Raw genomic sequence first — 56,104 nt, forward strand, 5'->3', positions numbered from 1 at the left:
AACTGCGAAATCCACCTGGATCGCCGCATGGCCGAGAAGCGCGTCTACCCCTCGATCCTGATCAACAAGTCGGGCACCCGGCGCGAAGAGCTGCTGCTCAAGCCCGAGATCATGCAGAAGACGTGGATCCTGCGAAAGCTGCTCTACAACATGGACGAGATGGAGGCGATGGAATTCGTCCTCGACAAGATGAAGGCCTCCAAGAACAACCTCGACTTCTTCGACATGATGCGTCGGGGCGGCTGATGAGGCCACCCGCCAGCGGCCTGGAGTCGCTGGCGCAGCGCGGTATCTCTGCGCTATAATCTAGAGTTTTCCGCTGTCGGAAAGTGCGTGGGGCATGGGGCGTCACGTGGCTCCCGGCTCACCAGCGATGAAGGAAGGCGGAAACGCCTGCGAAGCGCCATGAAAGAAGGCATCCACCCGAACTACCGCGAAGTCTGCTTCGTGGACCTGTCCAACGGTTTCAAGTTCGTGACGCGCTCGTGCGCGCCGACCAAGGAAATGGTCAAGATGGACGACGGCCGCGAGTTGCCGCTGTTCAAGCTGGAAACCTCCAGCGAATCGCACGCGTTCTACACCGGCCAGCAAAAGAGCGTCGACACGCTGGGCGGCCGCGTCGAGAAGTTCCGCAACAAGTTCGCCCACCTCAGCAAGAAGTGATGGCGCGGGGCCGCACATGTGGCGGCCCCTCCCGTGCGAACACGGAACAAGAAGGCAGCCTGTGGCTGCCTTTTTTTTCGTCGGTCCCAACCCTGTGGCCGAAGCCTGTTTGGCATCATTGACCCGTGAACCTTCCGACCCCTGCCGTCGTCCCGCAGCGTGCCGTCGAGCGCCTGCCACGCATCGCCCTGCTGCTGTTCTGCGCCGCCTACCTGCTGCCCGGGCTGTTCGGGCGGGATCCATGGCGCAACGCTGACCTGACGGCCTACGGCTACATGTGGGGCCTGGCCCAGGGCCGCATGGACTGGTGGGCACCCTCGCTGGGGGGCCTGCCACCGGAAACCGCGCTGCTTCCGCACTGGCTGGGCGCCTGGTCAGTCCAGTTGCTGGGGCCGTGGATGGACCCAGCCCTGGCGGCGCGACTGCCCTTCGCCCTGCTGCTGGCCCTGACCCTGGGGCTGATCTGGTACGCCACGTACCACCTGGCCCGCACCGATGCGGCCCAGCCGCTGCCCTTTGCCTTCGGCGGTGAAGCCGATCCTGTCGGCTATGCCCGCACGCTGGCCGATGGCGCCCTGCTGGCCACCATCGGCACGCTGGGCCTGCTGCAGCTGGGGCATGAAACCACGCCGGAGCTGATGCAGCTGAGTCTGGTGGCCCTGTTCACCTGGGCCCTGGCGGCAGCTCCAGGGGGGATCTGGACAGCCCGTCTGGCCGTCATCGTCGCACTGCCCGCGCTGGCCCTGTCCGGCGCGCCCAGCATGTCGTTGGGCATGGGCCTGATCGCGGTGCTGATCAGCCCCCACTCCCGCTATCCGGCCATGCGCAAGATGGTGCCCTGGCTGATCGCCGGCATGGTGCTCGGACTGGCGGCCGCCACCGCCACCCATGCCTGGCAGTGGCGCATCGAAACCCATCTGGACGCTGGTGCCTGGGCGGGCTTTGCCCGCCTGCTCCTGTGGTTCACCTGGCCCACACTGCCGCTGTCCGCCTGGACGCTCTGGCGCTGGCGCGGCCACTGGACACAGCGGCACATCAGCATCCCCTTGGGCAGCGTCCTGGTCGGTCTGGTGGCGTCGGCCGCCATGGGTGGCTCGGACCGGGCCCTGCTGCTGGCGGTGCCCGGAATGGCCATCCTGGCGGCCTTCTCGCTGCCCACCCTTCAGCGCGGCGCCAGCGCGGCAATCGACTGGTTCTCGGTCTTCTTCTTCAGTGTCTCTGCCCTGGCTGTCTGGGTGATCTACAGCTCCATCCAGCTGAACCTGCCCCCGAAGCCCCTGCAGCATCTGCAACGCCTGGCACCTGGATTCGAGCCCTCCTTCTCGCCGGTTCATCTGGCCTTTGCCATCGCGGGCACACTGGCTTGGCTGTGGCTGGTGCGCTGGCGCACCTCACGGCATCGGCATCCACTCTGGAAGAGCCTGGTGCTGCCGGCCAGTGGCGTGGCCCTGACCTGGCTGCTCACGATGACCCTGCTCCTGCCCGTGGTGGACTACGCCCGCAGCACGCGTCCGCTGGTGCAGCGCATTGCCCGTTTCGTGCCCGCGGGCGAGTGCATCCGGGCACCGGACCTCAGCCGCACCCACCTGGCCGGCCTCGAGGTGTTCGGTGGCTATGCGCTGGATGCTGCGGCCGAACCCAGCCTGCACTGCCGATTCCTGCTGGTCATGACGCGCACCCCCTCGCTGGCGCAGGCGCCTTCAGGCTGGACTGAGGTGGCCCGCATCCGACGACCGGTCGATGGCCGTGAGTACTTCACCCTCTATCGGGCAGCCCCCTGAAAGCCCCTCGGCGGGTGGCCGGGACTGACTGCCTGCTCAGAAAGAAACCGGTTCAGCAGGCTGCGTCTGCGACAGGGCCTGCACCCGGGCCGCTGGCAGCACCAGCGTGAAGCACGAACCGTGTCCGAGTTCGCTGGTGATGCGCAACTCGCCGCCGTGGCGCTGCGCCACATGCTTGACGATGGACAGGCCCAGACCAGTGCCACCGGTCTCGCGTGAACGGCTCCCATCCACGCGGTAGAAGCGCTCGGCCAGCCGAGGAAGGTGCTCCGGCGCAATGCCTGCGCCACTGTCGTTCACACGAATCTCCAGCCCGCCGTCCACCCGCGACACGGTCGACACGCGGATGGTGCCCCCCTCCGGGGTGTAGCGGATGGCATTGTTGACGAGGTTGCCGATGCCGCTCTGCAGTTCCACTTCGCTGCCGGCCACCTGCCAGACGCCCCAGTCGAATTCCAGCGGATGTCGCCCGGCCGACAGCCCACGGGCCTCGGCCTCGACCGCTGCGCCGACGCGGGCCAGGGGCCACCATTGGTCTGTCGGGGGGCGCGGGCTGTCTTCCAGCCGCGCCAAGGCCAACAAGTCGCCCACCAGGGACTGCATGCGCCGGGTCTGCTGGGCCATCAACCCCAGCACCCGCTGCCGCTCCACCTCGGTCAGTGGCAGCGAAGACATGGTTTCGACGAAGCCGGCGAGCACGGTCAGTGGCGTCCGAATTTCGTGCGACACGTTGGCCACAAAATCCCGCCGGGTCTTGTCCGCGCGTTCGCGGGCCGTCACGTCCTGGGTCAGCAGCAGGCGCTGCCCTTCGCCATAGGGACGCACGACGATGGAAATCAGGCCGGTCCCACCCGGCGCAGGAATTTGCACCGACTGCTCGTGGTTGCGGGCATGCAGGTGGGCCACAAAGGCCGGTGCGCGAACGAGGTTGGTGATGCGCTGGCGCAGATCCCGGTGAGCGTCGAGCCCCAGATGATCGGCCGCCATCTGGTTGCACCATTCGATCTGCTCGCCGGCGTCCAGCATCAGCACCCCGTTGGGCGAGGCCTCGATGCCGTTGAGGAACTGCTGAAGCTGGTCTTGCTCGCGCCGGGTGTCCCTCTCACGCTTGCGGATGACCCGCTCGGCCCGTGCGGAGAGTTCGCCCCAAAAACCGCCCATGACCGGGGCATCGGTGTCCTGGTGACCACTGAGCCAGCGCAGCAGCCGCACCCCGCGCCAACTGTCGACCAGACAGACCAGAGCACTCGCCAGGCCGGCCCCGCCCACTGCGCCCCACAGGGCCCAGGCTGAATCGGCCAGAACCCAGGCCCCCGCCGTGGCGGCCCCAGCCACAGCCAGGACCATCAAGAGCACCCTCGGTGCCAACCAGAACATGCCGCTCTCGCCCTTCGCCTGTTGCCCTGTGGTCCGCCGTCCTCAGTGGGAGGACACCGCGACCTGCTGGGTCAGGCGATAACCCGCCCCCCGGACCGTCTCGATCATCTGGGCGCAGCGCGCCGGCGTGAGTGCCTCACGCAGGCGTTTGACATGCACATCGACCGTGCGCTCCTCAATGAACACATGGTCGCCCCAGACACGGTCCAACAACTGGGCGCGGCTGTGCACCCGTTCGGGGTGGGTCATCAGGAAGTGGAGCAGGCGGAACTCGGTCGGTCCCAGCTTGAGATCCACGCCATTGCGGCTGACCCGGCGAGTCGACGGATCCAGGCGCAGGCCACCCACCTCGACCGCAGAGTCGAGCGCCTCGGGCACCCGGCGGCGCAGCACGGCCCGGATGCGGGCCAGCAGTTCCTGGGTCGAGAAGGGCTTGGTCAGGTAATCATCGGCACCCGCATCCAATCCGGCCACCTTGTCGCTCTCATCCGCACGGGCGGTGAGCATGATGATGGGCAGTTCCTTGGTGCGGGCCTCGCCACGCCAGCGCCGGGCCAGCGCCACGCCGGATTGGCCTGGCAGCATCCAGTCCAGCAAGACCAGATCCGGCAGCACCGCGTCCACGGCCATCTGGGCCTGGTCGGCGTTCTCGGCCAGCGTCACCTCGAAGCCTGCGTGGCGCAGGTTGATGGCGATGAGTTCCGCGATCGCCGATTCGTCTTCAACCACCAGCACGGCAGGCATCTCGTTCCTCCCGGGCTCAGTTGCGGGTCAGGGCGACGGTCTCGACCGTCTCGACCGGGTTGTGGCGAACGTCCGTGCCCTTGACGATGTAGATGATCTGCTCGGCCAGGTTCTTGGCGTGGTCACCCACGCGCTCAATGGCCTTGGCCACGAACACCAGGTCGATGCTGGCCGAGATGGTGCGGGGATCTTCCATCATGTAGGTGATGAGCTTGCGCATCATCCCCTCGAATTCCTGGTCGATCTGGTTGTCGTTCTTGATGACTTCCAGAGCCTGCACGGTGTCCAGGCGGGCGAAGGCATCCAGGGCCTTGCGCAGCGAGGCCGTGGCCAGCGTGGCCTCGAAGGACACGTCCGACACCGGCAGGCGCAGGCGGCTGAAAACGCCGGTGTTGATCAAACGCTGCACCGTGCGGGCGATGCGAGCGGCCTCGTCGCCCACGCGCTCGAGGTTGCCGATGGTCTTGGAGATGGCGATCAGCAGGCGCAGGTCGCGCGCGGTGGGCTGGCGGCGGGCGATGATGGCCGACAGGTCGGCATCGATCTCCACCTCCTGCTGGTTCACACGTTCTTCCATCGCCAACACCTGGCTGGCGGTCTCGGCGCTGTAGTTGGTCAGGGCGTAGATGGCCTGAGCCACCTGGGCTTCCACCAGGCCGCCCATTTCGAGCACGCGGGTGGACACCGCGCTGAGCTCGGCGTCGAACTGGGTCGAGAGATGCTTGTCCGTCATGGTCGTGATCCTCTTGGGATTCCGCAGCGGGCCGGTCAGCCGAAGCGGCCGGTGATGTAGTCTTCCGTGTCCTTCTTCTTGGGCTTCATGAAGAGTTCACGGGTGGGGCCGAATTCAACCAAGTCGCCCAGGTACATGTAGGCGGTGTAGTCGGACACGCGGGCGGCCTGCTGCATGTTGTGGGTGACGATCACCACGGTGTAGTCGCTCTTGAGCTCAGTGATGAGCTCCTCGACCTTGCCGGTGGAGATCGGGTCCAGCGCCGAGCAAGGCTCATCCAGCAGCAACACCTCAGGCTTGATGGCGATGCCACGGGCGATGCACAGGCGCTGCTGCTGGCCGCCGGACAGGCCCGAGCCGCTCTGGCCCAGCTTGTCCTTGACCTCGTTCCACAGCGCGGCCTTCTTCAGCGCCCACTCCACTCGCTCGTCCATCTCGACGCGCGAGAGGTTCTCGAACAGTTTCACACCGAAGGCGATGTTGTCGTAGATCGACATCGGGAACGGTGTGGGCTTCTGGAAGACCATGCCGACCTTGGCGCGGATCAGTGACACGTCCAGCTTGCTGTCCAGCACGTTCTCGCCGTCCACCAGGATCTCGCCTTCGGCGCGCTGTTCGGGGTAGAGCTCGAACATGCGGTTGAAGGTGCGCAGCAGGGTGGACTTGCCGCAGCCCGACGGGCCGATGAAGGCGGTGGCCTTCTTCTCGGGGATCTCGAGGTTGATGTGCTTGAGCGCGTGGAAGCTGCCGTAGTAGAAGTTCAGGTCCCGCACCGAGATCTTGGCCTTCTCGGTCACGCTGGTATCGACTTTTGCGTCCATGACGTCTGCCTGTGAGGGATTACTGTTGCTTGCGGAAGAAGACCCGCGCGATGATGTTGAGCGTCAGGACGCCCATCGTGATCAGGAAAACGCCGGCCCAGGCCAGCTTCTGCCAGTTCTCGTAGGGGCTCATGGCGAACTTGAAGATGGTCACCGGCAGGCTGGCCATCGGCTGGCCCAGGTTGGACGTCCAGAACTGGTTGGACAGCGCGGTGAAGAGCAGCGGCGCCGTCTCGCCCGAGATGCGGGCCAGAGCCAGCAGCACACCGGTCACCACACCCGAGCGTGCCGAGCGCAGCGTGACCGACAGGATCACCTTCCACTTCGGCGTGCCCAGGGCATAGGCCGACTCGCGCAGCGCATGCGGCACCAGGCTCAGCATGTTCTCAGTCGTGCGGATGACCACCGGGATGACGATCAGGGCCAAGGCGATCACCCCAGCCCAGCCGGAGAAGGTCTTCATCGGCGCCACGGCCACCGAATAGACGAACAGGCCGATCACGATCGAAGGCGCCGACAGCAGGATGTCGTTGATGAACTGGGTGATGCGGCCCAGCCAGTTGTCCTTGCCGTACTCGGCCAGATAGATGCCGGCCATCATGCCGATGGGCGTGCCAATCGCCGTGGCCAGCGTCACCATCATCAGCGAGCCGTAGATGGCGTTGGCCAGACCGCCGATCTCGGCCTGCGGTGGCGGGGTCATCTCGGTGAACACCGAGAAGGTCAGCCCCCCCACGCCCAGGCGGAAGGTTTCCCAGAGGATCCACAGCAGCCAGAACACGCCGAAGGCCATGGCTCCCAGCGAGAGCGTCAGCGCCACCGCGTTGACACGCTTGCGGCGGTTGTGCAGGCGCATGCGGCCTGCGTCGAGTGCAGCCAGACTCACGAGCGGCTCCCTTCGTTCTTCTTGAGCCGCATCAGCAGCAGCTTGGACAGGGCCAGCACCACGAAGGTGATGAAGAACAGCACCAGGCCCAGGTAGATCAGCGAGGCCTGGTGCAGGCCTTCACCCGCTTCGGCGAATTCATTGGCCAGCGCGGAGGTGATGCTGTTGCCCGGCTCGAACAGCGAGATCGAGGACAGCTGGTTCATGTTGCCGATCACGAACGTGACCGCCATGGTTTCGCCCAGCGCCCGGCCCAGGCCCAGCATGATGCCGCCGATGACACCGGTCTTGGTGTAGGGCAGCACGACCCTGGAGACCACCTCCCAGGTGGTCGAACCCAGCCCGTAGGCCGACTCCTTGAGCATGGGGGGCGTCACCTCGAACACGTCCCGCATCACCGAGGCGATGAAGGGAATGATCATGATGGCCAGGATGATGCCGGCCGAGAGCATGCCCAGACCCACGGGTGGACCGGAGAACAGTGTGCCCAGCACCGGCACACTGCCGAACAGATTCTGCAGGGGCTGCTGCACCCAGGTGGCCAGCAGCGGACCGAAGACCAGCAGGCCCCACATGCCGTACACGATGGACGGCACGGCGGCCAGCAGTTCGACCGCAACCCCCAGCGGGCGCTTGAGCCACTGAGGCGAGAGTTCGGTCAGGAACAGGGCGATGCCGAAACTCACCGGCACCGCGATCAGCAACGCAATGAACGAAGTCATCAGCGTGCCGTAGATCATCACCAGGCCGCCGTACTGGTCTCCGACGGGATCCCATTCGGATCGCCAGAGGAACGACAGGCCGTATTCGCGGATGGCGGGCATGGCGCCGGCCAACAGTGACAACAGGATGCCCAGCAACAGGGCCAGGGTCAGCCAGGCGGCACCCAGCGCCGCCATGGCAAACAGGCGGTCCGCCCAGGGCACGCGGACGCGCCGCGGTGCCGGCTTGCCGGCAGGAGAAGTCTTTGCCATCGCACCATCATTGGACAGGGGATTGGCAGGCATCGTAGCAGTCACGTTCACAGCTCCGTGGGTGCGCGCAAGCGCCGGACTGCCCTGAGGACAGCCGGCACTTGCTGGCAGGGGGCAGCCCTGATTACTTGACGGTCACCGTCTTGCCGGCGCCGTCCTTGATGCCGGCCCATTCCTTGCGGATCAGGCCCTTGACCGCGTCAGGCATCGGCACGTAGTCCAGGTCGGCGGCCATCTTGTCGCCGTTGGCGTAGGACCAGTCGAAGAACTTCAGCGCGGCCGCGGCCTGCTCGGGCTTGCCCTGCACCTTGTGCATCAGGATGAACGTGGCGCCGGAAATCGGCCACGACTCCTTGCCCGGCTGTTCGGTCAGCACCTGGTAGAAGGACTTGTCCCAGGCAGCGCCCGCAGCGGCGGCCTTGAAGGTCATGTCATCCGGCTGAACATACTGGCCGTCCTTGTTCTTCAGGGCGGCGTGGGTCATCTTGTTCTGCTTGGCGTAGGCGTACTCGACGTAGCCGATCGAGTTCTGCAGGCGCAGCACGTAGGACGACACACCTTCGTTGCCCTTGCCACCGACACCCGCCGGCCAGTTCACGGCAGTGCCGTCACCCACTTTTTCCTTCCACTCCGGGCTGACCTTGGACAGGTAGTTGGTGAACAGGAAGCTGGTGCCGGAACCATCGGCACGGTGCACCACGGCAATCTGGGCGTCCGGCAGCTTCACACCGGCGTTCAGGCCGGCGATGGCGGGGTCATTCCACTTGGTGACCTTGCCCAGGAAGATCTCGGCCAGCACGGTGCCGGTCAGCTTCAGCTGACCCGGCTTGAGGCCGGCGATATTGACGACCGGCACCACACCGCCCATCACGGTCGGGAACTGCAGCAGGCCGTCCTTGGCCAGGTCCTCGTCCTTCAGCGGCATGTCGGAAGCGCCAAAGTCGACCGTCTTGGCCTTGATCTGCTTGATGCCGGCGCCGGAGCCCACCGACTGGTAGTTGATGCGCGCGCCGGTGGCCTTGTTGTAGGCATCCGCCCACTTGGCGTACACCGGGGCCGGGAAGGAGGCACCAGCACCCGTCACGTCCTGGGCCGAAGCGGCGGTTGCCACCACCAGCGCGGCACCCGCCAGGGTGAAGCGAACGAAAGAAGAAACCATGAGACAGACCTTTCGTCAGTGAAGCCGGAGGCATCCCCGGCCATGCGTGCACTGTAGAAAGGCTTTGTGACATGTTCGTGACGCGTGACAACCAGGCCCTTGGCGCCACGAATCCGTCACAAAACTGTCAAAATAGCAGAAATTCTCTTTCGGAACAGCAACTTAGGCATCACCACGTGCTGCGGCCGCCAAGGCTTCGGCAGCCTTGCGGGCCTGTGACTCCTCCCGGGCCTCGACCATGACACGCAGCACCGGCTCGGTCCCGGAGGCCCGGATCAACACCCGCCCCTGCCGCCCCAGGTCCGCCGTGACCTGCCGGGTGAGGTCGGCCAGGCGGATGTTCTGCCGCCAATCCTCGCCGTCCTTCAGCCGGACGTTGATCATCACCTGCGGGTAGAGCTTCACGCCCTCCAGCAAGGCCTGCAGGCTGCGCCCGCTGTGCTGGACGGCCTGCAGCACCTGCAGGGCGCTGACGATGCCGTCACCCGTGCTGTGCCGGTCCAGAGCCAGCAGATGGCCGGAGCTTTCCCCGCCCAGCAACCAGCGGCGGGCGGCCAGTTCCTCCAGCACGTAGCGGTCACCCACCTTGGCGCGCACCAGTTCGATGCCCTGATCAGCCAGGGCGACCTCGACCGCCATGTTGGTCATCAGCGTCCCGACCACGCCCGGCACAGCCTCACCCTGGGCCTTGCGGTCCATGGCCATCACATAGAGCAGTTCGTCGCCGTTGTAGAGCCGGCCCTCGCGGTCGACCAGTTGCAGGCGGTCGGCATCGCCATCCAGCGCCACGCCGTAATCGGCGCCCTGCTCCTTCACCGCAGCCACCAGAGCCGCCGGCGACGTGGCTCCGACGCCTGCGTTGATGTTCATGCCATTGGGCGCCACACCGATCGACGTGACTTCGCCGCCCAGCTCGTGGAACACCGCCGGTGCGACCTGGTAGGCCGCACCGTGCGCGGCGTCGACCACGAACTTCAGGCCCTTGAGATTGAGCTCGCCGCTGACCGTGCTCTTGCAGAACTCGACATAGCGCCCCTGCGCATCGTCCAGACGCCGTGCCCGCCCCAGGCGCGCCGAATCCACCCAGGCCGGCGGCTCCTCCAGAGCCCGCTCCACGGCCTCTTCCCAGGCGTCGGGCAGCTTCTCACCCTTGGCGCTGAAGAACTTGATGCCATTGTCGGGAAAGGCGTTGTGCGAGGCGCTGATCACCACCCCCAGGTCCAGACGCAGGGCCCGGGTGAGGTAGGCCACCCCCGGCGTGGGCAGCGGCCCGGTCAGCAGCACGTTCACGCCAGCCGAGGCAAAGCCGGCCTCTAGCGCCGACTCCAGCATGTAGCCCGAGATCCGCGTGTCCTTGCCGATCAGCACCGTGGGGCGCCGCCCGCTGGCCACACGCTGCAACACCTGCCCCACGGCATGCCCCAGTCGAAGCGCGAAATCGGGGGTGATCGGGAACTGGCCCACGGTGCCGCGGATGCCATCGGTGCCGAAATACTGTCGTGCCATGTCAGATTCGTCGTTGTCGTTGTTCGAAGTGTTCAGTGCGAGCACACGCCTTCAAGGTCTGACAAGCCAGCGGCCTGCCAGACCTTGAGGGCATCGACCGTGGCCGCCACATCGTGCACCCGCACGATGCGGGCGCCCAGCGTGACGGCCGCCAGAGCCGCCGCCACGCTGGCCGCCTGGCGCTGGTCCACCGGGCGTCCCGTCAGCTGACCCAGGGTGCGCTTGCGCGACCACCCCACCAGCAGAGGCCGCCCCAAGGCCAGCAACTGCCGCTGCTGGCGCAGCAGGGTGATGTTGTGTTCGTCCGTCTTGCCGAAGCCATAGCCCGGATCCAGCACCACCCGCTCCGCGGCCACACCGGCCGCCACCAGTCCCCCCAGGCGCCGCGCCAGGTCGGCCTGCACCTCGGCGGTCACATCGGCATAGCGCGGTGCCTGCTGCATGGTGGTCGGCTCGCCCTGCCGGTGCATCAGGCAGACCCCGGCCTGCGGGTCCTGCCGGACAACATCCACGGCCCCAGGCCGGTCCAGCGAGCGCACATCGTTGATGATGTCCGCCCCGGCCGCCAACACCTCGTGCATCACCTCAGGCTGGCTGGTGTCCACAGAAACCGGCACGCCCAGGCCCGCAGCATGGCGAACCACCGGCAGCACCCGGCTCAACTCCTCCCGCCAATCAGGCGCCACCGAGCCAGGGCGTGTCGATTCCCCCCCGATGTCGAGGATGTCCACGCCCTCCGCCACCAAGGCATCGCAGCGCGCGCAGGCGTCCTCGGGCCGGAAGAACTGCCCCCCATCGGAAAAGGAATCCGGCGTGGCGTTGACGATGCCCATCACATGAGGGCGGCTCAGATCGATGCGGAAACGGGCGGTCTGCCAGAACATGGCGGTTCAGAAACAGGCAACGGGGCCCGTAGGCCCCGTTGAAGGTGGAGGAAGTCCGCCTCAGGCGGCGGCAGGCGCACCGTCGGTGTTGACCGGCGGCGTCGGGCCGCTGCCCGACTTGCTGTTGCTCGAGGTCCAGTCCTTGGGCGGGCGCGGGGGCTTGCCGGACATGATGTCCTCGATCTGCTCGGCGTCGATGGTCTCCCAGTCCAGCAGGGCCTTGGCCATGGCGTGCATCTTGTCCTGGTTGTCCTCGATCAGCTTGCGGGCGGCGGCGTACTGCTCATCGATGATCCGGCGGATCACCGAATCCACCTTGCGCATCGTCTCCTCGGACATGCTGGTGGTCTTGGTCACCGAACGGCCCAGGAAAACCTCGCCCTCGTTCTCTGCGTAGACCATGGGGCCGAGTTCATCGGTCATGCCGTAGCGGGTGACCATGTCGCGTGCAATTGCCGTGGCGCGCTCGAAGTCGTTGCTGGCACCGGTGGTCATCTGATGCATGAAGACCTCCTCGGCGATGCGGCCACCAAACAGCACGGAGATGGTCGAGAGCATGCGCTCTTTGTCCATGCTGTAGCGGTCGCCTTCGGGCAGCTGCATCGTCACGCCCAGGGCACGGCCACGGGGAATGACCGTGACCTTGTGCACCGGGTCGGTCTTGGGGAGCAGACGCGCCACCAGAGCGTGGCCAGCCTCGTGGTAGGCGGTGTTGCGGCGCTCGTCCTCGGGCATGACCATGGACTTGCGCTCGGGGCCCATCATGATCTTGTCCTTGGCCTTCTCGAAGTCGACCATCTCGACCACCCGGCCATTGCGGCGGGCGGCGAACAGGGCGGCTTCATTGACCAGGTTGGCCAAATCGGCACCGGAGAAGCCCGGCGTACCACGGGCCAGGATGTCGGCCCGGATGTCCTGGCCGACCGGCACCTTGCGCATGTGCACATTCAGGATCTGCTCACGGCCGCGCACGTCCGGCAGGGTCACATAGACCTGGCGGTCGAAGCGGCCCGGGCGCAGCAGCGCGGGGTCGAGGATGTCCGGCCGGTTGGTGGCCGCCATCACGATCACGCCCAGGTTGGTCTCGAAGCCGTCCATCTCGACCAGCATCTGGTTGAGGGTCTGCTCGCGCTCGTCGTTGCCACCGCCCAGGCCGGCCCCACGGTGACGGCCGACGGCGTCGATCTCATCGACGAAGATGATGCAGGGCGCGCTCTTCTTGGCCTGTTCGAACATGTCGCGCACGCGGGCCGCACCCACGCCGACGAACATTTCCACGAAGTCGGAGCCGGAGATGCTGAAGAACGGCACCTTGGCTTCGCCGGCGATGGCCTTGGCCAGCAGCGTCTTGCCGGTGCCCGGAGGGCCCACCAGCAGCACGCCACGCGGAATGCGGCCGCCCAGCTTCTGGAACTTCTGCGGATCCTTCAGGAAGTCGACCAGTTCCTTGACCTCTTCCTTGGCCTCGTCGCAGCCGGCCACGTCAGCGAAGGTGGTCGAGTTGTTGGCCTCGTCCAGCATGCGGGCCTTGGACTTGCCGAAGCTGAAGGCCCCGCCCTTGCCGCCGCCCTGCATCTGGCGCATGAAGTAGATCCAGACGCCAATCAGCAGCAGCATCGGGCCCCAGGAAACCAGCAGGCTGGTCAGCAGCGAGGGCTCTTCGCGCGGGCGCACATCGAACTTGACGCCGTTGTTGATCAGGTCACCGGTCAGACCGCGGTCCAGCAGGGTGCCGGTGGTCCGGATCTTGTTACCGTCGGTGGTCGTGGCGGTGATGTCGATGCTGCCCATCCCATCCTGGATGGTCACACTCTTGATGTTCTTGTCACGGACTTCCTGCAGGAATTCCGAGTAGCCGACCTGCTGCCCCTGCACGGAGACGCGGTCGAACTGCTTGAACACGGTGAAAAGCACCAGGGCGATCACCAACCAGACGGCGATCTTGGAAATCCATTGATTGTTCACCGCGGCTCCTTCAGAAGATCCATTGCACGCTGCCGCCCGTCATGTCGTCCGGCACGGTTCTCTCACCGTAGATGGGGTCGATTCTAGTCCGTTCAAGAGGCCCACCCTCTTGACCAAGAGGCATCCTCCGTGCTTATTCGACAGAGCAAAACCTCTCAAGCGCGTTTCAGACCCATTCCGACCAGAAAGGTTTCTGACGATTTGTCCCGCGAGGACTTGGGCTTGTGGACCTTGACCACCCTGAAAGCCTGCCGGAACAACTGAACCAAGGCATCGTAACCTGCCCCGTGAAACACCTTCGCCACCAGGGCTCCATCCGGGCGCAGATGCTGACTGGAAAAGTCGACCGCCAGCTCAACGAGATGCTCGATGCGGGCCGCGTCGGCGCTGGCAATGCCCGACAGATTGGGCGCCATGTCCGAAACCACCAGGTCGACCGGGCGACCCGCCAGGGCCTCCTCCAGCTGCTTCAGCACGCTGTCTTCGCGGAAGTCGCCCTGGATGAAGGTCACCCCCTCGATCGGCTCGAAGTCCAGCAGGTCCAACGCGATGATCGTGCCGTCCAGCTCCCCTACTGCCGCGCCGCCGACGCCGGCCTGCTTGGGCGCGAAACGGCGACGCAGGTATTGGCTCCAGGCCCCTGGCGCGGCCCCCAGGTCCACCACCACCTGACCTGGCCGCACCAGATGGAAAGCCTCATCCAGCTCCTTGAGCTTGTAGGCGGCACGGGCCCGGAACCCTTCTTTCTGCGCCATGCGCACATAGGGATCCGTGACGTGGTCGTGCAGCCAAGCCTTGTTGACCTTCTTGCTCTTGGTTTGTGTCTTCATGTTGAAGGGATAATACGAACATGCCTGCGATTCAACTGACGCCCGCGGACCGCAAGGAAAAGCGCGGCGAAGCCCACCACCTCGACCCGGTCGTCATGATCGGTGCCGACGGACTCACCCCCGCCATCGTCAAGGAGACCAATGCCGCCCTGAAGGCCCATGGCCTGATCAAGGTGCGGGTCTTCTCCGACGATCGCACGGCCCGCGAAGCCATGCTGGCCCAACTGGCCGACGAACTCAATGCCGCCCCCGTGCAGCACATCGGCAAGCTGCTGGTGCTCTGGCGGCCCCTGCCAGCCAAGCAGACGGCGGAACGCGAGGACCGGATGCCCGGACCCCGCACCGTCAAGCTGGTGAGCTTCCCGAAGAATGGCACCGGCCGCCCGACCATCAAGAAGGTGCAGGTATTCGGCAACGAGCGCGTGACTGCGGGTGGCACCATCAAGCGGGTCAAGAAGCGCACCGTCAGCAGCAAGAAGCGCGCACAAAGCCAGGACTGACCTGGATCGAGAATCACCAAGGGGCCGGTTGGCCCCTTTTTCTTTCCAGGCTTCAGCTTCGGGATGCCACCACCGGCCCGACACGCCAGGCCAACACCAGCACCAGCACGATCTTCAGCCCGAACAGACTGAAGCTCAGCCCATGCAGCTGACCGAAGCTCAGCGCCCCCTGCTGGCCCTGCCGGGCCAGTTCCATCATGGGCTGCAGCACGTAGTAACCCAGCACCGTGCAGACCAGAGTGCCCAGCGCCAGCCCCATGTCCAGGCTGAACTGGCTGCCCTGCCCCCACACCGCACGGGCCAGGGCACTGCGCCGGGCCGCCAGCAGCAGCGCCATGCCCAGCAGCAGGCTCAGCGGCGCCTCGCGGGCAAAGATGTGGCCCACCACCTGGCCCGCAGCCGCCTTGTCCAGCACGGCGAAGGGCGCCGGGGTGGCCAGACCGGCCACGCACAGCAGCACGCCCGCCCACAGAGCCGGCAGCAGCGCCATGATGCGGGCGACCGGCGTCACAGGTAGCGCACCCCAACGACCTCGTAATGGCGCACGCCACCCGGGGCATGGACTTCGGCCACGTCGCCAGCCTCCTTGCCGATCAGGGCCCGCGCGATCGGCGAGCTGATGGAGATGAGGCCCAACTTGAGGTCCGCCTCGTCGTCTCCGACGATCTGGTAGGTCACCGCGGCCCCGGAATCCTCGTCCTCGAGGTCGACAGTAGAGCCAAACACGACCCGGCCACCCGCGTCCAACGACGAGGGGTCGATGACCTGGGCCGCCGCCAGCTTGCCTTCGATCTCGAGGATGCGTCCCTCGATGAAGCCTTGCTTGTCCTTGGCGGCCTCGTACTCGGCGTTCTCGGACAGATCGCCTTGCGCACGGGCTTCGGCAATGGCCTGGATCACGGCCTGGCGCTCGACGGTCTTGAGCCGCTGAAGCTCTTCCTTGAGCTTCTCCGCACCGCGCTTGGTCAGGGGAATGGTAGCCATCCTGGCACTCCTTGGCAGACAAAACGAATCCGCCGCGGCGCGGGCCAGAGGCGACGCGCGAGCGGCGGATTGCTGAGATGAAATTCTAGAACACAAGCCGCCCGGATCCGGGCGGGTTTGTCACAGGCCGGATCAGACCAGCGAGGCGTGCAGTTCCTGCAGCGACAGCACCTGCAGGCCGCTGCCGTGCTTGAGCGCCTCGGTGGCGGCCTCGCAGCCGGCCATGGTGGTGTAGTAGGTCACCCGGTTGGCCAGCGCCGCAGTGCGGATGTAGCGGGAATCCGCGATCGCGGTGCGGGTTTCGTCCACGGTGGTGAACACCAGCTGGATCTCACCGGCCTTGATCATGTCGGCGATGTGCGGCCGGCCATCCTTGACCTTGTTGACCACCTTGACCGGGACCCCGGCCGCCGCGATGGCCGCGGCCGTGCCCTTGGTCGCCACCACGTTGAAGCCCAGGTCGACCAACTCGCTGGCGATCTTCACCGCCCGGTCCTTGTCGTTGTTCTTCACGGTGATCACCACCGTGCCCTTGCTGGGCAGGCGGCTGCCGGCACCCAGCTGGCTCTTGAGCATGGCCTCGCCAAAGGTGTAGGCCACGCCCATCACCTCGCCGGTGGAACGCATCTCCGGGCCCAGGATGGGGTCCACACCCGGGAACTTGTTGAAGGGGAAGACGGCTTCCTTGACGCTGAAGTACGGCGGAATCACCTCGTGCGGAGGCTCACCGTTGAGACCCTTCTGATCCGGGAGCTTCTGCCCGGCCATGCAGCGTGCGGCGATCTTGGCCAGTTGCTGGCCGGTGGCCTTCGAGACGAAGGGCACCGTGCGAGAGGCGCGGGGGTTCACTTCCAGCACGTAGACCACGGCCTCACCGTTGTTCACGTCCCCCTGGATGGCGAACTGCACGTTCATCAGGCCGATCACCTTCAAGGCCTTCGCCATCGCGGTGGTCTGGCGGCGCAGTTCGTCCTGCAGGGCGGCCGGCAGCGAGTACGGCGGCAGCGAACAGGCCGAGTCACCGGAGTGGACACCCGCCTGCTCGATGTGCTCCATGATGCCGCCGATCATCACGGCTTCGCCGTCGGAGATGCAGTCGACATCGACCTCGATCGCATCGTCCAGGAAGCGATCCAGCAGCACCGGAGACTTTTCAGACACCCGCACCGCCTCACGCATGTAGCGCTCCAGGTCCTTGTCGCCGTGGACGATTTCCATCGCCCGGCCACCCAGGACGTAGGAGGGACGCACCACCAGCGGGTAGCCGATTTCCTTGGCCAGCAGCAGCGCAGCCTCTTCGGTGCGCGCGGTGCGGTTGGGCGGCTGCCTCAGGCCCAGGGTGTGCAGCAGTTGCTGGAAACGCTCGCGGTCTTCGGCCACGTCGATGGAATCGGGGGAGGTGCCGATGATGGGCACGCCGGCACGCTCCAGGTCCAGCGCCAGCTTCAGCGGGGTCTGGCCGCCGTATTGCACGATCACGCCAGTGGGCTTCTCCTTGTCGACAATCTCCAGCACGTCTTCCAGCGTCACCGGCTCGAAGTACAGGCGATCGGAGGTGTCGTAGTCGGTCGAAACGGTTTCCGGGTTGCAGTTGACCATGATGGTCTCGTACCCGTCTTCACGCATCGCCAGCGCCGCATGCACGCAGCAGTAGTCGAACTCGATGCCCTGGCCGATCCGGTTCGGACCACCGCCCAGCACCATGATCTTCTTCTTGGTCGACGGATTGGCCTCGCACTCCTCGTCATAGGTGGAGTACATGTAGGCCGTCTGCGTGGCGAACTCGCCGGCACAGGTGTCCACCCGCTTGTAGACCGGACGCACGCCCAGCGCGTGGCGCTTGGCCCGCACCTCGTGCTGGTGCGTGCCCAACAGCTTGGCCAGGCGCCTGTCCGAGAAGCCCTTCTTCTTCAGGAAGAACATCTCGTCGCGGCTCAGGCTGTCCAGCACGCGACCGTCCAGCGCCTTCTCGGCCTGGATGATCTGTTCGATCTGGGCCAGGAACCACGGGTCGATCGCGGTCTCTTCGTGGATCTCGTCCAGGGTCATGCCCAGGCGGAAGGCGTCACCCACGAACAGGATGCGCTCGGGACCGGGCTCGCCGATCTCCTCGACGATCTCCTCGCGGTCGGTCGAACGCTCGGTCAGGCCGTCGATGCCGGTCTCCAGGCCACGCAGTGCCTTCTGGAACGATTCCTGGAAGGTGCGGCCCATGGCCATCACCTCGCCCACCGACTTCATCTGGGTGGTCAGGTGGGGGTCGGCCGCCGGGAACTTCTCGAAGGCGAAACGCGGGATCTTGGTGACCACATAGTCGATCGAGGGCTCGAACGAGGCCGGGGTGATGCCGCCGGTGATGTCGTTCTTCAGCTCGTCCAGCGTGTAGCCCACCGCCAGCTTGGCGGCGATCTTGGCGATCGGGAAGCCGGTGGCCTTGGAGGCCAGGGCCGACGAACGCGACACGCGCGGGTTCATCTCGATCACGATCATCCGGCCGTTCGTCGGATTGATCGAGAACTGGACGTTGGAGCCGCCGGTATCCACGCCGATCTCGCGCAGGATGGCGATCGAGGCGTTGCGCAGCAGCTGGTATTCCTTGTCGGTCAGCGTCTGGGCCGGCGCGACGGTGATGGAGTCACCGGTATGCACCCCCATCGGGTCCAGGTTCTCGATGGAGCAGACGATGATGCAGTTGTCCGCCTTGTCACGGACGACCTCCATCTCGTATTCCTTCCAGCCGATCAGCGACTCTTCGATGAGCAGCTCGTTGGTGGGCGAGAGGTCGATGCCGCGCTTGCAGATCTCCTCGAACTCCTCGGGGTTGTAGGCGATGCCGCCGCCGGTGCCACCCAGCGTGAAGCTGGGGCGGATCACCATCGGGAAGCCGGTGCCGCCAACCTCGGCCTGGATTTGCTTCTGCACCGCCCAGGCCTCTTCCAGGGTGTGCGCGACGCCCGACTTGGCCGAATCCAGGCCGATCTTGGTCATCGCGTTCTTGAACTTCTGGCGGTCCTCGGCCTTCTCGATGGCGTGCTCATTGGCACCGATCATCTCCACCTGGTACTTGTCCAGCACGCCGTGCTTGTGCAGGTCCAGCGCGCAGTTCAGCGCGGTCTGGCCGCCCATGGTGGGCAGGATGGCGTCGGGCCGCTCCTTGGCGATGATCTTTTCGACCACCTGCCAGGTGATGGGCTCGATGTAGGTGACATCGGCCGTGGCCGGGTCGGTCATGATGGTCGCCGGGTTGCTGTTGACCAGGATGACCTTGTAGCCCTCCTCACGCAGGGCCTTGCAGGCCTGGGCGCCCGAGTAGTCGAACTCGCAGGCCTGACCGATGATGATCGGGCCGGCGCCGATGATGAGGATGCTCTTGAGATCTGTACGTTTTGGCATGGCTTGTCAGGTCGGGTCGGGCCTCAACCGAGGCTGGCGGTGGCGAGCTTGGCGCCAAAGCCGAGGAACAGGGTGCCCACGCTGCCGCGGGTGAGGCTGGCGACGCGGCGATGCGAACGGAAGGCTGCCGCCAGGCGGGCACCGACCAGGATGAGCGCCGTCAGGTAGAGGACGCTGAAGAATTGCAGGATCACGCCCAGCGCCAGAAAGGTCAGGGCTTGGTGCGGGTAGGCGGGATCGACGAACTGCAGGAAGAAGGACAGGTAGAACAGGATGGCCTTGGGGTTGAGCAGGCTGATGACCAAGGCACGGCTGAATGGATGGTCAGGCTGATCGGCCTCGCCCGCCTGTTCCGCCTTCGGCCGCAGCGCGGAAACCAGCAACTGCAGCCCGATCCAGCACAGGTAGGCAGCACCGACCGACTTGATGACCCAGAACAGCGCGGGCGCCGCCTTGAGCAAGGTGGCGGCCCCGGCGATGGTCAGGCCCATCAGCACCCAATCGCCCAGGAACACGCCCGCCGCCCCCGCAGCCCCTGCCCGCACACCCCGCCGCGTCGCCACGGACAGCACGTAGAGGGAGTTGGGGCCCGGCAGCAGGATGATGAAGATCACGCCGAGCACGTAGGTCAGGGGGTCGGTGATGCCGAACATGGTTGTCTGTCTGTCCTTGCCTCCCACACCGAGGCGCGGGAGGCACTGTCCTCAGGAAGCCTTCTGCTCCATCAGACCGATGAAGCGGTCGAACAGGTAGCCGATGTCGTGCGGCCCCGGCGACGCCTCCGGGTGGCCCTGGAAGCAGAAAGCGGGCTTGTCGGTGCGGGCCAGGCCCTGCAGCGTGCCGTCGAACAGGCTCACATGGGTGGGGCGCAGGTTCGCGGGCAGCGTGTCAGCGTCCACCGCGAAGCCGTGGTTCTGGCTGGTGATCGACACGCGACCGCTGTCCAGGTCCTTGACCGGGTGGTTGGCGCCGTGGTGGCCGAACTTCATCTTGAAGGTCTTGGCCCCGGAGGCCAGTGCCATGATCTGGTGGCCCAGGCAGATGCCGAAGGTGGGCACGCCAGACTCGATCAGTTCGCGGGCCGCGGCGATGGCGTAGTCGCAGGGCTGGGGATCGCCGGGGCCGTTGGACAGGAAGACGCCGTCGGGTTGGTGCTTGAGCACCTCGGCGGCCGGCGTCTGGGCCGGCACCACGGTGACGCGGCAGCCGCGCTCGGCCAGCATGCGCAGGATGTTGCGCTTGACGCCGAAGTCGTAGGCAACCACATGGAAGCGCGGCTGGGTCTGGGTCCCGTAGCCGGGCTTGCCATCCTCCCCCACCAGGCGCCATTCGGTCTCGGTCCACTCGAACGGTGCGGCCGCGCTGACAACCTTGGCCAGATCCTGACCGGCCATGCTGGGCGCGGCCTTGGCCCGGGCGATGGCCTCGTCGATGTCAGCCTGGGAGACCGCGTGACCGGCCGCAAAGGTCATGATGCAGCCGTTCTGGGCACCGTTGGTGCGCAGCACGCGGGTCAGACGGCGGGTGTCGATGTCGGCGATGGCCACCGTGCCCTCAGCGGCCAGGTACTCCGGCAGCGAGCGCGTGGCGCGGAAGTTGGACAGTCGGACCGGAAGGTCCTTGATGATCAGGCCAGCGGCATGGACTTTGGGCGCCTCGATATCCTCGTCGTTGACGCCGTAGTTGCCGATGTGCGGATACGTGAGGGTCACGATCTGCCGGCAGTAGCTCGGGTCGGTGAGAATTTCCTGGTAGCCGGTGATGGCGGTGTTGAACACCACCTCACCCACTGTGTGACCGGCTGCGCCGATCGAGGTGCCGGAAAAGACCGTGCCGTCTGCGAGTGCAAGGATTGCGGGGGGCAGGACGGGCAGCAAGGGAACACTCCGGTTTTCGCGCACCCAGCCCGTGACCTGAACCGCACTGCGAGCCATCCAGGGGACTGGAGGGCACGGGTGCCGGGCTCGGCGAGGACAGATCGGAAACGGAGTTTCGCTGGGTGGCTTTGTTTTAGGGTAAACCTGTCTATTGTAGCCCATCCCCCTCATTCAGGGGAGGAAGCCACCTCCCGCCGCCTGGAATCGGGCGCAAAAAAGGCGCGGGAAGCCCGCGCCTGGTCTGGCCACCTGCCGCGTGAAGCGGCAGGTCGGGCCCGGATCACCAGCCGATGTCCTGCAGCAGCGGCAAGGTCAGATCCTTGGGCGGCGTCACCCGGTAAACCGGCAGGTCGCTGTTGATCGCCGGCTCCATCAGCAGATTGCGGAAGGCGATGGTGTCGTAGTGGGACACCGACGAGCCCGACTGGTAGGGGTTGGGCGTGTACAGCAGCGCGCGCCCCTGGGCGTCGGCACCGGCGTACTGGTCCTTGTTGACATGCAGGATGCCCTTGACGTTGTCACTCATCCGCACATCACCTGTCAGCACGGCCTTCAGCTTGGCACCGTCATCCAGGGTGATGCGCACCGAGGGGATGGTGATGGTGGCATCCGTACCGCTCATGCCGGCCGGCGGGCCACCCGCTGTGTTGTCCGCCACGATCACCCCGACCGCGCCGGCATCCTGGGCGTTCTTCACCTTGATGGTGAAGGCACAGGTCCCGCGATCCACCAGCGCGATGCGCCCCGCCACCAGAGCCGCGTTGTCACCCGTCAGCGGGTTGCAGGCCAGGCCCGTCTTGCCATCGGCCTGGTCGATCACCCGCCCGATGGGGGCCTTGATGCGGGTGGCCAACGTCGGTCCGAAACTGGCCGCCCCAACCTGATAGGTGCCGACAATGGCCGGGTTCTCGGTGGACTTCACCAGCAGCTCGGGCGTACCCTTCTTGAGCACCGCCGGCACGGACGCGGTCACATTGGCGCCCACCCACACCAGATTGCGCGGATTGACGGCCGACGCCTTGCGCTCGGCATCGGTCATGTCGAGCCAGGTCTTGCCAGCGGTGTTGTCATACATCCACCGTTCCCATTGGGCCGGATAGGCATTGACGCCATCGCTGATGCGCGCACCGCTGCTGCCGCTGGTCAGCGCCTGGAAGCCCAGGCCGTGACCCACCTCGTGCATCAGCACGACCGCGAAGTTGACAGTGTTGGACGGCGCATTGCCATCCAGGCCCAGGTAGAAGCTGGTGCCATCCAGGCAGCCAGGCTGCCCCAGATTGACGTTGAAGTGGGAATTGATCTCCGGCTCGGTGCCCTCGTCCAGGTCCGCGCCCGCCAGGGTGTTGGCCAGCGCCGACGAGTACCAGGTCCCCGGGTAGGGGGCATTGGGAAAGTCACGCCACACGCTGTTGGCGCCAGCCGACCCCAGCGTGGCGCTGGTGGAGCTGCAGGTCAACGCCGGCCAATCAGCATTGACCAGGATGTCCGGCCCGCCCTCAGGCAGGTGCTTGGCCCACTTCTTCGCAACATTGAGGTAGACGTTCATGCGCTGCGCGCCCAGCGTCGTGCCCTCGTTGCCACCCACCGGCGCCACAGGGGTGGTGTCGTTGAACCCCACGCCCGGCAGATCGGCATTGACGATCTTGATCTTGACGGCCTGAGCGCTGAATGCGCACCCCAGACTCAGGCCCAGCAGGGCCAGTGCCCGCTTGCGGTTGAACGGCTTATTCAATTTCTGCCCCCTGCGGTTGCGACTGCGTCATCGGTGCGGCCATTGGGGCCTCATCCCCTTCGACGCACTCTTCGACCAGATGCCCTTGCGCGTCCTTGGCCACCCGCATGCTCGAGAGGTGCTCGGCACCCAGAGTCACGCCTCTGGCTGCAGGCGCCTTCAACGAGCGCAATGACTTGCCACCCGCAGCGCGCAGGGCGTTCGTTCCCGCCGCGGTCGCACCCAGCGCCTTGGCCTCATCGGGCGTCACGGCACGCCACTGTCCGGTGACCGGATCCTTGGCCACCCGCATGCCCTCGGCTTCGCCTTGGGCGGCCGCCGCAGCGGACAGCACCAGCAGGCAGACGCACAGCAAGGGCTTGGGCACCGCCAACATTTGAATTGACATTCAGACTCCTCCTAGAAACACCAGTGTCACCAAATGAGTCTAGGAGCCACCTTCAGAGGCCTCAATGCCACACCCCCTCGTTTCGCCTCTCCGTTCTAGGGGGTCCGGATCCACTCACCGCGAAAACCCTGACCACCGAAACGGCGGGCCGCACAGAGCCCCCTCGACTGCGGAGGAACTAAACTGTCCGGACAGGGTCCACCTGTGACGGCTGGTTTCGGCCGCTTCTCATTCCACCATCGGAGGTTTCATGAACGAAGGCCTGCAAACCTATACCGGCTATGCCGGCACAGGCTCGCTGGCGTCGCAGCGCCAGCGGGTGTTGCGCAACACCTATTGGCTGCTGGCGGTGTCGCTGGTCCCCACCGTGTTGGGCGCTTGGTTGGGCGTGGCCACAGGCATCGTGACGGCCATGTCGCCGGTGCTCAGCCTGGTCGTGTTCCTGGGCGGTAGCTTCGGTTTGATGTTCGCCATCGAGAAGACCAAGAACAGCGCCGCGGGTGTGGGCTTCCTGCTGGCCTTCACCTTCTTCATGGGCCTGATGCTGTCGCGACTGCTGGCCTTCGTGCTCGGCTTCTCGAACGGTGCTTCGCTGATCATGACCGCCTTTGGCGGCACGGCCCTGGTCTTCCTGGGCATGGCCACACTGGCCAGCACCATCAAGCGCGACCTGTCCGGCATGGGCAAGTTCCTGATGGTGGGCGCACTGATCATCCTGGCCGCGGGCATCATCAACGTGTTCCTGCAGTCCAGCGCCCTGATGCTGACCCTGTCGGTGCTGTGCATCGCGGTGTTCTCGGCCTTCATGGTCTTCGACATCAAGCGCGTGATCGACGGCGGTGAGACGAACTACATCACCGCCACGCTGGCCATCTACCTGGACCTGTACAACATCTTCCAGAACCTGCTGATGCTGCTGGGCATCTTCGGCGGCGACCGGGAATGACACTCCCAGGCTGATACAGAAAAGGGGCTCCGAGGAGCCCCTTTCTCATGCGCAGCCCGCGGGCCCGGTCACGCCGAAGCGAGTTCGAACACGGCCATGCTCTCCACATGGGCGGTGTGGGGAAACATGTTCACGGCCCCGGCTGCCACGCAGCGGTAGCCCGCCACATGCACCAGCAGCCCCGCGTCGCGCGCCAGGGTGGCCGGATTGCAGCTGACATAGACGATGCGCTGCGGCGGTGCCCAGTCAGGGCGCGGTGCGGACTGCAGGTCGGCCAGCGCCTTGACCAGGGCGAAGGCACCCTCCCGCGGCGGATCCACCAGCCACTTGTCGGCCCGCCCGAACGCCACCAGATCGTCCGGCGTGATCTCGAAGAGGTTGCGCGCCTCGAAGGCGGTCTGGCCTGACAGGCCGTTGCGCTGCGCATTCTGGCGGGAGCGCTGCACCAGGGCCTCGCTGCCCTCCACGCCCAACACCTCCCGCGCACGGGTGGCAATCGGCAGGGTGAAGTTGCCCAGGCCGCAAAACCAGTCGATGACCCGCTGATCCGGCCGTGCGTCCAGCAAGCGCAGCGCCCGCCCCACCAGCACGGTGTTGATCTGGTGGTTGACCTGCGTGAAGTCGGTCGGCTTGAACGGCATGCGCAGACCAAACTCGGGCAGGCTGTAGCCCAGCTCGGGGCCGTCGGCATCCAGCAGATGCACGGTGTCCGGCCCCTTGGGCTGCAGCCACCATTGCACGCCTTGCTCGGCTGCGAAAGCCCGCAGAAGCGCTTGATCACCCTCAGACAGAGGCTCAAGGTGCCGCAGCACCAGCGCCGTCACGCCGTCGCCAATGGCCAGCTCAATCTGGGGCAGCGTGTCCCGCGCTTGCATCCGCCCGATGAGCCCGCGCAGCGGCACCAGCATGGCGCTCACATGCGGCGGCAGCACGGGGCAGACACTCATGTCCGCCACGTAGCGCGACTTGCGCTCGTGGAAGCCCACCAGCACCGTCTCCTTGCGGGCCACATAGCGCACCGACAGGCGGGCGCGGAAGCGGTAACCCCAGGTGGGGCCCTCGATGGGGCGCAGCACACGCTCGGGCTTGACCTTGCCCAGGTGGGCCAGGTTGTCCTCCAGCACGCGCTGCTTGATCGCCACCTGGGACGAGGCCTCCAGGTGCTGCATCTTGCAGCCCCCGCAGGCGCCAGCATGCAGGCCGAAATGGGGGCAACCCGGGCGCACCCGCTGGGCACTCTCATGGCGCAGCGCCACGTAGCTGGCCTGCTCCCACTGGTTCTTGCGCTTGCCGACCTGGACCTGAACTTCCTCGCCGGGCAGCGCGCCCTCGACAAAGACGACCTTGCCCTCGCTGTTGTGGGCGACCCCTTGGGCCTCCATGTCCAGCGACTCGATCTTCAGCCATTCATCCTTCTGTGTCATGCCCTGCATTATCCCGGTGCCGGCCTCACCGGCCCTCCAACAAAAACGGCCGCCCAAAGGCGGCCGTTGAACAGGCGGCATGCGCTCAGCGCGACGGCAGCAGCTTGGCCGGATCGAGCGGCTTGCCCTGCTTGCGGATCTCGAAGTGCAGCTGCACCTTGTCCGAATCGCTGGCCCCCATCTCGGCGATCTTCTGGCCCTTGCGCACCGTCTGGTCTTCCTTGACCAGCAGTGTCTGGTTGTGCGCGTAGGCGCTGAGGTAGTTGGCGTTGTGCTTCACGATGATCAGGTTGCCATAGCCCCTGAGCGTGTTGCCTGCATAGACCACGCGACCATCGGCTGCGGCATAGACCGGATCACCGGCCTTGCCGCCGATCGACAGGCCCTTGCTGCGGCTCTCGTCAAAACCGCCAATCACCGGACCGCCGGCAGGCCAGCCCCAGGGGATGTCATCGTCTGCCTCCTTGGCCGCCACGGGGGCAGGGGCCGACGCCGACGACGCTGCGTTGCCACCGGCCGAAGCGGCCGCGGACGCAGCCGACGCAGGCTTGCTGCCATCCAGAGGCTTGGTCTCGACCTTGGCCGGAGCCAGAGGCTTGGCCGAAGCCACACCCGGTTCGGAGCCTGGCGGGACCACCCGCAACACCTGACCCACCTCGATCACGTTCGGGTTGTCGATGTTGTTCCACTTGGCCAGATCACGCCAGGCCTGGCCGGTCTCAAGCGCGATGCGCATCAGCGTGTCACCGGGCTTGACGATGTAGGTGCCCGGCTTGGCTTCCACCGGGGCCACGGGCTTGGCGGCCTCGGCGGACGCATGCGCAGCCGTGCGGCTCGCGGAGCGGTCCTCAACCGGGGCCTGGTACTTGGGGGAGGCGCAACCGGCCAGAACGGCCAGCAGCAGCAGGCCGGCTGGAGCTGTCCAGCGGTACCCACGGAACAAAGTCATGGTGTGTGCTTTTCCCTGAGGTCAACAGACCCCGGATTTTAAGGGGACGAACTGAACCATCTCGCCAACGGCGCGATGGAAGCCCTGTTCGGTGCGGTCGATGACCACCAGCACCTGCCCTCGCCCATCGGGCGACCTGGCTGGTGCCACCAGTCGCCCACCGACCGCCAACTGTGCCAGCCAGGCTGACGGGACGTCATCGCCCCCGGCGGCAGACACGATACTGTCATAGGGTGCCCTGGGCGGATGCCCCAGCATGCCATCGCCATAGAGCAGCTGGATGTGCATGGCGGGTTGCCGGGCCAGTTGGCGCCGGGCCAGCTCATGCAAGGGTTGCAGGCGCTCGATGGAAATCACCTGCCGGGCCACCTGGGCCAGCAGGGCCGCCTGGTAACCGCAGCCGGTCCCGATCTCCAGCACCTTGCCCAGGTGTCCGTGCCGACGCGCGTTGGGCCCCAGGAACAGCCATTCCATCATCCGCGCCACCACGGAAGGCTTGGAAATGGTCTGCCCCAGCCCGATGGGCAGACTGGTGTCCTCATAAGCCTGCGCAGCGAGTGCCGAGTCGACGAAGTGGTGCCGCTGCACCGCCAGCATCGCCTGAAGCACCGGCTCGCAATGGACACCATCCTGCCGCAGGCGCTCCACCATGCGCCGCTGCATGGCGGGCGTGTCCAGCCCCAGTCCGGAGGCCGGCGTCAGCCGCCGCGCGTCGCGGGCGGCTTCGGCCAGCAGGCGCTGGGGCCGCAGGGGCTCCGGCGGCCCCTTGGCGGCAGTCGCACGCGCCACAGCCACCGGCTTCAATGCCGCCGGGAAACGCCCCTTGGGGCGGGAATCGGCCGTCACGGCCCCTCCGCCCGCGGCCAGCGTTGCTGCCAGGTGGACAGCATGGCGTGATCGGTGAGGTCCACCTGCAGCGGCGTGATGGAGACCCGCCCCTGCGCCACCGCGTGGAAGTCGGTCCCCTCACCCGCCTCACGCGCATCGCCGGCCGGACCGATCCAGTAGATCGGCTCACCGCGGGGGTTGGTCTGGGCAATGACCGGCGAGCTGGCGTGCCGACGTCCCAGCCGGGTGGTGGACCAGGGCAGTTGGTCTGCATCGGGCCGGTTCGGGATGTTCACATTCAGGAGCCAGGGCCTGCTCTCGCCGCCCTGGACGAGCAGCGGCAGGACCGACTCGACCACCCGACGGGCCGTGCGGGCGGCCGCGTCCAGATGGATCCATCCCTTCTCTGCCTGGCTGAAGGCGATGGCCGGCACGCCGAACAGAAAGCCTTCCATGGCTGCCGCCACCGTGCCGGAATACAGGGTGTCATCGCCCATGTTCGCCCCCTGGTTGATGCCGGAGAGCACCAGATCGGGCCGTTCAGGCAGCAGGCCCGTCAGGGCAATGTGCACGCTGTCCGAAGGCGTGCCGTTGACGTAGCGGAACCCTTTCTGCGCGGGCGACTGGGCCTCGTAGACCGACAGCGGACGGTGCAGGCTGAGCGAATTGGAGGTGCCACTGGCATTCTGCTCCGGCGCGATCACGTCGATCTGCCCGAGCCCCTCGCAAGCCTGCACCAGCGCCGCCAGCCCGGGTGCCAGATAACCATCGTCGTTGGCGATCAGGATTCTCATGCGGGCGGATTGTAGGCAGGCCCTCAGGCGGTCCGGCACGAAATCTGCTGATCCCACGAACGGGAGCTCCTGCGGTGGCAGATTGAACTGCTAGCATGGGCGGGTGTGAGGTTTTTCCTCTGGTGCTGAGGTTGTAAAGGTCGTTCCATGTCAGTGAAGGTGTTGATCCTCGAAGACAACCCGGTCGCACGGGAATTTCTCTCTCGCGTGCTCAGGGAGAGCTTCAGCGACCCCATCACCATCACCGAAGCCGGTGACCTCGAAACGGCCCGCGCCCAGATTGCCCTGACGGGCCCTGGCGGCCTGCACGGCACCGACCCGTTCAAGCTGATGCTGCTGGACCTGGAGTTGCCGGACGGCAACGGGCTGGAGTTGCTCGACGAGCTGCGCCAGTACCCCGCCACCAAGGTGGTCACCACGCTCTATTCGGACGACGAGCATCTTTTCCCCGCCTTGCAGTGCGGGGCGGACGGCTACCTGCTCAAGGAAGACCGATTCGAGGTGCTGGTGGACGAGTTGCGCAAGATCGTGCTGGGCCAGCCCCCGCTGTCCCCTGCAATCGCCCGCCGCCTGCTGACCCACTTCCGCCTGGGCAGCGGCCCGGCGCCGACAGAGCCACCAGCTGCCGCTCCCACGGTGTCCTTCAGCGCCAACGTGCCCAGCAGCAGCACGGCCGGCAAGGCGCCCGTGCCGATCGAGCGCCAGGTCGAAATGCCCCACCTGACCCCGCGGGAGATCGAGGTGCTCACCTACCTGAGCAAGGGTTTCACGATCAAGGAAATCGCCAACCTGATGGGCATCAAGTGGTTCACCGTCAACGACCACATCAAGTCCATCTACCGCAAGCTCAACGTCTCCAGCCGAGCCGAGGCAGCCGTGCTGGCCAGCAAGCAAGGCCTGGTCTGACCGGGACCGGGCCTTTCCATGTCCCGCGGCTGGTCTGATTCCACCGACGCTCCCACCTGGACCGCCAACGAGACGCCGGACACCGATCCGCTGGGAGGCCTCGGTGACCTGAGCTTGCGCCGCATCGGATGGCGACGCCAGGCGCTGCTGGCCGCCGCCATCATCGGTTGCCTGACCATCTTCCTGCTGGCCCGCGTGATGGCCAACAACCCCGACGTGGCGGCGCAGTGGCGCGCTTCGGCAGACGGGTATCTGGAACTGGCCGACACCAGCGTGCCTGAGCTCAAGGGCTCGCTGGGCAAGGAGCTGGAAGCCATCGTGACGGCCGACGGGCAGGTCATGCCTTTCGGCGTGCTGGCCATGGCCCACTCGGCGCGCTGGATCAGCCATGACCCCAGCCGGGAAAAGATGCAGGCCGTGCGCCTGGCCACCGCCCGGGCCCTGGAAGCGGGCCAGATCACGCTGCGCTTTCGCGACGCCTCGCAGGTGACGCTGCTTCCCAAGCCCCGCGGCTACGCCGGCCTGGGGGCCATGTTCTGGCTGATGAGCGCCTTCGGCATGGTGCTGTTCCTGGTGGGCTGGATCGTCCCGCTGGTGCAACCCAACCCGCGCAACCTGCTGTACGCGATCATGGCCCATGCCCAGGCCGCCCAGCTGCTGATCTCGGCAGTGGCGGCGGTCCCGGCCATGGCCCTGCCCTCGTCCATGGTGGCCCATGAAAGCCTGGTCCGGGTGCTGCTCGACGCCGTGACCGGCGCTGCCGTGGTCCAGGCTGCGGCCATGCACCCGGTGCGCATGCCGGGCCGGCTGTGGGTGGCGGCATGTGCCTGGGGGGCCACGGCGCTCTATGCTGCCCTTGCCGTCCGTGGGCAACTGATCAACGAGTGGTGGTGGAGCCAGGGCCTGCTGATCGCCGACGGCCTGACCTGCATCGCCTTGCTGAGCTGGGTCCACCGCCGCTCGCCCCATCCATTCGCCATCGTCGTGCGACGCTTTGCGATGGTGACGCTGGCCACCCTGGCCCTGCTGACGGTCGCCGTGTCGCTGATGCCGATGCTTCCTCCGGAAGTGCAGCCCGTGGCGACCGTCGGCCCGGTGATCTGGAGCGTCTTCTTCGCCTCGATCATCCTGCTGGTGCCATTCATCTCGCGTTCGCAGAACGTGATGCGCGAGTTCGCGATGCTGGCCGGCATCAGCACCGTGGCCACCTCGGTCGACCTGCTGTTCGTCGCGGTCTTCTCCTTCAGCCAGTTCACCTCGCTCACGCTCTCTCTGTTCCTGGCACTGGGCGCTTACGCCGCGCTACGTCAGTGGCTGGTCGGGCAGATGATGGGCGCGCGGGCGCTGACCACCGAGCGCATGTTCCAGCACCTCTACCGCATCGCCCGCGAGGTCGAGGCTCGACCCGAACGGGCTGCGGACCGCATGATCGAGCTGCTGCGCAATGTGTTCGAGCCTCTCGAGACCGAACGCACCGAGACCCGCAGCAAGCAAAGCATGGTGATCGGCAATGGCGCCGCGCTGGTGGTGCCCCTGCCCAACCTGGTGGACGGCCCGTCCATGCGTGGCTCCGTGGTGCTTCGCTTCGCAGAGCGGGGCAAGCGCCTGTTCGCACTGGAGGACGCCCGCCTGGCCGATCGCATCCTGGAGCAGCTCATGCGCGCACTGGCCCACGACCGCGCCGTCGAACGAGGCCGCAGCGAAGAACGTGTGCGGATCGCCCAGGATCTGCACGACGACATCGGCGCCCGCCTGCTGACCCTGATGTACAAGGCCCCCAGCACCGAGATGGAGGAGTACATCCGCCACACGCTGCAGGACCTGAAGACCCTGACCCGGGGTCTGGCGGCCAAGAGCCATCCGCTGGCACTCGCCTCGGCGGAATGGAAGACCGACATCACGCTGCGCCTGGAGGCGGTGCACTGCCAGTTGGAGTGGGAAGCCGAATACGACCAGGAGATCACCCTGTCGATGATGCAGTGGTCGGCCATCACCCGCGTGCTGCGCGAACTGGTGAGCAACGTCATCGCCCATGCCAAGGCCAGCCGCGTGCATGTCGCCTGCCAGCTGCGTCAGGGCACCTTCACCATCCTGGTGGAAGATGACGGCGTGGGCACTGACCCCGCCAAGTGGTCGGCCGGCCTGGGCCTGGGCGGCGTGCGCAAGCGGGCCAAGAGCCTGGGCGGCACCGTGGCCTGGCGCACACGGCGCCCGCACGGCACGATCTGCGAAGTCCAGATCCCGCACGTGAGCACACCTGAAGCCTGAAGTCACCGACGGCGGGCCGATGCAAGCCCAAGCCAAAGCGCTAAAAGCAAAAGGGCCCCGGATTTCTCCAGGGCCCTTTTTCATGCTGTTCGGGTGGGGTGGCTGATGGGACTCGAACCCACGACAACCAGAATCACAATCTGGGACTCTACCAACTGAGCTACAGCCACCACCGTAAGCTGCGCATTATAGCCCGACGAATCGGACCATGGCAATCAGTTTGACGCGGATGACGCTGCGGCCGCGGCCGCAGGCAGCGGCTTGAGTTCCACCTTGTGCCGACGCTTCAGCGCGTCGTAGTAGGCCGCTTCCTCCGCCTGAGCCAGTGCCTGGGCAATGTAGGGTTTAGCGCGCGCCAGGTCGGCGTCATCCGCAGCGCGCGGCACGCGCTTGACCACCTTCAGGACGGCATAGCCCTGGGCACCCAGGTCCACACCCACCAAGGCCGATCCCTTGGCGAGGTCAGCCTTCAGCGTGGCGTCCACCACCTGGCGAGGCTGACCCTGGATCTGCGCCCGGGACAGCAGCACGGTCTGCGCCAGGGTCTCGGCGGGGTTCTGCTTCAGGCTGGCCAGACGGGCCTCTCCGTCCTTGCGGGCGGCCGCGGCGGCCTGATCGGCCTTCAGCTGCTCCAGCACCTGGGGGCGCACCTCGGCCAGGTCGCGCACATGGGCCGGGCGGTAGCTCACCACACGCGCCGACACCAGCTGGTTGGCGCCGGTCTCCACCGCCTCGGTGTTGCGCTTGTTCTGCAGGCCGTCAACGCTGAACACCGCGTCAAGCAGCTTGGAGGAAGCCAGGGGGCCCGTGGCGCCCGGCGCCGCGGCGCGCTGCACCACCGCCATCACCTTGTTGAGCTTGAGCTTGTCGACCACCGGCTGCAGGCTGTCGCTCTGCTCATAGACCAGGTTGGTGAACTGCTCCGCAGCCTCCGCATAGCGCTGCTGTGCCAGCTGCTTGGCCACCTCGTCCTGAATCTCCGCGCGCACCGCATCGAAGGGCTTGCGCTCGCCACCACGCACCGCCGTGAGCTTGATGATGTGATAGCCGAAGTCGCTCTCCACCACCCCGCTGATGTCGTTCACCTTCATGCCGAAGGCTGCATCCTCGAAGGGCTTGACCATCGCCCCGCGCGCGAAGAAGTCCAGGTCACCCCCCTTGGCGGCCGAGCCCGGATCCTCCGAGTTCTTCTTGGCCACCTCGGCAAAACTGTCCGGGTGTGCCTTGACCTCGGCCAGCAAGGACTCCGCCTTGGCCTTGGCCTTGGCACGCACATCGGCTGCCGCATCCTTGGCCACGCCGATCAGAATGTGGCTGGCGCGGCGCTCTTCCGGCGTGGTGTAGCGGCTGATGTTCTGCTCGTAGTACTTCTTGAGGTCGTCGTCGGACACCGTGACCTGCTTCTTCAGCGCATCCAGGTCCAGCACCACGTACTCGATGCTGGCCTCGTCCGGCGCGCGGAAGCGATCAGCATGGGCCTTGTAGAAGGTATCGATGTCGGCATCGCTGGGGTTGACCTTGGCCAGGTAGTCCTTGGCGTCAAAGTGCTGGACTTGCACCTCGCGCTGCTCCAGCAGGGCGTTCGCGTTGGCCACCGACGCGGTCTGCCCGGACAGCGACGAGCCCGTCACGCCGCCCAGCACCTGACGCAAGCTGTACTCGGTGCGCAGCATCTCCTCGAACTGGCCGACGCTCATGCCCTGGGCAGCCAGGTACTCCTTGTTGACGCTGCCGTCGGGCTTGCGCAGAGCCGCATAGGCCGGATCGGAAACGAACAGGCGCTGCAGGCGGAGGTCCGGCACCACCAGGTTCTCCTTCTGGGCCGCATGACGCAGCACCTGCTCGCGCACCAGCGCGTCCAGCGTCTGCTGGCGGGCCTCCGGCGTGTCGAAGAGCTTCACATCCAGAGTGGGCATCTGCTGTCGCAAACGTTCCACCTGCTGGCGGTGGGCCGCATCCAGTTCGCTCTGGCGAATCGGCTGCCCGTCCACCGAGGCGACCGTGGCGGCCGCCTGGTCCATGAAGTGGGAGTAGCCCTGCACGCCAAAAAAGACGAACGAGGGAAAGACCAACAGCACCAGCATGCCTTGCAGCAAGCGGGTGTGCGAACGGACGAAATCGAACATGAAGCTCCGCCTTGAGAGAAAGCGCCGCAGGCCAGAAACAGCAAAGGCGAACCGGGGTTCGCCTTCGAGGGCTTTACGCACACGCCGCGCGGCATTCTAGCCAATGACTTGCGCGTGCCGACGGTGGTGGGTGCTGAGGGGCTCGAACCCCCGACCTACGCCTTGTAAGGGCGCCGCTCTACCAACTGAGCTAAGCACCCGCCGGACATCAGAGATGAATCAGTTCAGGGCGTCCTTGAGGCCCTTGCCGGGACGGAACTTGGGCACTTTGGCCGCCTTGATCTTGATGGCGGCGCCCGTGCGCGGGTTGCGCCCGGTGCGCGCCGCGCGCTTGGTCACGGCAAAGGTGCCGAAACCAACGATCGACACACTGCCGCCCTTCTTCAGGGTGGTTTGCACACCGCCGATCATGGCCTCCAGCGCCCGCGTGGCCGCAGCCTTGGAAATGTCCGCCTGCTGGGCGATGAGGTCGATCAGCTCTGTCTTGTTCACAAACAATACTCCCTCGAGGGCATCGCCGCAGGGTGCCTGAACACAGCAATGCCGGTATCCGGTGTGGTCCGCCATGGCGGAAAAATCGATTACATCGGCCGGCTGCCGCGGTGTCAAGCAGGGGCCGGATTCTAGGCCCATGTGATCACGGGGGGCACCGCAGATCACGCCGGGCCATGCCGGATCAACGCGCTTTGGCGCGGATCTCGGGCAGGGCCTTGCGCAGGTAATACACCATGGACCAGATGGTCAGCACCGCGGCCCCCAGGATGAGCACCGTCCCCCACAGGCGCGTGGACACCACTCCGAACAGCTCGCCGTCGAACAGCAGAAAGGGAATGGCAATCATCTGCACCGTGGTCTTGAGCTTGCCGATCATGTGCACGGCCACGCTGCGCGAGGCGCCGATCTGGGCCATCCACTCGCGCAGGGCCGAGATGGCGATCTCCCGCCCGATGATGACCAATGCGATGAGGGCATTGACCCGGTCCATCTGCACCAGAATCAACAGCGAGGCGCAAACCAGAAACTTGTCGGCCACCGGATCCAGAAAGGCCCCGAAGGCCGAACTCTGGTTCAAGCGCCGCGCCAGGTAGCCGTCGAGCCAATCGGTCAGGGCCACCACCACGAACAGCACAGTGGCCACCAGATTGCGGGTGGCCGGATCCACCGGCAGGTAGAACACCCCCACGATCAGCGGAATGGCCACGATGCGGGCCCAGGTCAGCAGGGTGGGGATGGTGAAGAACATGACTGGATTCTGCCTGCAATTGCTTGCGTCGCCCTGATGCAGGACGCGACTCAATCGTCCAAAGTGCGCGGCTTGAACTGACGGTCGTCGTTGAACAGGAACACTTCGGTGAACTTCCAGGGCTTGGGCAGCTGACGCACGTCGCCATACGGCGCGCCCCGCCGCACGGCGTCGATGGCCAGCTGGATGGTGTCCTTGGCCTGGCGCGGCTCGCGCTTGACGTTGATGCGGGCGATCTCCCCGTCCGCTTTCAGTTCGATCTCGAGCACGGGGATGGCCAGCAGCGGCTCATCCACCGGCCCCATGTAGGTCCGATCGGGATTGGCAGCCACCATGCGCTGGGCCGCACGCACCTGGTACTCGGCCCAGCTGCGGGCGGGCGCCTGGGGGGATACCGTTGGCGCAGCAGGACGCCCTGGCGCGCCGCCAGCGCCCGATGGCGACTGCGGCGTCGGCGCACCGCAGGAGGCCAGCAGGATGGCCACGGTGGCCATGCTCCAGGCCAGCGCACGTCGGGCAAAACGCCTTCCAGCAACAGTGTGTTCAGTGCAATGCACGGTAGATCTCCTCTGCCAGTTCCTTCGAAATGCCTTCCACGGTGGCCAGATCATCGGCGCTGGCCGCGGTCACCCCACGCACGCCACCGAAGCGCTGCAGCAGCCGGGCGCGCTTCTTCGGCCCCACGCCGGGGATGTCTTCCAAGCGGCTCCCACCGGTGCGGATGCTGGCCCGCTTGGCCCGCATGCCGGTGATAGCGAAGCGGTGGGCCTCGTCGCGGATTTGAGCGATCAGCATCAGCGCAGCAGAGTCCGGCGGCAACGCCAGCTTCTCGCGGCCGTCGGCGAAGACCAACTCCTCCAGGCCCACCTTGCGGCCCTCGCCCTTTTCCACGCCGGCGATCAGCGAGAGCTCCAGGCCCAGTTCCTGGAACACCTCACGCGCCATGGCCACCTGGCCACGGCCGCCGTCCACCAGCACCAGGTCCGGCAGGCGCTGCTTGGCGTCGCGCGGGATCGGCCCTTCGGCTGCCAGCGCGGCCAGCTTCTCGTAGCGACGGCGCAGCACCTGGCGCATGGCGGCGTAGTCGTCACCACCGGTCACGCCCTCGATGTTGAAGCGGCGGTACTCGCTGTTCTGCATCTTGTGGTCCTGGTAGACCACGCAGGAGGCCTGGGTGGCCTCGCCCGCGGTGTGGCTGATGTCGAAGCATTCCACGCGGAAGCTGTCCAGGTCCTCCACCGCCAGGTCCAGCGCGTCCACCATCGCCCGGGTGCGCTCGCGCTGCGAACCCTCTTCGGACAGCAGGCGCGCCAGCGCCAGCTCGCAGCCCTTGACCGCCATCTCCAGCCAGATGCGCCGCTGCTCGCGCGGCTGATGCACCGCATTGACCTTGCTGCCCGCCTGCTCGCCCAGGGCCAGCAGCAGGGCCTCGTCGATCGGGTGGCTCAGCACCAGCAGGGGCGGCGGCGCGGTGTGCAGGTAGTGCTGGGCGATGAAGGCCTGCAGCACCTGGGTCTCGGCCCGGCGCAGCAGCAGGGCCGCGGCCTCGGCCGGGTCCTCCGGCAGCGCGACCTCCTCGCCGGCGTCGTCCAGGGCCGTGGCCTCGTCGGCGGCCAGCGCCGTGGCCTCCTCGACATGGGTGGGGAAGAAGGCCCGGTCGCCCAGGTGGCGGCCGCCGCGCACCATGGCCAGGTTCACGCAGGCGCGGCCACCGGCCACCTTGACGGCCAGGATGTCCACGTCGCGCCCACTGCTGCTCAGGCTGCTTTCCTCCACCGACTGCTGGTGCTGCACCTTGGCCAGCGCGGCAATGCGGTTGCGCAGCTCCGCCGCCTTCTCGAACTCCAGCACCTCGGCGTGGGCCATCATCTGGGCCTGCAACTCGTCCACCACCGCCTGCTGCTCGCCCAGCAGGAAGCGCTCGGCGTCGCGCACGTCGCGGGCATAGTCCTCGGCCGAGATGAAGCCCACGCAGGGGCCGGTGCAGCGCCGGATCTGGTACAGCAGACAGGGCCGCGAACGGTTGTTGAACACCGTGTCCTCGCAGGTCCGCAGGCGAAAAACCTTCTGCAGGATCTGGATCGTCTCCTTCACCGCCCAGGCGCTGGGGTAGGGCCCGAAGTAGCGGTGGCGGCGGTCCACCGCGCCGCGGTAGTAGGCCACCCGCGGGTAGCGCTGGGCGGCCGGCTGGCCCGGTGCCTCGCCGCCGCGGGTGCCAGTGATCTTCAGGTAGGGGTAGCTCTTGTCGTCCCGGAACAGGATGTTGAACTTGGGGTTCAGCGTCTTGATCAGGTTGTTTTCGAGCAGCAGCGCCTCATCCTCGCTGCGCACCACCGTGGTTTCCAGCCGCGCGATGCGCGTGACCATCAGGCCGATGCGGGTGCCGCCATGGTCCTTGTGGAAATAGCTGGAGACGCGGCGCTTGAGGTCGCGCGCCTTGCCCACGTAGAGCACGTTGCCCTGCACATCGAAGTAGCGGTAGACCCCCGGCAGGGGTGGCAGGGCCGCCACCTCGGCCAGCAGGCGCTCGCGCGCCGCCTGGGCGGCCTGCACGGCCTCGCGGGCACGGGCGGCCTCGCCGGCATCGTCCGCCGGGGCTGCAGGGGGGGAGGGCTGGTCACTCATCGGGTGCGCATTGTGCCGCCCTATCATCCCGCCGATGTTCCACGCTGTCACACCCGCCCTGCCCTCGTCCGCCCCGTGGCGCTGGGACATCTTCTGCCGCGTGATCGACAACCACGGTGACCTCGGCGTCTGCTGGCGACTGGCGCGCGATCTGGCCGAACTCGGCCAGCGGGTGCGCCTGTGGGTGGATGACCCCGCGGCCCTGCGCTGGATGGCGCCGCAGGGTCACCCGCAGGTTGCGCTGCTGCATTGGACATCGGACACCCCGCTGCCGGAGCCGGGCGATGTCGTCGTGGAGGCCTTCGGTTGCGACCCACCGGAGGCCTTTGTGGCCCGCATGGCCGCCGCCCCCCGTCCACCGGTGTGGGTCAACCTGGAGTACCTGAGCGCCGAGGACTATGTCGAGCGCTCGCACCGCCTGCGCTCGCCCCAGCGCTGCGGACTGGACAAGTGGTTCTTCTACCCCGGCTTCACCCCCGCCACCGGCGGTCTGCTGCGCGAGGACGGTCTGCTGGCCGAACAGGCCCGTTTCGACGTGCCCACCTGGCTGGCCGCCCAGGGCATCGCACCGCAGCCGGGCGAGCGGCTGGTCAGCCTGTTCTGCTACCCGCAGGAGCGCCTCCCTGCCCTGCTGGCCGCACTGGCCGACGCGCCCACCCTGCTGCTGACCGCCCCCGGTCCTGCCACTGCGCTGAGCGAGGCCCTGCCCCTGCCCCCCGGCCTGCGGCGCCAGGCCCTGCCCTGGCTGACCCAGCCCGACTATGACCGGCTGCTTTGGGCCTGCGACCTCAACCTGGTGCGGGGCGAGGACTCCTTCGTGCGGGCCCAGTGGGCGGGCCGCCCCTTCCTCTGGCAGATCTATCCGCAGGAGGACGGCGTGCATGCCGACAAGCTGGCCGCCTTTCTGCGCCGCCACCTGGATGGCGCGCCGCCGGCCTTGGCCCAGGCCGTCACCAGGCTGATGCAGGCCTGGAATGGCCTGACACCGGCGAGCTCGGCCTGGCCGCCCCTGCCCGCCCTGGCGGAGTGGCAGGACTGGACCCGGGCGTGGCGTGCCCGACTGCTCGTGCAGCCTTCTCTGACCCGACAGCTCCTCGGGTTCGTCATGGAAAAGCGCTAAAATCCAACGCTTTGCGAAAATTTGGGCTGCGCAGCACGCATGGCGCCGCCACCAACGGAATCTCACCATGAAGCTCGCTCAAGAAATCCGCGCCGGCAACGTCATCATGCAGGGCAAGGACCCGATGGTCGTTCTGAAGACCGAATACAGCCGCGGGGGCCGCGGTGCCGCCACCGTGCGCATGAAGATGAAGAACCTGCTCAACGGCTCTGGCGCCGAAGTCGTCTTCAAGGCCGACGACAAGATGGAGCAGGTCATCCTCGAGACCAAGGAATGCACCTACACCTACTTCGCTGACCCGATGTACGTGTTCATGGACACCGACTACAACCAGTTCGAGGTGGAAGCCGAGAACATGGGCGACGCCATCAGCTACCTGGAAGACAACATGCCGGTGGAAGTGGTGTTCTACGACGGCAAGGCCATCTCGGTCGAACTGCCCACCAGCGTCGTGCGCGAAATCGAGACCGAGCCGGGCGTCAAGGGCGACACCTCGGGCAAGGTCCTGAAGCCCGCCCGCCTGAAGGGCACTGGCTTCGAGATCTCCGTGCCGCTGTTCGTGGAAAACGGCGACAAGATCGAAATCGACACCCGCACCCACGAATACCGCAAGCGCGTCTGATCCGCGCCAACACGGTGGTGCCGGGTTTGCCGGCATGATGATGGGCACCTTCGGGTGCCCATTTTTCTGGGCGATCGCCTTGCCGTTTGTCCGTTTGCCATGCCTTTCGATTTCGAGCACGCTGTCACCGCCCCGTTTCGCATGCAGCCCGGGCTGCGCAAGCTGACCGAGGGCTGCCCCCAGTTCACGCCCACCCACCCGGCATCACCCCATCTGCGAGAGAAGCTGGCTGTGCTGCGAAGCCAGCCCGACCAAGCCTTGCAGAACGAGCCCGGGTTTGATCCCGCCCCCGCTCTGCACCATGCCATGGCGCAAGCCGCTGCTGAACACCCCCAGGCCCTCACGCTCACCCCGACCGGTCAACTCCACGCACGGCACCTGGGCTGGTCGGTCGATGCCTCGGGTGAAGTGCATGGGCTGACACCCGTCGGCTCGGTCGAGGTCGGCCTGTGCTTGAACGCATTGCCCGCGCCCTGGCGCCAGGCCGCCCTGTTCAGCCTGGCCATCGAGGAAGATCTGGCCATCGTCGATGGTCGGCGCGCCAGCCTGCCCTGGCTGGCGGTGGCCCTGCCCTCGCACTGGGATCCGCGCCAGAAGATCGGCCGCCACTTCGCCGAAGTGCATGCCCCGGTGGCCGACAACGCGGTGCTGGTGGCCGCGGGCGAGCACCTGATGAAGCTGGTCACTGCCCCGCAGCGTTGGGAGCGCTTCGTCTGGAACGTGACCCGCCACCCCGGGCTCGACGCCCATCCGCAACGCACCCCACCGGCCCCCTGGCCGGCCGAACTGGACGAGGCCGAACTGAGCCAACACACCTGGTTCCGCAGCGAGCGCCAGACCTTCATTCCGCTGCCCGAGCGGGGCCAGGCCGTCTTCACCATCCGGGTGGCCGTGCGGCCCCTGGCGCAGGCGGTGGACACGCCAGCCCGTGCGCAGCGCCTGCACGACGCCCTCGCCAGCATGAGCCCCGCGGTGCTGGCCTACCGGCAGCTCACCGAAGCCCGCCCCGGCTTGCTGCGCTGGCTGGCGGCGCGGGCGGCCTGCGCGGACAGGGCCCCCACGGCATGAAGACCGAAGCCATCGTCGAAGCGCAGATCGACTTCGACCATCCCGGCCACGATGGCCTGGCCTGGGCGCCGGGCTTTCAGGACGTCTACCACGCCCGCGACGGTGCCTTCGCCCAGGCACGGCACGTCTTCCTGCAGGGCAACGGCCTGCCCGGGCGCTGGCAGGGCCGCGACCGCTTCGTGATCCTGGAAACCGGCTTCGGCCTGGGCAACAACTTCCTGGCCACCTGGGCCGCCTGGCGTGACGATCCGCAGCGCTGCGAGCGCCTGGTCTTCGTGTCGATCGAGAAGCACCCGCCCCGGCGCGAGGACCTGGCCCGCGCCCATGCCGCCAGTCCGGCCCCCGCGCTGGCGGCCCAGTTGCTGACCCAATGGCCGCCCGCCACGCCAGACCTGCATGTGCTGGACTTCGAGGATGGCCGGGTGCGCCTGCTGCTGGCCCTGGGCGACGTGGCCACCTGGTGGCCCGAGCTCAGCGGCCAGGTGGACGCCTGCTACCTGGATGGCTTCGCCCCCGCGCAGAACCCGGCCATGTGGGACGCCCACCTGCTGCGCCACGCCACCCGCCTGGGCACCCCGGACGTGACCGCCGCCACCTGGAGCATCGCGCGCGCGGTGCGCGACGGCCTGCAGGGCGCCGGCTTTGCGCTGGAGCGAGCCCCGGGCTTCGGCAGCAAGCGCGACATGCTGGTGGCGCGCCGCCATCCCCGGCCGGCCCAGGCCCTGGCAAGCAGCATCCCACCGGGCCGCCGGGCGGCTGTGCAGGCCCATAGCGCCCTGGTCGTCGGCGCTGGCCTGGCCGGGGCCGCAGCCGCCCGGGCGCTGGCCGCCCAGGGCCTGTCGGTGACGGTGCTGGAGCGCCACGCCGCGCCCGCCCAGGAAACCTCCGGCAACCGGGCCGGCCTGTTCCACGGCGTGGCCCACGCGCACGACGGCGTCCACGCCCAGCTGCTGCGTGCGGCGGCGCTGCGGGCCCACCAGCTCATCGCCCCGCTGGTGGCCCGCGGCGTGGTGGCCGGCAACCCGGAGGGCCTCTGGCGCGGTGGGGGCGACCCGGCCGACTGGGCCCAGCTGCAAGCGGCCGTACGGGCACTGGGTCTGCCCGCCGCTTACCTGCAGCCGCTCTCCCGCGACGAGGCGGCCGAGCCGCTGGGCCTGGCCCCGGCGGGCCCCGGCTGGTGGTACCCGCAGGGCGGCTGGGCCTGCCCGGCCGATCTGGTGCGAGCCTGGCTGGACAGCCCCGGCGTGACGGTGCAAAGCCAGCAGGATGTGCAAGCCCTCGCCCCGCGCGAAGGCGGCGGCTGGCAGGCCCTGGGCGCGACCGAGGCGAGCGGCCCCGCCGCCGTGCTGGCCGAAGCCGATGTGGTGGTGGTGGCCGGGGCGGCCGATGGGCTGGCCCTGCTGCGCCGCTGGACCGGGGTGGACGACTGGCCCCGGGTGCGCAGCCGCGGCCAGGTCAGCTGCCTGTCGGCCGAGCTGGCGGCCGCGCTGGATCTGCCCGCCCCCCGGCACCCGCTGGCCAGCGGCGGCTACGGCATTGGCCTGCCGGACGAGGCTGGCGGTGGCCTGCTGTGCGGCGCCACCAGCCAGCCCGACGACGAGGACCCCGCCCTGCGCCTGGCCGACCATCTGAGCAATGTGGGGCAGTGGGGCCGCCTGCTGGGTCGCACCCCGGATACCGAGGAACAAGCCCGGCGCGACACCCTGCTGGCCACGGCCATGGAACAAGGCGCGCTGACCGGCCGCGTGGGCTGGCGCCTGGCCTGCGGCGACCGGTTGCCCCTGGTGGGCCCGGTGCCGCTGCCGGCCACCCAGCGAGAGGGCGCACATCGGCAGGAACAGCCCCGCATGGTGCCGCGGGTGCCGGGCCTCTATGTGCTGAGCGCCCTGGGCTCCCGCGGCATCACGCTGGCGCCGCTGCTGGGCGAGGTGCTGGCCGCCTGGATCACCGGCGCCCCGGTGCCGCTGGCGTCCAGCCTGATGGATGCGATCGATCCGGCGCGCTTCATCGCGCGGGCAGCACGGGCCGCCAGCCGCACGGCGACCGATTGAAGGTCACCGAAGGTGAGCGGCCTCAGAAGTCCAGCGTGCGCACGCCCTGGGACGTGCCCAGCAGGCAGACCTTGGCCTTGTGGCGGCCGAAGATGCCCACGGTGACCACGCCCGGCCACAAGGTGACCTCGGCCTCCATCGCCAGCGGGTCGGTGATCTTCAGCCCGCGCACATCGACGATGACATTGCCGTTGTCGGTGGTCACGCCTTCGCGCACGGTGGCCGTGCCGCCGTAGACCTTGGCAAAGCGGCGCATCACCTGGGCTGCCGCCATCGGAATGACCTCCACCGGCAGCGGGAAAGCGCCCAGCACGTCCACCAGCTTGGATTCATCGGCGATGCAGACGAAGCGTTCGGCCAGGTCGGCCACGATCTTCTCGCGCGTCAGCGCAGCACCACCGCCCTTGATCATGCAGCCCTGGTGATCGATCTCGTCGGCCCCGTCGATGTAGACCGGGATCGATTCGACGGTGTTGGAATCCAGCACCGGGATGCCATGGGCCTGCAGGCGCTCGGTGCTCTTGACCGAGCTGGAGACCGCGCCGCGGATCTGGTCCTTCATCGTCGCCAGGGCGTCGATGAAGCAGTTGACGGTGGAGCCGGTGCCCACCCCCACGATGCTGCCAGGCACCACATGGGCCAGCGCCGCCTGCCCGACCAGGGCCTTGAGTTCGTCTTGCGTCATGGCCGGCATTATCGCCGTCCCCCAGGCCTGAAGCCGCGCCCGGGCATGGGCATCTGGGACAATCGGGGGCGAATTTCCCCATCCCTGCCGCCCATGTCCCTGCTCCCCTACGCCCTCTCCCGCACCGCCCTGTTCAGCCTGGACGCCGAGACCGCCCACGAACTGACCATCGACACCCTGGCCCGGCTGCAGAACACGCCGGCCCAGTGCCTGTGGGCGCAGAAGCGGGTGGACGATCCGGTGACGGTGGCCGGCCTGCGCTTTCCCAACCGCATCGGCCTGGCCGCGGGCCTGGACAAGAACGGCCGCGCCATCGACGGCTTCGGCGCCATGGGCTTCGGCTTCGTCGAGGTGGGCACCGTCACGCCCAAGGCGCAGCCGGGCAACCCCAAGCCGCGCATGTTCCGCCTGCCCTCGGCCGAGGCGCTGATCAACCGCATGGGCTTCAACAACGACGGGCTGGAAGCCTTCGTGGCGAACGTGCAGCGCTCACGCAGCTTCCGCAAGAAGGGCGGCATCCTGGGCCTGAACATCGGCAAGAACGCGGTCACCCCCATCGAGAACGCGGTGGACGACTACCTGATCGCGCTGGCTGGCGTCTACCCGCATGCCGACTACGTGACGGTCAACATCTCCAGCCCCAACACCAAGAACCTGCGTGCGCTGCAGAGCGACGAGGCCCTGGACGCCCTGCTGGGCGCGCTGACCGCCCGCCAGCGCGAGCTGATGGACCAGCACCAGCGCCGGGTGCCGCTGTTCCTGAAGATCGCCCCGGACCTGGACGAGGCCCAGATCGCGGTCATCGCCGCCACGCTGCAGAAGCACCGCCTGGACGGGGTGATCGCCACCAACACCACGCTCAGCCGCGAGGCCGTCAAGGGCCTGCGCCATGCCGAGGAGACCGGCGGCCTGTCGGGCCGGCCGGTGCAGGAGGCCAGCAACAAGGTGATCCGCGCGCTGCGCAGCCACCTGGGCCCGAACTTCCCCATCATCGGCGCGGGCGGCGTGATGAGCGGCGCCGACGCCTGTGCCAAGCTGGCCGCCGGCGCGGACCTGGTGCAGGTCTACACCGGCCTGATCTACCGCGGACCGGAGCTGGTGCGCGAAGCCGCCCAGGCCATGGCGGCCCAGGCCTGAGACGGTTTCAGCCCGCCCGCCTCACACCGCCAGGAAGGTCTTGCGGTAGTGCAGGAGTTCGTCGATGGACTCGTGGATGTCGGCCAGCGCGGTGTGCTTGTTGGCCTTGACCAGGCCCTCCAGCGCCGCGGGCTTCCAGCGGCGGGCCAGCTCCTTGAGGGTGCTGACGTCCAGGTTGCGGTAGTGGAAGAAGGCCTCCAGGCCCTTCATGGTGTTCGCCATGAAGCGCCGGTCCTGGCAGATGGAGCTGCCGCACATGGGGCTCTTGCCGGCCGGCACATAGGCCGCCAGGAACTCGATCATCCGGGCTTCTGCCTGGGCCTCGTCGATGGTGGAGGCCTTGACCCGGTCGATCAGGCCGCTCTTGCCGTGGGTGCCCTTGTTCCAGGCGTCCATCGCGTCCAGCGTCGCGTCGCTCTGGTGGATGGCGAACACCGGGCCTTCCACCCGCACGGTCAGCAGCGGATCGGTCACGACCACCGCGATCTCGATGATGCGGTCGGACTCCGGCTTCAGCCCGGTCATTTCCAGGTCGATCCAGATCAGGTTGTTCTCGCTCTTGCTCAGCGTGGTTTCGGTCATGGCTTTCACTCGGTCGATGTGCTGCCGCATTGTCCGACAACATACACTGCCGCCCCATGCAAGCCTTTCACGTCTCGCTGGCCTTCTGCACCGTTTTGATGCTGTCGCTGGCGATCAAGCTCTGGCTGGCCTCGCGCCAGATGCGCCACGTGCACGCCCACCGCGCCCAGGTGCCCGCGCCCTTCGATGCCACCATCCCGCTGGACGCCCACCAGCGCGCGGCCGACTACACGATCGCCCGCACCCGCTTCGGCATGCTCAGCGAGAGCTTTTCGACCGCAGTGCTGGTCGGCTGGACCCTGCTGGGCGGCCTGGACGCCCTGAACATCCAGCTGCGCAACGCGGTGCTGCCCTGGGGCGGCGAGATGGTCTACCAGCTGGCCCTGTTTGGCGCCTTCGGCCTGATCAGCGCCCTGCTGGAAATGCCGCTGGAGTGGTACAAGACCTTCCGCATCGAACAGCACTTCGGCTTCAACCGCATGAGCCTGGGCCTGTTCCTGGGCGACCAGGCCAAGGGCCTGCTGGTGGGCGGCCTGGTGGGGCTGCCGCTGCTGGCGGCCGTGCTGTGGGTGATGCAGGCCACCGGCAGCTTCTGGTGGCTGTGGGCCTGGGCCCTGTGGACCGGCTTCATGCTGCTGATGCAGGTGCTCTACCCCACCGTCATCGCGCCGCTGTTCAACCGCTTCACCCCGCTGGCCGATGCCGAGCTGGCCAACCGCATCCAGACCCTGATGCAGCGCTGCGGCTTCCAGGCCAAGGGCCTGTTTGTGATGGACGGTAGCCGCCGTTCCGCTCACGGCAACGCTTACTTCGCTGGCATGGGCCGGGCCAAGCGGGTGGTGTTCTTCGACACCCTGCTGGAACGCCTGCAACCGCCCGAGGTGGAAGCCGTGCTGGCCCATGAGCTGGGCCATTTCAGCCACCACCACGTGCGCCGGCGCATGGCGCTGGTGATCGGCCTGAGCGCGCTGGGCCTGGCCCTGCTGGCCTGGTGTGCCGGCCAGACGGCCTTCTACCAAGGCCTGGGCGTGCAGCCCAACCTGCTGGCACCCAACCACGCGCTGGCCCTGCTGCTGTTCCTGCTCGCCACACCGCCCTTCCTGTACTTCGTCGGACCGCTGATGGCCCAGCTCTCGCGGCGTGACGAGTTCCAGGCCGATGCCTATGCCTGCCGCCAGGCCAGCCCCCAGCAACTGTCCTCGGCCCTGCTCAAGCTCTACGAAGACAACGCCTCGACGCTGACGCCCGATCCGCTGTACGCCCGCTTCTACTACTCGCACCCACCGGCCTCGGAGCGCCTGGCCGCGCTGGCCCGCGCATGAAGCGCCCGTCCCGGGGCGGTGCCGCCAAGGGCGGTGCCAACGGTGCGCTGCAGGAAGCGCTGGTGGTCGGCTCGCACGGCCGCCATGTGGTGATCGAGACGCCCGAGGGCGAACGCCTGCTGGCCCATTCGCGTGGCAAGAAGAGCGCCTGCGTGGTGGGCGACCGGGTGCGCTGGGCCCCGGCCGGGGACGAGGCCGTGGTGGAGGCCCTGAGCCCGCGGCGCAACCTGCTGATGCGCCAGGACGAATGGCGCAGCAAGTCCTTCGCCGCCAACCTGGACCAGCTGCTGATCATGCTGGCCGGCGAGCCGATGTTCAGCGAATCGCAGCTGAACCGGGCGCTGATCGCGGCCGAGGACGCCGGCATCCGCGCCGTACTGCTGCTCAACAAGGTGGACCTGCCCACCGGCGACCTGGCCCGCGAGCGTCTGGCCCCCTACCGGGCCATGGGTCTGACGGTGCTGGAGACCTCGCTGAAGGCCCAGCCCGACGCGGCCCTGGCGTTGCTGGCCCCGGTGCTGGCCGGCCACACCACACTGGTGCTGGGCCCCAGCGGCATGGGCAAGAGCACCCTGATCAACCTGATGCTGCCCCAGGCCCAGGCCCAGGTCGGCGAGATCTCCCAGGCCCTCAACGCCGGACGCCACACCACCACCACCACCACCTGGTACTGGTTGGGCGATGCGGTGGAAGGCCAGGTCCGCGGCGCGCTGATCGACTCACCAGGCTTCCAGGAATTCGGCCTGATGCACATCACGCCGCAGCGCCTGCCCGAGCTGATGCCGGATCTGCGCGCCCAGCTGGGCCACTGCCGCTTCTACAACTGCACCCACCGGCACGAGCCAGGCTGCGGTGTGCGCGAGGCGTTGGACCGCGGCGAGATCAGCCCGAACCGCTACCGGCTGTACGAGGCCCTGTGGGACGAGCTGGAGGCGGGCCAGCGGCCCGGTTGACGCCCGTCCCGGCCGCTCCCGCGGCCCAGCCCGCCCTCAGCCCAGCAGGTTGGCCAGCTTGAGCAGCGCCAGCAGCAGCATCCAGAGGATGACCGAGCGCCACACCAGGCCCACCACACTGCCCAGGTGTCCCAGCTCGGGCACCAGGCCGGGCGTCGAGCCAGTGGCCTCGGCTTCCTCGCTTTCCGGTCCGGCCGAGAAACTGGCGGCAGCACGGTCCGGGGTCACGCCCGGGGGCGCCGCCCCGCCCAGCTGAACCCCGACGGCGCCCGCGGCGGCCGACAGGATGATGCCTTCGTTGGCCCGCTTCCACAGGCCAGCGTCACGCCGCCAGCCGGCGACGGCTTCTTCGAAGTTGCCCACCACCGCAAAGCCGAAGGCCGTGAGGCGGGCGGGGACATGGTCGATCAGTCCGAACAGGGTCTGGGACAGATCGCGCAGCCGCTCGTTCACCGCCACGCCCATGGACCGGCATTCGAAGGTCCAGTAACGGCTGGCGAACTCGGCCATGCGATAGGCCACCGCACCGGCCGGGCCCAGCCCCAAGGCTGCCAACACCACATAACAGAAGAAGACGCCGAACACATGGCGGTGCGCGGCCAGCAGGGAATGCTCGATCACATGGCGCAGCAGCTCGGTGCGAGGCAGCTCGCTGACGTCCAGATGGCGCCATTCGGCCAGCAGGCGGCGCGCATGCTCCTCGTCGCCCCGCTCCAGCGCTTCACGGATGTCGGTGAAGTAGTGGCTGAACTGCCGGAAACCCAGGGTCAGGTAGATGGCCAGCACGTCGAAGGCCAGCGCCAGGAAGAAGCTGTAGTGGCTGATCAGCGCATGGACCAAGGCAGCGAGACCGGCGGGCACCAGCACCGTCACCGCCCACACGATGCGGGCATGGAGTGGCCGCCCTGCATCGAAGTTGCGGCCAGCCCAGCGGGTCCAGGATGCCAGCGCGTCATGCACCCAGTTGTCGCGGGGCAGCGGCTTGATCTGCTCCAGCATCAGGGCAAAGAGAACGGCAAAGAAGCTCATCGCGCTCGATGATACCCATGGACCCGCACTGCGGAGACGGCCACTCGCGGCAACGCAACAGCCATCCCCCAATATCAATCGGCCAGCAGGTGGTAGAGGTTGCGCAGCATGGCCGCCGTGGCGCCCCAGATGAAGTATTCGCGGCCATCCGGCGACAACCAGGGCATGGACAGGAAGCGGCGCACCTGCCCCTCCACAGTCACCTGATGTCGCCGGTGATGGGCCGGGTTCATCAGGAAGGCCAGCGGCACCTGGAACACCTCGGCCACCTCGGCCGGGTCGGGCCGCAGGTTCAGCGCATCCGGCAGCAGCGCCACCACCGGCGTCACCTGGAAGCGGGTCACCGTGGTATAGACCGGCATGCGCCCCAGGACCTCGGACAGCGCCGGGTCCAGGCCGATCTCTTCCTGGGCTTCCCGCAGCGCGGTGGCCACCGCATCTGCGTCGCCCGGCTCGCTGCGCCCACCGGGGAAGCTGATCTGCCCGGCGTGGTGGCGCAGGTGTTCGGTGCGGCGGGTCAGCAGCACCTGCAGACCCTGAGGGTCCTGCCGCAGCGGCACCAGCACGCCGGCCGAGGTCGGATCCCGATCCGGCCCCCATCCCACCCAGACGCCGTCGCCGGGCAGATGGGGGACGCGCCCTTCGGCCAGGGCCAGACGTTCCCGCAGGAAGCCCGGTGCAAGGCGGTGCGCCGGCAGCGGTGGCAGATCGGCGTCCGTGCCGATCACGGGCACCGCGCGCGGATCGCCCAGCACGGGGCGGGGAATGGCAGCGGGCCGTTCGGGAATCGGTGTCATGGGCCGCCGAGCTTACGCCAGAAAGCACAAAGGCCGCCCGAGGGCGGCCTTTGCGAGAGGAAACTTCCCCTGATCGAAGATCAGGACAGCTTTTCCTTGATGCGGGCCGACTTGCCCGAACGCTCGCGCAGGTAGTACAGCTTGGCCCGGCGAACGTCACCGCGGCGCTTGACTTCGATCGAGGCGATCAGCGGGCTGTACAGCTGGAACGTACGCTCCACGCCTTCGCCGCTGGAGATCTTGCGCACGATGAAGCTGCTGTTCAGGCCGCGATTGCGCTTGGCGATCACCACGCCTTCATAGGCCTGCACGCGCTTGCGGGTGCCTTCCACCACGTTCACGCTCACGATGACCGTGTCGCCGGGGGCGAAAGAAGGGATGGTCTTGTTCAGACGAGCAATTTCTTCTTGCTCGAGGGTTTGGATCAGATCCACGAGGTTCTCCTGAAAGATCTTGCCGGCGCTTGGGACTTGGCTTGGTTCAGTGACTGGACACGCGGCTCCAGTCACCTTGTCGCCCGGCAGAGGATCGAAAAGCCGATCATCATACCACAAGCGAAGCAAGGAAGCGCTCGTCCGCCGCACTCAACACACCCCGCGCTCGGGCAGCCTCGATCAGATCCGGTCGCCGACGCGCCGTCAGTTCCAGCGAACGCTCGCGGCGCCAGCGCTCGATCTGGGCATGGTGGCCGGACAGCAGCACCGCCGGCACCGGCAGGTCACCCGCCTCGGTGTGCAGCACCTCGGGCCGGCTGTAGTGCGGGCAGTCCAGCAACCCATCCTCGAAGCTGTCCTGTTCATGGGAGCGTGCGTCGTGCAGCACCCCGGGCTGCAGGCGGGTCACGCCATCCAGCAGGGCCAGCGCGGGCAACTCGCCGCCCGAAAGCACAAAGTCACCCAAACTCAGTTCCAGGTCCACATGCCGATCCAGGAAGCGCTGGTCGATGCCTTCGTAGCGGCCGCAGAGCAGGATGGCCCCGTCACCGACGGCCATCTCGCGCATCAGGGCCTGGTCCATCACCCGGCCGGTGGGGCTGAAATGGATGACTGGGCCGGCCGAGCCACGGTCGGCACGCACGGCCGCCAGTGCGCGTTCAAGCGGCTCCACCAACATCACCATGCCGGGGCCGCCACCGTAGGGACGATCGTCCACCCGGCGGTAGTTGTCCTCGGCATGCTCGCGCAGGGGCCACAGGCGCACATCCACCTGCCCGGAAGCATAGGCACGCCGGGTCACGCCCTGCAGCAGGAAAGGCTCGAACAGATCGGGAAAGAGGGTGACGACGTCGAAGCGCATGCAGGCAAGCCCCCTGCCCGCCTGCGCTGTCAGGCAGCGCCCACGGGCTCAGTAATCCAGACCCCAGTCCACCACGATGCGGCGACCGGGCAGGTCCACCCGGTCCACATAGGCGGACACGAAGGGAATGAGCCACTCAGCCTCGTCAGGCTTGGCATCGGCTGCGGCGTCTGGGCGACGCACGCGCAGCACGCAGTGCGGGCCGGTGTCGATCAGGTCCTGGACCTGGCCGAGCAACACGCCCTCACGGTTCTCGACATCCAGGCCAATCAGATCGACCCAGTAGAACTCATCAGCATCCGCCGTCGGGAAGCTGCTGCGCGAGACGAAGACGCTGGCGCCCTTAAGTGCCTCGGCCGCATTGCGGTCGGGCACCTCCTGGGCCATGGCGACCACGTACTCGCCCTGCTCCTTGGCCTGCGTGATCTTCAGCAGCCCGGGCAGTGGCGTCCGTGCGGGCACAGCAGGCCCGGAACGGGAAGTTCCAGCGTCAGTCCGCTTGAGGAACCAGCGCCGGGAGGAAAACAGGGCCTGGGGATCAGCGGAGAAGGCCTGGACCTTGAACCCGCCCTTGATGCCCCAGGCATCGATGATGCGACCGACTTCGATCGCATCATCCGGCCAGGCCGGCGTGTCTTCGCTCACCATCATGGATGCAGAGGAATGCACACCGGACCCTGACACCACGCCAGGTCAGGCGGTGGCCTTGGCCTTCGCCGTGGCGAACAGGCGCTGGGCGGTCTCGGAGGGCTGGGCGCCCACAGCTTCCCAGTGGGTCAGGCGGTCCAGGGCCACGCGCAGGCCTTCTTCACCGTCCTTGGCCATCGGGTTGTAAAAGCCGATGCGCTCGATGAAACGGCCATCACGGCGCTCGCGCGAGTCAGCGACGACGATGTTGTAGAAGGGGCGCTTCTTGGAGCCGCCGCGAGCCAGACGAATCACGACCATTTTGTCGTTCCTTAGATTCTGAAAGTCGACCACCGGGCCCTGGAGACACATCAGGGTTTGGCAGCCAAAGGGCCAGCACAACAGGCTGACAGGATTCGGCCCCGTAGATACACCGACAAAACCAATCGTCAGTCGTGACCGAAACCTGCGATTATAAGCAGCAACACGGCAGGTTTCCAAATCCCACCATGACTTCCGCGCGTTCAAAGACCCAGGCTGTGTGGCTGACCCTGTTCGCGGGGGCGCTGGGACTGCACCGCTGGTGGCTGGGAGGTCCGGGCCGAACCTGGGCGCTGCTGTACCCGGCGCCCACCCTGCTGGGGCTCTATGGTGTGCTGCGCATGCGCGACCTGGGACTGGACGACCGTCTGTCATGGCTGCTGGTGCCCCTGCTGGGCCTGAGCCTGTCCGTAGCGGCGCTGGAGGCCATCCTCACCGGCTTGACCCCTGCCCCCCAGTGGGAAGCCCGGCACGGCGCGGACACCGGCGCCAGCCACTGGGGCACGGTGGCCGGGGTGGTCTTGGCACTGATGGCCGGCGCCACCGTGCTGCTGGGCACCTTGGCCTTTGCGGGCCAGAAGTACTTCGAGTGGGAGGCCGCACCGCCAGTGACGGTCGCACCCCCCACTCGGCCTGCTCAGAACAGCAGCGTGCTCAAGCCGTAGAACACGGCAGCCACGAAGGCCGCCGCCGGGATGGTGAAGATCCAGGCCCAGACGATGTTGCTGGCCAGCCCCCAGCGCACGGCCCCGGTGCTGCGCACCGAGCCTACACCGACGATGGCGCCGGTGATGGTGTGGGTGGTGGACACGGGCACGCCCAATGCCGTGGCGATGAACAGCGACGCGGCGCCCCCCGTCTCGGCGCAGAAGCCACCGACCGGCTTGAGCTTGGTCAGGCGCTGCCCCATGGTCTTGACGATGCGCCAGCCGCCGAACATGGTGCCCATGCCGATGGCGAAATAGCAGCACCAGATCACCCAGTTCGGCGGCGCTGTGGCATCGCTGGCCACATAGCCGGCCGCCACCAGCAGCATCCAGATGATGCCGATGGTCTTCTGCGCGTCATTGCCGCCGTGGCCCAGAGAGTACAAGCCGGCCGACACCAGTTGCAGGCGGCGGAACCAGCGGTCCACCTTGCGAGGTGGCGTGCGCCGGCAGATCCAGGACACCAGCACCATCATCAGCGAGCCCAGCACATAGCCCAGGACCGGCGAGAGGAAGATGAACAGGACCGTCTTGCCGATGCCCGCCCAGGCCAGCTTGGCCAGCCCGGCCTTGGCGATGACCGCCCCCATGATGCCGCCGATCAGCGCGTGGGAACTGGAGGACGGAATACCGTACCACCAGGTGAACACGTTCCAGAAGATGGCACCGATCAGGGCCCCGAACACCACATGGTGGTCCACGATGCCCGGCTCGACGATGCCCTTGCCGATGGTGCTGGCCACCTTCAGATGGAAGATGGAAATGGCAATGACGTTGAACATGGCGGCGAACAACACCGCCTGCTGAGGCTTGAGCACCCCGGTGGAGACCACCGTGGCGATGGAGTTGGCCGCGTCATGGAAGCCGTTCATGAAGTCGAACAGCAACGCCAGGACGATCAGCAGCACCACGAACCACAGGGCGATGGAACCTGCTTGCATGCCCGGTCACCCGATCAGGAGTTCTCGAGGACGATGCCCTCGATCAGGTTGGCCACGTCCTCGCACAGGTCGGAGATGGTCTCCAGGTGCTCGTAGATGGCCTTGAGCTTGATCAGCTCGCGCACATCGTTCTCCTCGCGGAACAGACGGGACATGGCGCTGCGCATCACCCGGTCGGCATCCGACTCGAGCCGGTCGATCTCTTCACAGGTCTTGAGCGCGGCCTCGGTCACCTCGGCTTCGGCCAAGCGGGGCAGCAGGGTGACGGCATGCGCGACCCGCTCGCAGCAGCGCAGGGAGATGTCGCCCAGGCGCTGCACGTCCTCGGTGATGTGCTGCACGTCGTACAGCGCCATCACCTCGCAGGAGTCCTGCAACAGGTCGACCACGTCGTCCATGGCGTTGATCAGGCTGTGGATCTGCTCGCGGTCCAGCGGCGTGATGAAGCTGCGATGCAACAGGCGATTGACCTCGGCTGTCACCTTGTCGGCCGCTCGCTCGGCGATGTCCACCTCGCTGGCGTACTTCTCTCGCAGATCCGGGGTGTTGTAGTACTGGATCATCGACACAAAGGCACGCGCGCCCTCGACGATGTACTGGCCGTGATCGTTGAAAAGCTCAAAGAAGTTGCCATCACGGGGCAACAGCTTGCCGAAGAACATTCGGAACTCCTCTCGGGCGCGGGTAGCGTCGGTGTCCGTTCCGGACACGGGCATGCGCCGACGTGGCGCAACAAAACGCCACGGCGTTTTCCAGTCGGGATCTTCCCCAGCCGGCTCCGTGGCGTCGCATCTGTCACCGACATGTCATCGGTGTGTCATTCCACGATTGTATGCGAGCCCATGCGCGCCCCAAGCGGGACCCCCCTGCGCCAGACGTGCGCACTTCACGCCAATCGAGCGATCGGCTGTGGATCAAGCGCCCTCAGCAACTCGGACAGCGCGCCCCGGCCTGGCACCGTGAGTTCCGGCCGCAGCTCCGCCAAAGGCACCAGCACGAAGGCACGCAGATGCATGCGAGGATGAGGCAGGGTCAGGGCCGGATCGTCCTGGACCTGGTCGCCATAGAGCAGCAGGTCAAGATCGAGGGTCCGGGGCGCGTTGCGGTAGGGACGTTCCCGCCCTGCGCCCCGCTCGAGCAACTGCAGCTGATCCAGCAGGCGCCCGGGCGCCAGCCCGGTCTCCAGCCAGGCCACGGCGTTGACGTAGTCTGGCCCCGTTGCGTCGATCGGCGCCGTCCGGTAGAGCGAGGAGGCCGCCCGCAGGCGGGTGTCGGGCAACCGACCGAGTTGCACGAGCGTGTCGCGCAACATCCCGGCGGCATCCCCCAGGTTGGCCCCCAGGCCGACGAAGGCGGAGCAGGCCCCCTGCTGCGGGGAGCCCCAAGCCGTCATTCGGCCACGGGGGCAGCCCCGCCGGAAGGCTTGCGTCGACGGCGCCGGCGCTTGCGGGGGGCGGTCGTCTCACCAGTCTCGCCAGACTCGCCCGCAGCCTCTCCCTCGCCTGCCTCGTCCGCCTGCGCCTCCATCGCCGGCACGGAACCGGCCTCAGTCGGCCCTTCGGCCCGTTCGCGCCGCGGTGCACGGCCACGCTTGGGCCGTGGCACATCCTTGACGCTTTGCACCAGGGCCTCACGCTCCTCGTCGTTGCCCAGGGAGAAGTCCTCCCACCACTCGGCCAGTTCCACCGGCACTTCGCCGATGTCGGCCCGCAGCCGCAGGAAGTCGAAGCCGGCGCGGAAGCGGGGCTGCTCGGCCAGACCATAGGCCTGGCTGCCGCCGCGGCGCTCGAAGCGCGGCTGCATCATCCAGATCTCGCGCATGTCGGTGGCCAGCTTGCCACGGCCCGAAATGTCGCCGATACGGGCATCAAAGGCGGCGTCGATGGCCTGGGCCAGGGCGGGCGTGGGATGCTCACCACCGTCCTTCAGGCGCTGCCAACCTTCCTGGACGTCATGCCAGAGCATGCAAGCCAGCAGGAAGCTGGGCGCCACCGGCTTGCCCTCGCCCACCCGGCGATCGGTGTCGGCCAGTGCCAGGGTCAGGAACTTCTCGCGCACGCTGCCGGGGGTGGCCTGGCGCAGCACCGCGTCCAGCACCGGGAACACGCCCTTGTCCAGACCGAAGCGCCGGATCTGCTCCAGGCTGGCCAAGGCATGGCCGGTCTGCAGCAGCTTGATCATCTCGTCGAACATGCGCGAGGCCGGCACATTGGCCAGCAGGCCCAGCATCTCACGCAGCGGCTTCTCGGTTTTGGCCTCCAGCTTGAAACCCAGCTTGGCGGCAAAGCGCACCACACGCAGGATGCGCACCGGATCTTCGCGGTAGCGGGTGGCCGGGTCGCCGATCATGCGCAGCGTCTGCGCCCGCACGTCCTTCAGGCCACCGTGGTAATCCACCACCACCTGGGTGGCGGGGTCGTAGTACATGGCGTTGATGGTGAAGTCGCGCCGCGCCGCATCCTCGATCTGCGGGCCCCAGACGTTGTCCCTCAGCACCCGGCCACTGGCATCCACCACATGGCTCTTGCCGGCCATCTCGCTCTTGGACGTCTTCTCGTTGCCTTCCACCTGCTCGGCTGCGCTGGCGTCCATGTAGGCGCGGAAGGTGGAGACCTCGATCACCTCGTGCTCGCGCCCGCGACCGAACACCACGTGCACGATGCGAAAGCGCCGCCCGATGATGAAGGCGCGGCGAAACAGGGACTTGACCTGCTCGGGCGTGGCATTGGTGGCCACGTCGAAATCCTTGGGGCGCCGGCCCACCAGCAGGTCGCGCACCGCACCACCCACGATGTAGGCCTCGTAGCCGCCCTGCTGCAGGGTGCTGACCACCTTGACGGCGCGGTCGTCCAGCAGCGTCGGATCGATGCCGTGCTCGCTGGCCGGGATCTCCACCCGGCGACCCTGGGGAATGGCGGACTTGCCCGACGGTGCGCCGGACTTGCCCAGCAGCTTGTCGATGATTTTGCGGATCATGGCGTCTCGAAAAGGTTCAGGATGGGCCAGCCGCGCTCCTGCGCGATGCTGGCCAGGGCCGGTGTGGGGTTGGTGGCCATGGGCGAGCGCACCTTCTCCAGCAGCGGCAGATCGTTGGTGGAATCGCTGTAGAACAGCACATCCTCGAAATCGTCCCAGCGGTGGCCCAGCGCCGCCAGCCAGGCTTCCACCCGGGTGACCTTGCCTTCCCGGAAGGTCGGCACCCCGCGGATGGCGCCTGTGGCACGACCCTGGGCGTCTCGCTCGAGTTCCACCGCCAGCAGGTGCGCCACACCGAAGGCACTGGCAATGGGCCGGGTCACGAACTCGTTGGTGGCCGTGACCACAGCCACCAGGTCTCCGGCCTCGAGGTGGCCGTTGACCAGCCGACGTGCGCGCTCGTGCAGGGCCGGTCCGATCACCTCCTGCATGAAGCGCTCGCGCGCGGCCTCAGCCTCGGCCAGCGAGCGGTCGCGCCAGGCGGAGGTGGCAAAAGCCACATACTCCCCCAGGTTCAGTGTGCCGGCCTGGTACTGGGCGAAGAAGGCATCGTTGCGTCGACGC

55 protein-coding genes and 2 tRNA genes (2 of these 57 running past the window's edge) are annotated in these 56,104 nt (G+C 67.2%); 15 read left to right on the forward strand and 42 right to left on the reverse strand.

All coding sequences use genetic code 11. The features are described 5' to 3' along the window. The 3 genes from rho to M0L44_RS08195 all read left to right on the forward strand — a co-directional run. Positions 1-246 carry the end of a transcription termination factor Rho gene (gene rho, locus M0L44_RS08185; RefSeq protein ID WP_252769145.1) on the forward strand. It extends 1,020 nt beyond the left edge of the window, so 246 of the gene's 1,266 nt are visible here — the last part of the coding sequence; its start codon lies off the left edge, out of view; it ends in the stop codon at positions 244-246. Between the two features lie 159 nt (positions 247-405). After that, entirely contained in the window at positions 406-663 is a 258-nt protein-coding gene (locus M0L44_RS08190) for a type B 50S ribosomal protein L31 (protein WP_252769146.1), read from the forward strand. Positions 664-788: 125 nt separating this feature from the next. After that, complete coding sequence (locus M0L44_RS08195) at positions 789-2,444, forward strand: hypothetical protein (protein WP_252769147.1); 1,656 nt, start codon at positions 789-791, stop codon at positions 2,442-2,444. Positions 2,445-2,480: 36 nt separating this feature from the next. On the opposite strand, the gene phoR is transcribed toward M0L44_RS08195, so the two are convergent. From phoR to M0L44_RS08250, 11 genes are all read right to left on the reverse strand, one after another. Then, entirely contained in the window at positions 2,481-3,791 is a 1,311-nt protein-coding gene (gene phoR / locus M0L44_RS08200) for a phosphate regulon sensor histidine kinase PhoR (RefSeq protein ID WP_290429045.1), read from the reverse strand. A 72-nt stretch (positions 3,792-3,863) separates the two neighbouring features. Next, complete coding sequence (phoB, locus tag M0L44_RS08205; protein ID WP_022980798.1) at positions 3,864-4,565, reverse strand: phosphate regulon transcriptional regulator PhoB; 702 nt, start codon at positions 4,563-4,565, stop codon at positions 3,864-3,866. A 16-nt stretch (positions 4,566-4,581) separates the two neighbouring features. After that, a complete protein-coding gene (phoU, locus tag M0L44_RS08210) occupies positions 4,582-5,298 on the reverse strand; it encodes a phosphate signaling complex protein PhoU (RefSeq protein WP_252769148.1) in 717 nt (238 codons plus the stop codon). Between the two features lie 35 nt (positions 5,299-5,333). Continuing rightward, complete coding sequence (gene pstB / locus M0L44_RS08215) at positions 5,334-6,119, reverse strand: phosphate ABC transporter ATP-binding protein PstB (RefSeq protein WP_252769149.1); 786 nt, start codon at positions 6,117-6,119, stop codon at positions 5,334-5,336. 19 nt (positions 6,120-6,138) lie between these two features. Beyond that, entirely contained in the window at positions 6,139-7,005 is an 867-nt protein-coding gene (gene pstA, locus M0L44_RS08220) for a phosphate ABC transporter permease PstA (RefSeq protein ID WP_354004107.1), read from the reverse strand. Then, positions 7,002-7,979, reverse strand: a complete 978-nt coding sequence (gene pstC / locus M0L44_RS08225) for a phosphate ABC transporter permease PstC (protein WP_252769150.1) — start codon at positions 7,977-7,979, stop codon at positions 7,002-7,004. Before pstC ends, pstA begins: the two co-directional genes overlap by 4 nt. A 124-nt stretch (positions 7,980-8,103) precedes the next feature. Then, the gene (gene pstS, locus M0L44_RS08230) at positions 8,104-9,138 is read right to left on the reverse strand and encodes a phosphate ABC transporter substrate-binding protein PstS (protein ID WP_252769151.1); all 1,035 of its coding nucleotides are present in this window, start codon (positions 9,136-9,138) and stop codon (positions 8,104-8,106) included. A gap of 162 nt (positions 9,139-9,300) precedes the next feature. Next, the gene (glmM, locus tag M0L44_RS08235) at positions 9,301-10,644 is read right to left on the reverse strand and encodes a phosphoglucosamine mutase (RefSeq protein WP_252769152.1); all 1,344 of its coding nucleotides are present in this window, start codon (positions 10,642-10,644) and stop codon (positions 9,301-9,303) included. 32 nt (positions 10,645-10,676) lie between these two features. Continuing rightward, positions 10,677-11,528, reverse strand: a complete 852-nt coding sequence (folP, locus tag M0L44_RS08240) for a dihydropteroate synthase (protein ID WP_252769153.1) — start codon at positions 11,526-11,528, stop codon at positions 10,677-10,679. 60 nt (positions 11,529-11,588) lie between these two features. After that, a complete protein-coding gene (gene ftsH / locus M0L44_RS08245) occupies positions 11,589-13,493 on the reverse strand; it encodes an ATP-dependent zinc metalloprotease FtsH (protein ID WP_252769154.1) in 1,905 nt (634 codons plus the stop codon). A gap of 155 nt (positions 13,494-13,648) precedes the next feature. Next, positions 13,649-14,323, reverse strand: coding sequence for an RlmE family RNA methyltransferase (locus tag M0L44_RS08250; protein ID WP_252769155.1), 675 nt, complete (start codon positions 14,321-14,323; stop codon positions 13,649-13,651). A 20-nt stretch (positions 14,324-14,343) separates the two neighbouring features. Between M0L44_RS08250 and M0L44_RS08255 the strand changes: the two genes are divergently transcribed. Then, positions 14,344-14,823: a YhbY family RNA-binding protein gene (locus tag M0L44_RS08255; RefSeq protein WP_252769156.1), complete on the forward strand. Its 480-nt coding sequence runs from the start codon at positions 14,344-14,346 to the stop codon at positions 14,821-14,823. 52 nt (positions 14,824-14,875) lie between these two features. Here M0L44_RS08255 and M0L44_RS08260 read toward each other — a convergent pair whose 3' ends face one another. The 7 genes from M0L44_RS08260 to M0L44_RS08290 all read right to left on the reverse strand — a co-directional run bounded on the left by M0L44_RS08260 (position 14,876) and on the right by M0L44_RS08290 (position 23,197). Then, entirely contained in the window at positions 14,876-15,334 is a 459-nt protein-coding gene (locus M0L44_RS08260) for a DUF4149 domain-containing protein (protein WP_252769157.1), read from the reverse strand. Further along, positions 15,331-15,807 carry a transcription elongation factor GreA gene (gene greA, locus M0L44_RS08265; RefSeq protein ID WP_252769158.1) on the reverse strand — a complete coding sequence of 159 codons (477 nt, stop codon included), beginning with the start codon at positions 15,805-15,807 and terminating at the stop codon, positions 15,331-15,333. The genes M0L44_RS08260 and greA overlap by 4 nt, the downstream gene beginning before the upstream one ends. A 132-nt stretch (positions 15,808-15,939) precedes the next feature. Then, complete coding sequence (gene carB / locus M0L44_RS08270) at positions 15,940-19,200, reverse strand: carbamoyl-phosphate synthase large subunit (protein WP_252769159.1); 3,261 nt, start codon at positions 19,198-19,200, stop codon at positions 15,940-15,942. A gap of 23 nt (positions 19,201-19,223) precedes the next feature. Further along, a complete protein-coding gene (gene leuE, locus M0L44_RS08275) occupies positions 19,224-19,853 on the reverse strand; it encodes a leucine efflux protein LeuE (RefSeq protein WP_252769160.1) in 630 nt (209 codons plus the stop codon). Positions 19,854-19,904: 51 nt separating this feature from the next. Continuing rightward, positions 19,905-21,077 carry a glutamine-hydrolyzing carbamoyl-phosphate synthase small subunit gene (carA, locus tag M0L44_RS08280; protein WP_252769161.1) on the reverse strand — a complete coding sequence of 391 codons (1,173 nt, stop codon included), beginning with the start codon at positions 21,075-21,077 and terminating at the stop codon, positions 19,905-19,907. Between the two features lie 280 nt (positions 21,078-21,357). Continuing rightward, positions 21,358-22,809, reverse strand: a complete 1,452-nt coding sequence (locus M0L44_RS08285) for a PA domain-containing protein (RefSeq protein ID WP_252769162.1) — start codon at positions 22,807-22,809, stop codon at positions 21,358-21,360. After that, complete coding sequence (locus M0L44_RS08290; RefSeq protein WP_252769163.1) at positions 22,802-23,197, reverse strand: post-PEP-CTERM-1 domain-containing protein; 396 nt, start codon at positions 23,195-23,197, stop codon at positions 22,802-22,804. Before M0L44_RS08290 ends, M0L44_RS08285 begins: the two co-directional genes overlap by 8 nt. Before the next feature lie 250 nt (positions 23,198-23,447). Here M0L44_RS08290 and M0L44_RS08295 point away from each other — a divergent pair, with 250 nt between their 5' ends. After that, positions 23,448-24,143: a Bax inhibitor-1/YccA family protein gene (locus M0L44_RS08295; protein WP_252769164.1), complete on the forward strand. Its 696-nt coding sequence runs from the start codon at positions 23,448-23,450 to the stop codon at positions 24,141-24,143. Positions 24,144-24,211: 68 nt separating this feature from the next. Here the strand turns inward: M0L44_RS08295 and rlmD are convergent, their stop codons facing one another. The 4 genes from rlmD to surE form a co-directional block, all read right to left on the reverse strand. After that, the gene (gene rlmD / locus M0L44_RS08300; RefSeq protein ID WP_252769165.1) at positions 24,212-25,567 is read right to left on the reverse strand and encodes a 23S rRNA (uracil(1939)-C(5))-methyltransferase RlmD; all 1,356 of its coding nucleotides are present in this window, start codon (positions 25,565-25,567) and stop codon (positions 24,212-24,214) included. 85 nt (positions 25,568-25,652) lie between these two features. Then, the gene (locus M0L44_RS08305) at positions 25,653-26,516 is read right to left on the reverse strand and encodes a peptidoglycan DD-metalloendopeptidase family protein (RefSeq protein WP_252769166.1); all 864 of its coding nucleotides are present in this window, start codon (positions 26,514-26,516) and stop codon (positions 25,653-25,655) included. A 21-nt stretch (positions 26,517-26,537) separates the two neighbouring features. Then, positions 26,538-27,362, reverse strand: coding sequence for a protein-L-isoaspartate(D-aspartate) O-methyltransferase (locus M0L44_RS08310; protein WP_435526397.1), 825 nt, complete (start codon positions 27,360-27,362; stop codon positions 26,538-26,540). After that, entirely contained in the window at positions 27,359-28,138 is a 780-nt protein-coding gene (surE, locus tag M0L44_RS08315) for a 5'/3'-nucleotidase SurE (RefSeq protein ID WP_252769167.1), read from the reverse strand. The genes M0L44_RS08310 and surE overlap by 4 nt, the downstream gene beginning before the upstream one ends. A gap of 147 nt (positions 28,139-28,285) precedes the next feature. Here surE and M0L44_RS08320 point away from each other — a divergent pair, with 147 nt between their 5' ends. Next, positions 28,286-29,044 carry a LuxR C-terminal-related transcriptional regulator gene (locus M0L44_RS08320; RefSeq protein WP_252769168.1) on the forward strand — a complete coding sequence of 253 codons (759 nt, stop codon included), beginning with the start codon at positions 28,286-28,288 and terminating at the stop codon, positions 29,042-29,044. An 18-nt stretch (positions 29,045-29,062) separates the two neighbouring features. Beyond that, entirely contained in the window at positions 29,063-31,312 is a 2,250-nt protein-coding gene (locus tag M0L44_RS08325; protein ID WP_252769169.1) for a sensor histidine kinase, read from the forward strand. Between the two features lie 94 nt (positions 31,313-31,406). On the opposite strand, the gene M0L44_RS08330 is transcribed toward M0L44_RS08325, so the two are convergent. The 7 genes from M0L44_RS08330 to M0L44_RS08360 form a co-directional block, all read right to left on the reverse strand. Further along, positions 31,407-31,482, reverse strand: a tRNA-His gene (locus M0L44_RS08330). A gap of 45 nt (positions 31,483-31,527) precedes the next feature. Continuing rightward, positions 31,528-33,438 carry a SurA N-terminal domain-containing protein gene (locus tag M0L44_RS08335; RefSeq protein WP_252769170.1) on the reverse strand — a complete coding sequence of 637 codons (1,911 nt, stop codon included), beginning with the start codon at positions 33,436-33,438 and terminating at the stop codon, positions 31,528-31,530. Positions 33,439-33,562: 124 nt separating this feature from the next. Further along, positions 33,563-33,638: transfer RNA gene (locus tag M0L44_RS08340), tRNA-Val, on the reverse strand. 19 nt (positions 33,639-33,657) lie between these two features. Further along, on the reverse strand, positions 33,658-33,930 hold the full coding sequence (locus M0L44_RS08345) for an HU family DNA-binding protein (RefSeq protein WP_252769305.1): 273 nt from the start codon (positions 33,928-33,930) through the stop codon (positions 33,658-33,660). Between the two features lie 184 nt (positions 33,931-34,114). Next, a complete protein-coding gene (pgsA, locus tag M0L44_RS08350; protein ID WP_252769171.1) occupies positions 34,115-34,681 on the reverse strand; it encodes a CDP-diacylglycerol--glycerol-3-phosphate 3-phosphatidyltransferase in 567 nt (188 codons plus the stop codon). Positions 34,682-34,731: 50 nt separating this feature from the next. Further along, complete coding sequence (locus tag M0L44_RS08355) at positions 34,732-35,175, reverse strand: hypothetical protein (protein WP_252769172.1); 444 nt, start codon at positions 35,173-35,175, stop codon at positions 34,732-34,734. 49 nt (positions 35,176-35,224) lie between these two features. Then, positions 35,225-37,306 carry an excinuclease ABC subunit UvrC gene (locus M0L44_RS08360; RefSeq protein WP_252769173.1) on the reverse strand — a complete coding sequence of 694 codons (2,082 nt, stop codon included), beginning with the start codon at positions 37,304-37,306 and terminating at the stop codon, positions 35,225-35,227. Between the two features lie 34 nt (positions 37,307-37,340). Between M0L44_RS08360 and earP the strand changes: the two genes are divergently transcribed. The 4 genes from earP to mnmC all read left to right on the forward strand — a co-directional run bounded on the left by earP (position 37,341) and on the right by mnmC (position 42,167). Beyond that, the gene (earP, locus tag M0L44_RS08365; protein WP_252769174.1) at positions 37,341-38,426 is read left to right on the forward strand and encodes an elongation factor P maturation arginine rhamnosyltransferase EarP; all 1,086 of its coding nucleotides are present in this window, start codon (positions 37,341-37,343) and stop codon (positions 38,424-38,426) included. A gap of 67 nt (positions 38,427-38,493) precedes the next feature. Then, positions 38,494-39,048 carry an elongation factor P gene (gene efp, locus M0L44_RS08370; RefSeq protein ID WP_252769175.1) on the forward strand — a complete coding sequence of 185 codons (555 nt, stop codon included), beginning with the start codon at positions 38,494-38,496 and terminating at the stop codon, positions 39,046-39,048. Between the two features lie 99 nt (positions 39,049-39,147). Beyond that, positions 39,148-40,116 (forward strand): heme-dependent oxidative N-demethylase subunit alpha family protein, encoded by a 969-nt coding sequence (locus M0L44_RS08375; RefSeq protein ID WP_252769176.1) that lies wholly within the window; start codon positions 39,148-39,150, stop codon positions 40,114-40,116. Next, complete coding sequence (gene mnmC / locus M0L44_RS08380; protein WP_252769177.1) at positions 40,113-42,167, forward strand: bifunctional tRNA (5-methylaminomethyl-2-thiouridine)(34)-methyltransferase MnmC2/FAD-dependent 5-carboxymethylaminomethyl-2-thiouridine(34) oxidoreductase MnmC1; 2,055 nt, start codon at positions 40,113-40,115, stop codon at positions 42,165-42,167. Before M0L44_RS08375 ends, mnmC begins: the two co-directional genes overlap by 4 nt. Positions 42,168-42,189: 22 nt before the next feature. Here the strand turns inward: mnmC and rpiA are convergent, their stop codons facing one another. Beyond that, positions 42,190-42,852, reverse strand: coding sequence for a ribose-5-phosphate isomerase RpiA (gene rpiA / locus M0L44_RS08385; protein ID WP_252769178.1), 663 nt, complete (start codon positions 42,850-42,852; stop codon positions 42,190-42,192). Positions 42,853-42,945: 93 nt separating this feature from the next. Between rpiA and M0L44_RS08390 the strand changes: the two genes are divergently transcribed. After that, complete coding sequence (locus M0L44_RS08390; protein ID WP_252769179.1) at positions 42,946-43,989, forward strand: quinone-dependent dihydroorotate dehydrogenase; 1,044 nt, start codon at positions 42,946-42,948, stop codon at positions 43,987-43,989. A gap of 21 nt (positions 43,990-44,010) precedes the next feature. Here M0L44_RS08390 and orn read toward each other — a convergent pair whose 3' ends face one another. Next, positions 44,011-44,571: an oligoribonuclease gene (gene orn, locus M0L44_RS08395; RefSeq protein WP_252769180.1), complete on the reverse strand. Its 561-nt coding sequence runs from the start codon at positions 44,569-44,571 to the stop codon at positions 44,011-44,013. A 56-nt stretch (positions 44,572-44,627) separates the two neighbouring features. On the opposite strand from orn, the gene M0L44_RS08400 reads away from it, so the two are divergent. Together M0L44_RS08400 and rsgA are read left to right on the forward strand one after the other, a co-directional pair. Beyond that, on the forward strand, positions 44,628-45,893 hold the full coding sequence (locus tag M0L44_RS08400) for a M48 family metallopeptidase (RefSeq protein WP_252769181.1): 1,266 nt from the start codon (positions 44,628-44,630) through the stop codon (positions 45,891-45,893). Continuing rightward, positions 45,890-46,846 carry a ribosome small subunit-dependent GTPase A gene (gene rsgA, locus M0L44_RS08405; RefSeq protein WP_252769182.1) on the forward strand — a complete coding sequence of 319 codons (957 nt, stop codon included), beginning with the start codon at positions 45,890-45,892 and terminating at the stop codon, positions 46,844-46,846. Before M0L44_RS08400 ends, rsgA begins: the two co-directional genes overlap by 4 nt. Positions 46,847-46,882: 36 nt before the next feature. On the opposite strand, the gene M0L44_RS08410 is transcribed toward rsgA, so the two are convergent. From M0L44_RS08410 to rpsP, 6 genes are all read right to left on the reverse strand, one after another. Next, a complete protein-coding gene (locus tag M0L44_RS08410; RefSeq protein WP_252769183.1) occupies positions 46,883-47,875 on the reverse strand; it encodes a CobD/CbiB family protein in 993 nt (330 codons plus the stop codon). Positions 47,876-47,949: 74 nt separating this feature from the next. Further along, positions 47,950-48,672, reverse strand: coding sequence for a CoA pyrophosphatase (locus M0L44_RS08415; protein ID WP_252769184.1), 723 nt, complete (start codon positions 48,670-48,672; stop codon positions 47,950-47,952). A gap of 80 nt (positions 48,673-48,752) precedes the next feature. Next, on the reverse strand, positions 48,753-49,106 hold the full coding sequence (gene rplS, locus M0L44_RS08420) for a 50S ribosomal protein L19 (RefSeq protein ID WP_252769185.1): 354 nt from the start codon (positions 49,104-49,106) through the stop codon (positions 48,753-48,755). A 109-nt stretch (positions 49,107-49,215) separates the two neighbouring features. Then, positions 49,216-49,968: a tRNA (guanosine(37)-N1)-methyltransferase TrmD gene (trmD, locus tag M0L44_RS08425; RefSeq protein WP_252769186.1), complete on the reverse strand. Its 753-nt coding sequence runs from the start codon at positions 49,966-49,968 to the stop codon at positions 49,216-49,218. Positions 49,969-50,016: 48 nt separating this feature from the next. Continuing rightward, positions 50,017-50,616, reverse strand: a complete 600-nt coding sequence (gene rimM / locus M0L44_RS08430) for a ribosome maturation factor RimM (RefSeq protein ID WP_252769187.1) — start codon at positions 50,614-50,616, stop codon at positions 50,017-50,019. Positions 50,617-50,661: 45 nt separating this feature from the next. Then, positions 50,662-50,916, reverse strand: a complete 255-nt coding sequence (gene rpsP, locus M0L44_RS08435; RefSeq protein WP_252769188.1) for a 30S ribosomal protein S16 — start codon at positions 50,914-50,916, stop codon at positions 50,662-50,664. A 188-nt stretch (positions 50,917-51,104) separates the two neighbouring features. On the opposite strand from rpsP, the gene M0L44_RS08440 reads away from it, so the two are divergent. Then, positions 51,105-51,581 (forward strand): hypothetical protein, encoded by a 477-nt coding sequence (locus M0L44_RS08440; RefSeq protein ID WP_252769189.1) that lies wholly within the window; start codon positions 51,105-51,107, stop codon positions 51,579-51,581. Here the strand turns inward: M0L44_RS08440 and M0L44_RS08445 are convergent. The 5 genes from M0L44_RS08445 to M0L44_RS08465 form a co-directional block, all read right to left on the reverse strand. After that, positions 51,554-52,564 (reverse strand): inorganic phosphate transporter, encoded by a 1,011-nt coding sequence (locus M0L44_RS08445; protein ID WP_252769190.1) that lies wholly within the window; start codon positions 52,562-52,564, stop codon positions 51,554-51,556. The two genes, M0L44_RS08440 and M0L44_RS08445, sit on opposite strands and share 28 nt — an antisense overlap. 14 nt (positions 52,565-52,578) lie before the next feature. Beyond that, complete coding sequence (locus tag M0L44_RS08450; RefSeq protein WP_252769191.1) at positions 52,579-53,226, reverse strand: DUF47 domain-containing protein; 648 nt, start codon at positions 53,224-53,226, stop codon at positions 52,579-52,581. A 224-nt stretch (positions 53,227-53,450) separates the two neighbouring features. Then, positions 53,451-53,957 carry a 2-amino-4-hydroxy-6-hydroxymethyldihydropteridine diphosphokinase gene (gene folK / locus M0L44_RS08455; RefSeq protein ID WP_252769192.1) on the reverse strand — a complete coding sequence of 169 codons (507 nt, stop codon included), beginning with the start codon at positions 53,955-53,957 and terminating at the stop codon, positions 53,451-53,453. Beyond that, complete coding sequence (gene pcnB, locus M0L44_RS08460; protein WP_252769193.1) at positions 53,954-55,540, reverse strand: polynucleotide adenylyltransferase PcnB; 1,587 nt, start codon at positions 55,538-55,540, stop codon at positions 53,954-53,956. The genes folK and pcnB overlap by 4 nt, the downstream gene beginning before the upstream one ends. Continuing rightward, positions 55,537-56,104, reverse strand: the 3' portion of a protein-coding gene (locus M0L44_RS08465; protein ID WP_252769194.1) for a histidinol-phosphatase. It continues 107 nt past the right edge of the window; the window shows 568 of its 675 coding nt (coding positions 108-675); its start codon lies beyond the right edge, outside the window; it ends in the stop codon at positions 55,537-55,539. Before M0L44_RS08465 ends, pcnB begins: the two co-directional genes overlap by 4 nt.

The sequence above is a fragment of the Ideonella oryzae genome (genome assembly GCF_024055665.1).
Classification (GTDB): domain Bacteria; phylum Pseudomonadota; class Gammaproteobacteria; order Burkholderiales; family Burkholderiaceae_C; genus Ideonella; species Ideonella oryzae.

Coding starts and splice junctions, on each gene's coding strand:
- M0L44_RS08375 (WP_252769176.1), top strand. CDS start 39,148: ATGCCTTTCGATTTCGAGCACGCTGTCACCGCCCCGTTTCGCATGCAG.
- pcnB (WP_252769193.1), bottom strand. CDS start 55,540: ATGATCCGCAAAATCATCGACAAGCTGCTGGGCAAGTCCGGCGCACCG.
- phoB (WP_022980798.1), bottom strand. CDS start 4,565: ATGCCTGCCGTGCTGGTGGTTGAAGACGAATCGGCGATCGCGGAACTC.
- M0L44_RS08305 (WP_252769166.1), bottom strand. CDS start 26,516: ATGACTTTGTTCCGTGGGTACCGCTGGACAGCTCCAGCCGGCCTGCTG.
- greA (WP_252769158.1), bottom strand. CDS start 15,807: ATGGCTACCATTCCCCTGACCAAGCGCGGTGCGGAGAAGCTCAAGGAA.
- rsgA (WP_252769182.1), top strand. CDS start 45,890: ATGAAGCGCCCGTCCCGGGGCGGTGCCGCCAAGGGCGGTGCCAACGGT.
- M0L44_RS08410 (WP_252769183.1), bottom strand. CDS start 47,875: ATGAGCTTCTTTGCCGTTCTCTTTGCCCTGATGCTGGAGCAGATCAAG.
- M0L44_RS08190 (WP_252769146.1), top strand. CDS start 406: ATGAAAGAAGGCATCCACCCGAACTACCGCGAAGTCTGCTTCGTGGAC.
- efp (WP_252769175.1), top strand. CDS start 38,494: ATGAAGCTCGCTCAAGAAATCCGCGCCGGCAACGTCATCATGCAGGGC.
- pgsA (WP_252769171.1), bottom strand. CDS start 34,681: ATGTTCTTCACCATCCCCACCCTGCTGACCTGGGCCCGCATCGTGGCC.
- carB (WP_252769159.1), bottom strand. CDS start 19,200: ATGCCAAAACGTACAGATCTCAAGAGCATCCTCATCATCGGCGCCGGC.
- M0L44_RS08445 (WP_252769190.1), bottom strand. CDS start 52,564: ATGCAAGCAGGTTCCATCGCCCTGTGGTTCGTGGTGCTGCTGATCGTC.
- M0L44_RS08390 (WP_252769179.1), top strand. CDS start 42,946: ATGTCCCTGCTCCCCTACGCCCTCTCCCGCACCGCCCTGTTCAGCCTG.
- M0L44_RS08450 (WP_252769191.1), bottom strand. CDS start 53,226: ATGTTCTTCGGCAAGCTGTTGCCCCGTGATGGCAACTTCTTTGAGCTT.
- pstB (WP_252769149.1), bottom strand. CDS start 6,119: ATGGACGCAAAAGTCGATACCAGCGTGACCGAGAAGGCCAAGATCTCG.
- pstC (WP_252769150.1), bottom strand. CDS start 7,979: ATGGCAAAGACTTCTCCTGCCGGCAAGCCGGCACCGCGGCGCGTCCGC.
- rpiA (WP_252769178.1), bottom strand. CDS start 42,852: ATGACGCAAGACGAACTCAAGGCCCTGGTCGGGCAGGCGGCGCTGGCC.
- pstS (WP_252769151.1), bottom strand. CDS start 9,138: ATGGTTTCTTCTTTCGTTCGCTTCACCCTGGCGGGTGCCGCGCTGGTG.
- M0L44_RS08355 (WP_252769172.1), bottom strand. CDS start 35,175: ATGGCCACCGTGGCCATCCTGCTGGCCTCCTGCGGTGCGCCGACGCCG.
- surE (WP_252769167.1), bottom strand. CDS start 28,138: ATGAGAATCCTGATCGCCAACGACGATGGTTATCTGGCACCCGGGCTG.
- rlmD (WP_252769165.1), bottom strand. CDS start 25,567: ATGACACAGAAGGATGAATGGCTGAAGATCGAGTCGCTGGACATGGAG.
- trmD (WP_252769186.1), bottom strand. CDS start 49,968: ATGCGCTTCGACGTCGTCACCCTCTTTCCCGATCTGTTCGAGCCTTTC.
- M0L44_RS08255 (WP_252769156.1), top strand. CDS start 14,344: ATGCCTGCGATTCAACTGACGCCCGCGGACCGCAAGGAAAAGCGCGGC.
- M0L44_RS08440 (WP_252769189.1), top strand. CDS start 51,105: ATGACTTCCGCGCGTTCAAAGACCCAGGCTGTGTGGCTGACCCTGTTC.
- M0L44_RS08335 (WP_252769170.1), bottom strand. CDS start 33,438: ATGTTCGATTTCGTCCGTTCGCACACCCGCTTGCTGCAAGGCATGCTG.
- M0L44_RS08325 (WP_252769169.1), top strand. CDS start 29,063: ATGTCCCGCGGCTGGTCTGATTCCACCGACGCTCCCACCTGGACCGCC.
- folP (WP_252769153.1), bottom strand. CDS start 11,528: ATGTTCTGGCAGACCGCCCGTTTCCGCATCGATCTGAGCCGCCCTCAT.
- M0L44_RS08400 (WP_252769181.1), top strand. CDS start 44,628: ATGCAAGCCTTTCACGTCTCGCTGGCCTTCTGCACCGTTTTGATGCTG.
- glmM (WP_252769152.1), bottom strand. CDS start 10,644: ATGGCACGACAGTATTTCGGCACCGATGGCATCCGCGGCACCGTGGGC.
- orn (WP_252769180.1), bottom strand. CDS start 44,571: ATGACCGAAACCACGCTGAGCAAGAGCGAGAACAACCTGATCTGGATC.
- M0L44_RS08290 (WP_252769163.1), bottom strand. CDS start 23,197: ATGTCAATTCAAATGTTGGCGGTGCCCAAGCCCTTGCTGTGCGTCTGC.
- leuE (WP_252769160.1), bottom strand. CDS start 19,853: ATGTTCGGCATCACCGACCCCCTGACCTACGTGCTCGGCGTGATCTTC.
- M0L44_RS08295 (WP_252769164.1), top strand. CDS start 23,448: ATGAACGAAGGCCTGCAAACCTATACCGGCTATGCCGGCACAGGCTCG.
- folK (WP_252769192.1), bottom strand. CDS start 53,957: ATGACGGCTTGGGGCTCCCCGCAGCAGGGGGCCTGCTCCGCCTTCGTC.
- rimM (WP_252769187.1), bottom strand. CDS start 50,616: ATGGTGAGCGAAGACACGCCGGCCTGGCCGGATGATGCGATCGAAGTC.
- mnmC (WP_252769177.1), top strand. CDS start 40,113: ATGAAGACCGAAGCCATCGTCGAAGCGCAGATCGACTTCGACCATCCC.
- M0L44_RS08360 (WP_252769173.1), bottom strand. CDS start 37,306: ATGAGTGACCAGCCCTCCCCCCCTGCAGCCCCGGCGGACGATGCCGGC.
- rpsP (WP_252769188.1), bottom strand. CDS start 50,916: ATGGTCGTGATTCGTCTGGCTCGCGGCGGCTCCAAGAAGCGCCCCTTC.
- phoR (WP_290429045.1), bottom strand. CDS start 3,791: ATGGTCCTGGCTGTGGCTGGGGCCGCCACGGCGGGGGCCTGGGTTCTG.
- M0L44_RS08415 (WP_252769184.1), bottom strand. CDS start 48,672: ATGACACCGATTCCCGAACGGCCCGCTGCCATTCCCCGCCCCGTGCTG.
- M0L44_RS08250 (WP_252769155.1), bottom strand. CDS start 14,323: ATGAAGACACAAACCAAGAGCAAGAAGGTCAACAAGGCTTGGCTGCAC.
- earP (WP_252769174.1), top strand. CDS start 37,341: ATGTTCCACGCTGTCACACCCGCCCTGCCCTCGTCCGCCCCGTGGCGC.
- M0L44_RS08320 (WP_252769168.1), top strand. CDS start 28,286: ATGTCAGTGAAGGTGTTGATCCTCGAAGACAACCCGGTCGCACGGGAA.
- phoU (WP_252769148.1), bottom strand. CDS start 5,298: ATGACGGACAAGCATCTCTCGACCCAGTTCGACGCCGAGCTCAGCGCG.